Source organism: Streptomyces sp. NPDC019443, assembly GCF_044389785.1.
In the GTDB taxonomy this organism is placed as follows: domain Bacteria; phylum Actinomycetota; class Actinomycetes; order Streptomycetales; family Streptomycetaceae; genus Streptomyces.
In genome coordinates, this window is record NZ_JBIRYJ010000004.1 from 57,672 (window position 1) to 113,775 (window position 56,104).

Annotated in this window: 52 protein-coding genes and 1 pseudogene (2 of these 53 only partly in view); 26 read left to right on the plus strand and 27 right to left on the minus strand. The window is 70.5% G+C overall.

Features of this window, described 5'->3' with window-relative positions; genetic code table 11:
• Window positions 1-476, minus strand: partial view of a DUF4365 domain-containing protein gene (locus ACH492_RS14470; protein ID WP_398986328.1) — the 5' portion only. Its footprint begins 211 nt before the window's first position; the window shows 476 of its 687 coding nt (coding positions 1-476); the start codon lies at window positions 474-476; its stop codon lies off the left edge, out of view.
• A 130-nt stretch (window positions 477-606) separates the two neighbouring features.
• On the opposite strand from ACH492_RS14470, the gene drmA reads away from it, so the two are divergent.
• The 3 genes from drmA to drmC are packed head-to-tail and all read left to right on the plus strand — an operon-like array spanning window position 607 to window position 6,817.
• Window positions 607-4,212: a DISARM system helicase DrmA gene (gene drmA, locus ACH492_RS14475; RefSeq protein ID WP_398986330.1), complete on the plus strand. Its 3,606-nt coding sequence runs from the start codon at window positions 607-609 to the stop codon at window positions 4,210-4,212.
• Complete coding sequence (drmB, locus tag ACH492_RS14480; RefSeq protein ID WP_398986332.1) at window positions 4,209-6,068, plus strand: DrmB family protein; 1,860 nt, start codon at window positions 4,209-4,211, stop codon at window positions 6,066-6,068. The genes drmA and drmB overlap by 4 nt, the downstream gene beginning before the upstream one ends.
• Entirely contained in the window at window positions 6,065-6,817 is a 753-nt protein-coding gene (gene drmC / locus ACH492_RS14485) for a DISARM system phospholipase D-like protein DrmC (RefSeq protein ID WP_398986334.1), read from the plus strand. The genes drmB and drmC overlap by 4 nt, the downstream gene beginning before the upstream one ends.
• 104 nt (window positions 6,818-6,921) lie before the next feature.
• On the opposite strand, the gene ACH492_RS14490 is transcribed toward drmC, so the two are convergent.
• Window positions 6,922-8,088, minus strand: coding sequence for an acyl-CoA dehydrogenase family protein (locus ACH492_RS14490; RefSeq protein ID WP_398986336.1), 1,167 nt, complete (start codon window positions 8,086-8,088; stop codon window positions 6,922-6,924).
• 177 nt (window positions 8,089-8,265) lie between these two features.
• Here ACH492_RS14490 and ACH492_RS14495 point away from each other — a divergent pair, with 177 nt between their 5' ends.
• Window positions 8,266-9,603: a UDP-glucose dehydrogenase family protein gene (locus ACH492_RS14495; RefSeq protein WP_398986338.1), complete on the plus strand. Its 1,338-nt coding sequence runs from the start codon at window positions 8,266-8,268 to the stop codon at window positions 9,601-9,603.
• 102 nt (window positions 9,604-9,705) lie between these two features.
• Here ACH492_RS14495 and ACH492_RS14500 read toward each other — a convergent pair whose 3' ends face one another.
• Window positions 9,706-10,224 carry a CGNR zinc finger domain-containing protein gene (locus ACH492_RS14500; protein WP_398986340.1) on the minus strand — a complete coding sequence of 173 codons (519 nt, stop codon included), beginning with the start codon at window positions 10,222-10,224 and terminating at the stop codon, window positions 9,706-9,708.
• Between the two features lie 88 nt (window positions 10,225-10,312).
• Here ACH492_RS14500 and ACH492_RS14505 point away from each other — a divergent pair, with 88 nt between their 5' ends.
• Window positions 10,313-10,675 carry a VOC family protein gene (locus ACH492_RS14505; protein WP_398986342.1) on the plus strand — a complete coding sequence of 121 codons (363 nt, stop codon included), beginning with the start codon at window positions 10,313-10,315 and terminating at the stop codon, window positions 10,673-10,675.
• 21 nt (window positions 10,676-10,696) lie between these two features.
• Here the strand turns inward: ACH492_RS14505 and ACH492_RS14510 are convergent, their stop codons facing one another.
• The 4 genes from ACH492_RS14510 to ACH492_RS14525 form a co-directional block, all read right to left on the minus strand.
• Window positions 10,697-11,806: a dipeptidase gene (locus ACH492_RS14510; protein ID WP_398986344.1), complete on the minus strand. Its 1,110-nt coding sequence runs from the start codon at window positions 11,804-11,806 to the stop codon at window positions 10,697-10,699.
• A gap of 144 nt (window positions 11,807-11,950) precedes the next feature.
• Window positions 11,951-13,135 (minus strand): dipeptidase, encoded by a 1,185-nt coding sequence (locus ACH492_RS14515; RefSeq protein WP_398986346.1) that lies wholly within the window; start codon window positions 13,133-13,135, stop codon window positions 11,951-11,953.
• Between the two features lie 7 nt (window positions 13,136-13,142).
• Window positions 13,143-13,640: a 5-(carboxyamino)imidazole ribonucleotide mutase gene (gene purE / locus ACH492_RS14520; protein WP_398987307.1), complete on the minus strand. Its 498-nt coding sequence runs from the start codon at window positions 13,638-13,640 to the stop codon at window positions 13,143-13,145.
• 19 nt (window positions 13,641-13,659) lie between these two features.
• Entirely contained in the window at window positions 13,660-14,778 is a 1,119-nt protein-coding gene (locus tag ACH492_RS14525; RefSeq protein WP_398987309.1) for a 5-(carboxyamino)imidazole ribonucleotide synthase, read from the minus strand.
• A gap of 200 nt (window positions 14,779-14,978) precedes the next feature.
• Here ACH492_RS14525 and ACH492_RS14530 point away from each other — a divergent pair, with 200 nt between their 5' ends.
• Window positions 14,979-15,485 carry a GtrA family protein gene (locus ACH492_RS14530; protein WP_398986348.1) on the plus strand — a complete coding sequence of 169 codons (507 nt, stop codon included), beginning with the start codon at window positions 14,979-14,981 and terminating at the stop codon, window positions 15,483-15,485.
• A 32-nt stretch (window positions 15,486-15,517) separates the two neighbouring features.
• Here ACH492_RS14530 and ACH492_RS14535 read toward each other — a convergent pair whose 3' ends face one another.
• Both ACH492_RS14535 and ACH492_RS14540 read right to left on the minus strand, forming a co-directional pair.
• A complete protein-coding gene (locus ACH492_RS14535; RefSeq protein ID WP_398986350.1) occupies window positions 15,518-16,813 on the minus strand; it encodes an ATP-binding protein in 1,296 nt (431 codons plus the stop codon).
• A 59-nt stretch (window positions 16,814-16,872) separates the two neighbouring features.
• Window positions 16,873-17,550 carry a response regulator transcription factor gene (locus tag ACH492_RS14540; RefSeq protein ID WP_307663030.1) on the minus strand — a complete coding sequence of 226 codons (678 nt, stop codon included), beginning with the start codon at window positions 17,548-17,550 and terminating at the stop codon, window positions 16,873-16,875.
• Between the two features lie 463 nt (window positions 17,551-18,013).
• Between ACH492_RS14540 and ACH492_RS14545 the strand changes: the two genes are divergently transcribed.
• Complete coding sequence (locus ACH492_RS14545) at window positions 18,014-19,534, plus strand: peptide MFS transporter (RefSeq protein ID WP_398986352.1); 1,521 nt, start codon at window positions 18,014-18,016, stop codon at window positions 19,532-19,534.
• A 71-nt stretch (window positions 19,535-19,605) separates the two neighbouring features.
• Here ACH492_RS14545 and ACH492_RS14550 read toward each other — a convergent pair whose 3' ends face one another.
• From ACH492_RS14550 to ACH492_RS14575, 6 genes are all read right to left on the minus strand, one after another.
• Window positions 19,606-20,931: a hypothetical protein gene (locus ACH492_RS14550; protein ID WP_398987311.1), complete on the minus strand. Its 1,326-nt coding sequence runs from the start codon at window positions 20,929-20,931 to the stop codon at window positions 19,606-19,608.
• Window positions 20,932-20,945: 14 nt separating this feature from the next.
• Window positions 20,946-21,977 (minus strand): neocarzinostatin apoprotein domain-containing protein, encoded by a 1,032-nt coding sequence (locus ACH492_RS14555; protein WP_398986354.1) that lies wholly within the window; start codon window positions 21,975-21,977, stop codon window positions 20,946-20,948.
• A complete protein-coding gene (locus ACH492_RS14560) occupies window positions 21,974-22,885 on the minus strand; it encodes a hypothetical protein (RefSeq protein WP_398986356.1) in 912 nt (303 codons plus the stop codon). Before ACH492_RS14560 ends, ACH492_RS14555 begins: the two co-directional genes overlap by 4 nt.
• A gap of 9 nt (window positions 22,886-22,894) precedes the next feature.
• Window positions 22,895-23,566 carry a peptidase gene (locus ACH492_RS14565; protein ID WP_398986358.1) on the minus strand — a complete coding sequence of 224 codons (672 nt, stop codon included), beginning with the start codon at window positions 23,564-23,566 and terminating at the stop codon, window positions 22,895-22,897.
• A gap of 184 nt (window positions 23,567-23,750) precedes the next feature.
• Window positions 23,751-24,245, minus strand: a complete 495-nt coding sequence (locus tag ACH492_RS14570) for an ATP-binding protein (RefSeq protein ID WP_398986360.1) — start codon at window positions 24,243-24,245, stop codon at window positions 23,751-23,753.
• A gap of 154 nt (window positions 24,246-24,399) precedes the next feature.
• A complete protein-coding gene (locus ACH492_RS14575) occupies window positions 24,400-24,768 on the minus strand; it encodes an STAS domain-containing protein (protein ID WP_398986362.1) in 369 nt (122 codons plus the stop codon).
• A 329-nt stretch (window positions 24,769-25,097) separates the two neighbouring features.
• Between ACH492_RS14575 and ACH492_RS14580 the strand changes: the two genes are divergently transcribed.
• The 6 genes from ACH492_RS14580 to ACH492_RS14605 all read left to right on the plus strand — a co-directional run bounded on the left by ACH492_RS14580 (window position 25,098) and on the right by ACH492_RS14605 (window position 33,026).
• Entirely contained in the window at window positions 25,098-25,991 is an 894-nt protein-coding gene (locus tag ACH492_RS14580) for an RNA polymerase sigma factor SigF (RefSeq protein ID WP_398987312.1), read from the plus strand.
• A gap of 183 nt (window positions 25,992-26,174) precedes the next feature.
• Window positions 26,175-27,368, plus strand: a complete 1,194-nt coding sequence (locus ACH492_RS14585) for a DegT/DnrJ/EryC1/StrS family aminotransferase (RefSeq protein ID WP_398987314.1) — start codon at window positions 26,175-26,177, stop codon at window positions 27,366-27,368.
• Entirely contained in the window at window positions 27,361-29,613 is a 2,253-nt protein-coding gene (locus ACH492_RS14590) for a lipopolysaccharide biosynthesis protein (protein ID WP_398986364.1), read from the plus strand. Before ACH492_RS14585 ends, ACH492_RS14590 begins: the two co-directional genes overlap by 8 nt.
• A 91-nt stretch (window positions 29,614-29,704) precedes the next feature.
• On the plus strand, window positions 29,705-31,504 hold the full coding sequence (locus ACH492_RS14595; protein ID WP_398986366.1) for a glycosyltransferase: 1,800 nt from the start codon (window positions 29,705-29,707) through the stop codon (window positions 31,502-31,504).
• Window positions 31,501-31,944, plus strand: coding sequence for a hypothetical protein (locus ACH492_RS14600; protein WP_398986368.1), 444 nt, complete (start codon window positions 31,501-31,503; stop codon window positions 31,942-31,944). The genes ACH492_RS14595 and ACH492_RS14600 overlap by 4 nt, the downstream gene beginning before the upstream one ends.
• A gap of 74 nt (window positions 31,945-32,018) precedes the next feature.
• On the plus strand, window positions 32,019-33,026 hold the full coding sequence (locus tag ACH492_RS14605) for a glycoside hydrolase family 26 protein (RefSeq protein ID WP_398986370.1): 1,008 nt from the start codon (window positions 32,019-32,021) through the stop codon (window positions 33,024-33,026).
• 40 nt (window positions 33,027-33,066) lie between these two features.
• Here ACH492_RS14605 and ACH492_RS14610 read toward each other — a convergent pair whose 3' ends face one another.
• The 4 genes from ACH492_RS14610 to ACH492_RS14625 form a co-directional block, all read right to left on the minus strand.
• Entirely contained in the window at window positions 33,067-33,444 is a 378-nt protein-coding gene (locus ACH492_RS14610) for a DUF6479 family protein (RefSeq protein ID WP_356225035.1), read from the minus strand.
• A 55-nt stretch (window positions 33,445-33,499) separates the two neighbouring features.
• Window positions 33,500-34,291 carry a polysaccharide deacetylase family protein gene (locus ACH492_RS14615; RefSeq protein ID WP_398986372.1) on the minus strand — a complete coding sequence of 264 codons (792 nt, stop codon included), beginning with the start codon at window positions 34,289-34,291 and terminating at the stop codon, window positions 33,500-33,502.
• 17 nt (window positions 34,292-34,308) lie between these two features.
• On the minus strand, window positions 34,309-35,625 hold the full coding sequence (locus ACH492_RS14620) for a glycosyltransferase (RefSeq protein WP_398987316.1): 1,317 nt from the start codon (window positions 35,623-35,625) through the stop codon (window positions 34,309-34,311).
• 145 nt (window positions 35,626-35,770) lie between these two features.
• On the minus strand, window positions 35,771-36,856 hold the full coding sequence (locus ACH492_RS14625) for a GNAT family N-acetyltransferase (protein WP_398986374.1): 1,086 nt from the start codon (window positions 36,854-36,856) through the stop codon (window positions 35,771-35,773).
• A 296-nt stretch (window positions 36,857-37,152) separates the two neighbouring features.
• Here ACH492_RS14625 and ACH492_RS14630 point away from each other — a divergent pair, with 296 nt between their 5' ends.
• Window positions 37,153-38,358, plus strand: a complete 1,206-nt coding sequence (locus ACH492_RS14630; RefSeq protein ID WP_398987318.1) for a cytochrome P450 — start codon at window positions 37,153-37,155, stop codon at window positions 38,356-38,358.
• 77 nt (window positions 38,359-38,435) lie between these two features.
• On the opposite strand, the gene ACH492_RS14635 is transcribed toward ACH492_RS14630, so the two are convergent.
• On the minus strand, window positions 38,436-39,125 hold the full coding sequence (locus tag ACH492_RS14635; RefSeq protein ID WP_398986376.1) for an aspartate/glutamate racemase family protein: 690 nt from the start codon (window positions 39,123-39,125) through the stop codon (window positions 38,436-38,438).
• 85 nt (window positions 39,126-39,210) lie between these two features.
• Here ACH492_RS14635 and ACH492_RS14640 point away from each other — a divergent pair, with 85 nt between their 5' ends.
• Entirely contained in the window at window positions 39,211-39,927 is a 717-nt protein-coding gene (locus ACH492_RS14640; RefSeq protein WP_398986378.1) for a hypothetical protein, read from the plus strand.
• Window positions 39,928-39,960: 33 nt separating this feature from the next.
• Here ACH492_RS14640 and ACH492_RS14645 read toward each other — a convergent pair whose 3' ends face one another.
• Window positions 39,961-40,686 carry a tyrosine-protein phosphatase gene (locus ACH492_RS14645; protein ID WP_398986380.1) on the minus strand — a complete coding sequence of 242 codons (726 nt, stop codon included), beginning with the start codon at window positions 40,684-40,686 and terminating at the stop codon, window positions 39,961-39,963.
• Between the two features lie 100 nt (window positions 40,687-40,786).
• On the opposite strand from ACH492_RS14645, the gene ACH492_RS14650 reads away from it, so the two are divergent.
• The 5 genes and pseudogenes from ACH492_RS14650 to ACH492_RS14670 form a co-directional block, all read left to right on the plus strand.
• Complete coding sequence (locus tag ACH492_RS14650; protein ID WP_398986382.1) at window positions 40,787-41,248, plus strand: GNAT family N-acetyltransferase; 462 nt, start codon at window positions 40,787-40,789, stop codon at window positions 41,246-41,248.
• A gap of 80 nt (window positions 41,249-41,328) precedes the next feature.
• The gene (locus ACH492_RS14655; protein WP_398986384.1) at window positions 41,329-41,781 is read left to right on the plus strand and encodes a DUF6196 family protein; all 453 of its coding nucleotides are present in this window, start codon (window positions 41,329-41,331) and stop codon (window positions 41,779-41,781) included.
• A gap of 155 nt (window positions 41,782-41,936) precedes the next feature.
• Window positions 41,937-42,524 carry a DinB family protein gene (locus tag ACH492_RS14660; protein WP_398986386.1) on the plus strand — a complete coding sequence of 196 codons (588 nt, stop codon included), beginning with the start codon at window positions 41,937-41,939 and terminating at the stop codon, window positions 42,522-42,524.
• The gene (locus ACH492_RS14665; protein WP_398986388.1) at window positions 42,521-42,982 is read left to right on the plus strand and encodes a VOC family protein; all 462 of its coding nucleotides are present in this window, start codon (window positions 42,521-42,523) and stop codon (window positions 42,980-42,982) included. The genes ACH492_RS14660 and ACH492_RS14665 overlap by 4 nt, the downstream gene beginning before the upstream one ends.
• A gap of 59 nt (window positions 42,983-43,041) precedes the next feature.
• A pseudogene (locus ACH492_RS14670) lies at window positions 43,042-43,257 on the plus strand (SDR family NAD(P)-dependent oxidoreductase); the annotation flags it as partial.
• Here ACH492_RS14670 and hutI read toward each other — a convergent pair.
• The 4 genes from hutI to hutU all read right to left on the minus strand — a co-directional run bounded on the left by hutI (window position 43,236) and on the right by hutU (window position 48,944).
• On the minus strand, window positions 43,236-44,408 hold the full coding sequence (gene hutI, locus ACH492_RS14675) for an imidazolonepropionase (protein WP_398986390.1): 1,173 nt from the start codon (window positions 44,406-44,408) through the stop codon (window positions 43,236-43,238). The pseudogene ACH492_RS14670 and the gene hutI sit on opposite strands and share 22 nt — an antisense overlap.
• Before the next feature lie 107 nt (window positions 44,409-44,515).
• Complete coding sequence (locus ACH492_RS14680) at window positions 44,516-45,850, minus strand: formimidoylglutamate deiminase (protein WP_398986392.1); 1,335 nt, start codon at window positions 45,848-45,850, stop codon at window positions 44,516-44,518.
• Complete coding sequence (locus ACH492_RS14685) at window positions 45,841-47,046, minus strand: allantoate amidohydrolase (RefSeq protein ID WP_398986394.1); 1,206 nt, start codon at window positions 47,044-47,046, stop codon at window positions 45,841-45,843. Before ACH492_RS14685 ends, ACH492_RS14680 begins: the two co-directional genes overlap by 10 nt.
• 233 nt (window positions 47,047-47,279) lie before the next feature.
• Window positions 47,280-48,944, minus strand: coding sequence for a urocanate hydratase (gene hutU / locus ACH492_RS14690; RefSeq protein ID WP_398986396.1), 1,665 nt, complete (start codon window positions 48,942-48,944; stop codon window positions 47,280-47,282).
• Between the two features lie 118 nt (window positions 48,945-49,062).
• On the opposite strand from hutU, the gene ACH492_RS14695 reads away from it, so the two are divergent.
• The 6 genes from ACH492_RS14695 to ACH492_RS14720 all read left to right on the plus strand — a co-directional run bounded on the left by ACH492_RS14695 (window position 49,063) and on the right by ACH492_RS14720 (window position 54,164).
• Window positions 49,063-50,385 carry a diaminopimelate decarboxylase gene (locus tag ACH492_RS14695; RefSeq protein ID WP_398986398.1) on the plus strand — a complete coding sequence of 441 codons (1,323 nt, stop codon included), beginning with the start codon at window positions 49,063-49,065 and terminating at the stop codon, window positions 50,383-50,385.
• A gap of 60 nt (window positions 50,386-50,445) precedes the next feature.
• Entirely contained in the window at window positions 50,446-51,801 is a 1,356-nt protein-coding gene (locus ACH492_RS14700) for an APC family permease (RefSeq protein WP_398986400.1), read from the plus strand.
• A gap of 299 nt (window positions 51,802-52,100) precedes the next feature.
• A complete protein-coding gene (locus ACH492_RS14705; protein WP_398986402.1) occupies window positions 52,101-52,487 on the plus strand; it encodes a hypothetical protein in 387 nt (128 codons plus the stop codon).
• Window positions 52,488-52,504: 17 nt separating this feature from the next.
• A complete protein-coding gene (locus ACH492_RS14710; RefSeq protein ID WP_398986404.1) occupies window positions 52,505-53,266 on the plus strand; it encodes a transcriptional regulator in 762 nt (253 codons plus the stop codon).
• A gap of 37 nt (window positions 53,267-53,303) precedes the next feature.
• The gene (locus ACH492_RS14715) at window positions 53,304-53,732 is read left to right on the plus strand and encodes a roadblock/LC7 domain-containing protein (protein ID WP_398986406.1); all 429 of its coding nucleotides are present in this window, start codon (window positions 53,304-53,306) and stop codon (window positions 53,730-53,732) included.
• A 57-nt stretch (window positions 53,733-53,789) separates the two neighbouring features.
• The gene (locus ACH492_RS14720) at window positions 53,790-54,164 is read left to right on the plus strand and encodes a hypothetical protein (RefSeq protein WP_398986408.1); all 375 of its coding nucleotides are present in this window, start codon (window positions 53,790-53,792) and stop codon (window positions 54,162-54,164) included.
• A gap of 65 nt (window positions 54,165-54,229) precedes the next feature.
• Here the strand turns inward: ACH492_RS14720 and ACH492_RS14725 are convergent, their stop codons facing one another.
• Window positions 54,230-55,066 carry a MurR/RpiR family transcriptional regulator gene (locus tag ACH492_RS14725; RefSeq protein WP_398986410.1) on the minus strand — a complete coding sequence of 279 codons (837 nt, stop codon included), beginning with the start codon at window positions 55,064-55,066 and terminating at the stop codon, window positions 54,230-54,232.
• Window positions 55,063-56,104: the 3' portion of an aromatic amino acid ammonia-lyase gene (locus ACH492_RS14730; protein ID WP_398986412.1), read on the minus strand. It continues 473 nt past the right edge of the window; only the last 1,042 of its 1,515 coding nucleotides appear in the window; its start codon lies off the right edge, out of view — the gene reads right to left on this strand; it ends in the stop codon at window positions 55,063-55,065. Before ACH492_RS14730 ends, ACH492_RS14725 begins: the two co-directional genes overlap by 4 nt.

The following is a 56,104-nucleotide window of genomic DNA, read 5'->3' on the forward strand; positions in this document are numbered from 1 at the left end:
GGGACGACGACGAGGAAGAGGAAGCGCGGATGGTAATAGTCCCTGCCGGACAGCAGGTTGTAGTTGTGAACACGCAGTGGATAGCGCCACGAGTCGCCGGACCCCTTCGGCTTGCCCCAGCACTTCACCTGTGCCTGAATCTGCGGGAACCTCCTCGTACCGCCGCGCCCCGGGTAGGTCAGCTCCCAGTCGATGCCGAGGCGGTCGCGGGAGTTGGACACATTGAGGTTCGCCGCTGTCGCCAGCGCCCGGACGAACTGCTCGCCGAAATCGCCCTTGTGGTTGTGGTCGCCCATCTCCACGGGCTCCAGCCACGGCGCGGTCACCGGATCCGCCGCGTCGAGCGGCTGGGTGGGGTGCGGAAGCGCGGCGGGAGCGGGGTCGGCCGACTCGGCCCCCTCGTCGGTGTACCCCGGCAGCGGCACGCCGTAGTGCCACGCGCGGTGGGAACCGCCTGTTGCCGGACGCTCGTTCATCCACACCCCCGTCGCCCTGTGCTCCGACCGGTGGCACAGAGTATCGGCGGCCTCCGACAGCCGACAGCCGGTGATCGATTTCCGGCCCAACTCACCTGCGCTGTCAGTGGGCGGGCCTATCGTGAGCAACGTGAGCCAGCGACACACACCTTCGCCCGGGTCCGGCAGTGACAGCACCGGACCCGTCCTCGACGCGCCCACCCCGCAGCAGCTCCGCGACGAGCTCGCGGAGCTTGTCGTCAGGGACTTGCTCGGCCCGATCGGGGGTCCGGAAGAGGAGCTCCGGGGCAACCCCGCCGAGCACTACATCATCGGCCGTCTGGCTCCCGGGGGCACCGCTGACGAGGGCGGGCGGACGAGTCTCGTCGGCCTTCCCGTCGAGCCGGACCAGTTCGACGAGACGACCCTCGCCGCGGTGCCGGACACGGAGGAGGGTGACCCGGACCCCGACTCGCCCAATGTGCCCAGCCTGCAGCCGTCCAGCCTAGGACTGACCTTCCGGGTTGACGGAGGCGTGGACGAGCTGCGCGTCCACTGCTCCTGGGCCCGGTACACACCAGGTCACTCCAAGGACCCGGAGTACCACCGGTCCGTCTGGCACCGGACCACGTACGAGAAGACGGTCACCGTCAAGCTGCTCGCGGACGGTGTGATCGAGGCACAGCAGGTGCTGCCCAAGGAGTTCCCCGGAGTGGTGGTGCGCGGCCGGGCCCGGACGCATGAGGGTGACCGCCTCGTCTCCCTCTTCCTCGTCAACGCGCAGGACGTCGAGGGCGGTTCACGCAACTGGCTCTTCCAAGCGGAGCTGTCGGTCAGCGGGCCACAGGAGACCGCGCCCTTTCTGCCCCGCCGTACCACGACCAGGTCCGTCGGTGACCCCGTGGAGCAGGCGGAGCGGCGGTCGCTCGCCATGGGCTACCGCTTCCTGCCCGAATTCGCGGTCGGTCACGGCACCGGAGTCCAGGCGAAGGCAAGTCCCGCCGACCCCATGCGGGCCGTCCTGATCACCACGGCCTCTGCGCCGACGTACGAGATCCCGCACACCGACGTGCCCGACCCGCTCGGACGTCACGACCAGGACCTGGTCGAACTGCGCGGCCTCGTACTCGACATGCAGGTTCTCGCCGAGCTCCCCCCGGACGCGCTGCGTGCAGCACTGCTGCCCCTCGTGGACGGCTACCGCGCCTGGATCGAGCGCACCCGGCAGGGCATCGGCGACCCGCGGGCCCGGCTCGAAGGGTATGAGCGGGAGGCCCGCGACAACCTCACCCGTGCGGTGGAGGCCGCCGACCGGATCGAAGCAGGCATCCGTCTGCTCGACGAAGGTCCGGCGCTGGACGCGTTTCGATTCGCCAACCGCGCGATGTGGCAGCAGCGCATCCACACGATGGCCGCGGCCGACCGTCGTCGCGACCCGGATCTTCCGCTCGACGCGGCGGTCCTCGCGAACGACGTCCCCAAGAATCGCAGCTGGCGCCCGTTCCAGCTGGCCTTCCTCCTGCTCAACCTGCCGTCGCTGGCCGACCCCTCCCACTCCGAGCGCGCCGACAACGGAGAGGCTCTCGCCGATCTGCTGTGGTTTCCGACCGGCGGCGGCAAGACCGAGGCCTACCTCGGGCTCACGGCTTTCACTCTGGCGATACGGCGCCGACTGCCCGCTCTCGGCGGTCTGGACGCCGAGCACGGCGTGGCCGTTCTGATGCGCTACACACTGCGGCTGCTCACGATCCAGCAGTTCCAGCGTGCCGCGGCCCTCATCTGCGCGTGCGAAACGATCCGCAGGGGCAATCCCGCGCTGTGGGGCACCGCTCCGTTCCGTATCGGCCTGTGGGTGGGCGGCGGTGTCACACCGAACAACACCGACCAGGCGAGCACCTGGCTCAAGGACCGCCGCAAGGAGAAGGGCCGGGGCCGACGCAGCCGCTCCGGATCGCCCCACCAGCTGACCAGCTGCCCCTGGTGCGGCAGCAAGCTCGACGCCGGCCGGGACATCACCGTCGACCCGACCCTGCGTCGGACGATCATTACGTGCCCGGACGTCTTTGCGTGTCCGTTCGGCGAAGGGTCCTTCGGTCTGCCCGCCGACGAGCGGGGACTCCCGGTGCTGGTCGTCGACGAGGAGATCTACCGCCTGCCGCCCAGCCTGGTCATCGCCACCGTCGACAAATTCGCCCAGCTTCCCTGGAAGGGCGAGACCCAGACCCTGTTCGGCCAGGTCTCCAAGCGCTGTACCCGCCACGGGTACGTCACAGCCGACGCTGTCGACAGTGAGTGGGAACGCCACAGCCACCCGGCCCACGGGGGCCATCCGGCGGCGACGACGGTCGAGGTGCCCCGTGTGCGCCCGCCGGACCTCATCGTCCAGGACGAGCTGCACCTGATCTCAGGTCCCCTCGGCTCCTTGACCGGGCTCTACGAGGCCGCCATCGACCGGCTGGCGTGCTGGGACATCGAACCGGGGCGCACGGTACACCCCAAGGTGATCGCCTCCACCGCCACCGTGCGACGAGCCGAACGGCAGATCAAGGACCTGTTCAGCCGCGGGACCGCGGTCTTCCCTCCCCCAGGGCTCACCGCGGACGACAATTTCTTCGCCCGCCGCCGGGACACCAAGGACAAGCCCGGCCGCCGGTACGTCGGCATCTGCGCACAGGGAGTACGGACCAAATCCGTGGCCATCCGGGTGTACGTCGCCCAGCTCGCCGCCGCCGAACTGCTCCACCAGCGCTACGGACGCACCGAGCTCACCGACCCGTACATGACGCTGGTCGGATACTTCAACAGCCTCCGCGACCTGGGTGGCATGCGCCGCCTGGTGGAGGATGACATCTCCACCAGGCTGACCCGCGCCGACCGGCGCGACCTCGCCGTCCGTTATATCGGCGAACCGGCCGAGCTCACCTCCCGCATGTCCTCTGAAGCCATCCCCGGCATCCTGGAGAAACTCGAACTTGCCTTCACCGGGACGAGGAAGAAGGGCACGGCCCGTCCCATCGACGTCCTGCTGGCCACCAACATGATCGCCGTCGGCGTGGACGTCTCCCGGCTCGGCGCGATGGTGGTCAACAACCAGCCCAAGTCGACCGCCGAGTACATCCAGGCCACCAGCCGCGTGGGCCGGCGGGCCCCCGGGCTCGTCTTCACCGTCCTCAACTGGGCGCGCCCACGGGACCTCTCCCACTACGAGACCTTCGAGTCCTTCCACGCCACCGTGTATCAGCACGTGGAAGCCCTGTCCGTGACGCCGTTCGCGGATCGTGCCCTGGACCGGGGACTCACCGGAGTGCTGGCCTCACTCGTCCGCAACCTCAAGCAGCAGTACAACGGCAATCGGGGAGCCCAGTTCTTCGACATCCGGGGCGAACTCGCCGACCACGTCGTGCGCTCCCTCCAGCGTCGCGCTGAGGACGTCACCGACGACAAGCATGCCGGAGCCGAACTCGTCACCCGCCTCAAGCAACGTCTCGACCACTGGGATCTCCGCCGCAAGGCACCCGGCGCGGTGCTCGGCTACAGCACCGCAGCCCGCCAGGGCGATGTCACCCCGCTGCTGAAGAAGCCCGACGGAGCCGGGTGGCGGCTGATGACCTGTCCCACCTCTCTGCGCGAAGTGGAGCCGCCTGTCCAGCTGATGTTCGTGGGTGACGTCGGGCAGGACCCCGTCACCGAGCCGCCGTTCGTGCCCCGCCCCCAGATCGAAGACGACACCTCCGACACCCTCTGGGAGCAGCCGTGAGCACACCGTCCAACGGACCTCTGCGAGTGGGTGAGCTGCGTCCGAGTCAGCTGCTGCACACGTACGGAGTGGGATCGGTAGCGGATCTGCCCAATCTCTCCACCATGGTGCTGGGTCTCGACCACTGGGACCTGGTGAGGGCCACCCCGCTGACCGAGGACCGTCTGCTCGCCGCCGTGCGCAGACGGCTGGGTCCACAGGTCACCACCCTGCGCATGCCGCCTCAGATGCAGGAGACGTCGGATCCGTTCGGGGAGTGGACCAGGGTCGGCGTTCCAGTGGCGCTGTTCCCGCGCTGGCTGCGCTGTTCCCGCGAGCAGTGCAACCAGCTGTCTCCGGCGTCGTCAGGACTGTTCGAGCTCGAAGAGCACTACTTCCGGCCCGAGAACACGCGCTATGTGCACACCTGCTTCGGTGCCGGCGGCCGTCGGCCGACCGCCGTCCCCGCCCGTTTCCTTATCGCCTGCCCCGCCGGTCACATGGACGACTTTCCCTGGCAGTACTTCGTCCACCGAGGTGCCGCCGCCGCAGCCGACTGCACCCTCAGCCTGGTCGAACGCGGCACCACTGGTGAGGCCGCCAACATCTTCGTTCAGTGCTCGTGCCCGAACGTGGCCGACCGTTCGATGGCGGAGGCCATGGGCAAGCGGGGTGAACGAGAACTGCCCGCCTGCCGAGGACACCACCCCCACCTCGGTACCTTCGACACCTGCGGCGAGAAGGTCCGCACCATCGCGCTGGGCGCCACCAACAGCTGGTTCGCTTCCCAACTCAGGGTGTTCAGCCTGCCCAAGGCCGAGGAACCGCTGACCCAGGCCGTGCGTGAGCACTGGAAGTCATTGAGCCCCCTGGCCGCCATCCCCGCGGAAGCGGCCAAGGTACTGCTGCCCACGCAGGCCTGCTGGCCCGAACTCGAAGCCTATGGAGCGGACAAGGTATGGAAGGCAGTCACCGACGAAGCCGCTGCCTTCTCCCAGTCGGCCTCATCCGCCCCTTCGTCAGACGACGAGGGCTTCGACCTGGCAACCCCCGAATGGGAGGCCTTCACCGCGCCCCGTCAGTACAACCTGCCGGACTTCACCACCGAGCCCGTGGCGGTCCCCAGCACCGCCGCCCAATGGCTGGAGCGGGTGATTCTCGTTCACCGTCTGCGTGAAGTGTCCGCCCTCACCGGCTTCACCCGGATCGACGCTCCGGAATGGATGCCGCAGGACGACGAACCGACAGCCCAGGCCGCGCCTCTCACAAAGGAATCGCCGGTCTGGGTGCCGTGCGCCGAACTGCGGGGTGAAGGCGTGTTCCTGGCCTTCCGCGAGGAACGCCTCGCCGACTGGGAGAAGCGTCCCGAGGTCGTCACCCGCGAGAAGGTGCTCAAGGCAGCGCATGTGACGTGGTGCCAGGCGCGCGGGATCGAGCCCCAGTGGCCCGGCATACGCTACGTGCTCCTGCACACGCTCGCACACGTCCTGATCCGCAGTTTCGCCCTCGAATGCGGCTACGGCGCCTCCGGGATCGCGGAGCGCGTCTACGCCCGCTCCGGGGAGAGTCCTATGGCCGGCATCCTCCTGTACACCGCGGCGCCGGACAGCGAAGGCACTCTGGGAGGGTTGGTCTCCCTCGGCCATCGGGACCGGCTCGGGCCCGTCATCGATCAGGCCCTGGAAGAGGCACGGCTCTGCAGCTCCGACCCCATGTGTTCGGAACACGACCCCCGGGTCCACGGCCGCCTGCACGGGGCCGCATGCCACGCCTGTCTCTTCGCAGCCGAGACCTCGTGCGAACGGGGCAACCACTACCTCGACCGGGCGCTCCTCGTCGAGACCCTGGCCGGGGATCTCGGTGCCTTCCTGTCATGACCGGCCGACTGCCCGGGTTGCCTGCCTTGCTTGCCGCGCTGAGCAGGCGCCTGCCTGCTGAGCGCCTGGCCGACCTACAGCACCACCTGGACATGGCCGACGGCCCAGCAGACCCGCTGCTCGACCGATGGGCCGCTGCTCACCCGGCAGCTGGTCTGTCCTCGCAACTGGGCGCGGTGAGGGCAGCGTGGCAGGACGAGGCGCCCGGACTGCCGGGAACGGCCATCGCTCTGTCCCTTGCGACAGCCGAGGCCTGCGAGCAGGGATGGGAACCATCCGCGGAGCTCGTCGTGAGCGGCCCTACGAGCCCAGCGATTCCTGTCCGCCTCACCAGTGGCATCGCCATCGACGTCATACGTTCGGCCAGCGACGCGCTCCTCATAGCCAGCTTCGCCGCCTACGACATCTCGGAGATCATCACGGAACTCCGCGCGGCCGTCGGCCGCGGGGTGCGCGTGGACCTGCTTCTTGAGGAATCGACCTCGGCTGCGCGGGTCTTCGACGCGCTTCAGGGGCAGGTCCGGATATGGCACCGCGCAGACGGCTCTGCACCGGGCAGCCTCCATGCCAAAGTGATCGCCGCCGATCGCCGCATCGCCCTGCTGGGCAGCGCGAACCTCACCAGCCGGGCCCTGAGCGACAACGTCGAGATCGGCGTCATCCTGCGCGATTCCAGAGCGGTGGCGCGGTTGGTGGACCACCTGGGTTGGCTTACGGGTCCAGGAGCCGGTTACCTTCGGCGCAGTTGATCGAATCGCGTCTGAGCCCGAACCACTGACCCTGGCCAGCCCTCAACGACGGGAGGCACCCCCAGCGAGCGGGGGTGCCTCGTCACGTACCGCGAATGGACGCTTTACGGCAGGTTGCGGGCCATGACGATCCGCTGGACCTGGTTCGTGCCCTCGTAGATCTGGGTGATCTTGGCGTCGCGCATCATGCGCTCGACGGGGTAGTCACGGGTGTAGCCGTAGCCGCCGAGCAGCTGGACCGCGTCCGTGGTGATCTCCATGGCGGCGTCCGAGGCGTAGCACTTGGCGGCCGCGCCGAAGAAGGTGAGGTCGCTGTCGACGCGCTCGGACTTGGCAGCCGCTGCGTAGGTGAGCTGGCGGGCGGCCTCCAGCTTCATCGCCATGTCGGCGAGCATGAACTGGATGCCCTGGAAGTCGGCGATCGGCTTGCCGAACTGCTTGCGCTCCTGGACGTAGCCCTTGGCGTAGTCGAGAGCGCCCTGGGCGATGCCGAGGGCCTGGGCCGCGATCGTGATGCGGGTGTGGTCCAGGGTCTTCATGGCGGTCGCGAAGCCGGTGCCCTCCTCGCCGATCATGCGGTCGGCGGGGATGCGGACGTTGTCGAGGTAGACCTCCCGGGTCGGGGAACCCTTGATGCCGAGCTTCTTCTCCGGGGCGCCGAAGGAGACGCCCTCGTCGGACTTCTCGACGACGAAGGCGCTGATGCCCTTGGAACGCTTGGTCGGGTCGGTGACGGCCATCACCGTGTAGTACTCGGAGACGCCGGCGTTGGTGATCCAGCGCTTCACGCCGTTGAGTATGTAGTGATCGCCGTCGCGCACGGCCTTGGTCTTCATACCGGCCGCGTCGGAGCCGGCGTCCGGCTCGGAGAGGCAGTACGAGAACATCCCGTCGCCATTGGCGAGCGGACCCAGGTAATTCTTCTTCAGGTCCTCGGAGCCGGAGAGGATCACCGGGAGCGAGCCGAGCTTGTTCACGGCCGGGATCAGGGAGGAGGAGGCGCAGACGCGCGCGACCTCTTCGATGACGATGACGGTGGCCAACGCGTCGGCGCCCGCGCCGCCATAGGACTCGGGCACGTGGACCGCGTGCAGGTCGGCGGAGACCAGCGCGTCGAGAGCCTCCTGCGGGAAGCGGGCCTGCTCGTCGACCTCGGCGGCGAACGGAGCGATCTTTGCCTCGGCGAGGGAGCGGATGGCGTCGCGGAGCATGTCGTGCTCTTCGGACGGGCGGTACAGGTCAAATGCCGAGTTACCGGTCGATCCTGCCAAGGTCTCTCACTCCCCAAGGAACGCTAACTACCGTTAAGTAACCTAATTTTATAGGGCTGCTACAGCCAGGCATACGTGACCTTGGCGACAGCGCGTGTGACAGGGGGAAACGTGCCCCGTGGGGGCACGGCTATGCTCGGGCTCGCATTCCGAGCCCGCACTTCCCTGGAGCACCGCATGGCCCTCAAGATCACCGTGATCGGCACCGGATATCTCGGCGCCACGCACGCCGCGGCCATGGCGGAGCTGGGCTTCGAGGTGCTCGGACTCGACGTCGTGCCCGAGAAGATCGAGATGCTGTCGGCGGGCAGGGTCCCGATGTACGAGCCGGGACTGGAAGAGCTGCTCGCCAAGCATGTCGCGGGGATCGAGGGATCGAGCGGGCGGCTGCGCTTCACGACCTCCTGGGAGGAGATCGGGGAGTTCGGCGACGTGCACTTCGTCTGCGTGAACACCCCGCAGAAGCACGGGGAGTACGCCTGCGACATGTCGTACGTCGATTCCGCCTTCGAGTCGCTGGCGCCGGTACTGACGCGGACCGCGCTCGTCGTCGGCAAGTCGACCGTCCCGGTCGGCTCGGCGCAGAGGCTGGCCGAACTGCTCGCCGAGAAGGCCCCGGGGGACGTGGAACTGGCCTGGAACCCGGAGTTCCTGCGGGAGGGCTTCGCCGTGCAGGACACGCTGCACCCGGACCGGGTCGTAGTGGGCGTCACCAGCGAGCGGGCCGAGAAGCTGCTGCGCGAGGTGTACGCGACGCCCGTCGGGGAGGGGTCGCCGTTCGTGGTGACGGACTACCCGACGGCGGAGTTGGTGAAGACCGCGGCGAATTCCTTCCTGGCGACCAAGATCTCGTTCATCAACGCCATGGCCGAGATCTGCGAGGCCGCGGACGGCGATGTGGTGAAGCTGGCGGAGGCGATCGGGCACGACGAGCGCATCGGGAAGAAGTTCCTGCGGGCGGGCGTCGGCTTCGGGGGCGGCTGCCTGCCGAAGGACATCCGGGCGTTCATGGCGCGGGCCGGTGAGCTGGGCGTGGACCAGGCGCTGACGTTCCTGCGCGAGGTCGACTCGATCAATATGCGACGGCGCGGGCACATGGTGGAGCTGGCGCGGGACGCGGTGGGCGGCGGCTCCTTCCTGGGGAAGCGGGTGGCCGTGCTGGGCGCGACGTTCAAGCCGGACTCGGACGACGTACGCGATTCGCCGGCGCTGAATGTGGCGGGCCAGATCCATCTGCAGGGCGGCCAGGTCACGGTGTACGACCCCAAGGGCATGGAGAACGCACGGCGGCTGTTCCCGACGCTGGGGTATGCGGATTCGGCGCTGGAGGCGGTGCGGGGCGCGGATGTGGTGCTGCACCTGACGGAGTGGCGCGAGTTCCGCGAGCTGGACCCGGCGGCGCTGGGCGAGGTCGCGACGAGCCGGATAGTGCTTGACGGCAGGAACGCGCTGGACGGCGGGAAGTGGCGCGAGGCGGGCTGGACGTACCGGGCGATGGGGCGGCCGCGGGCCTGAGCTTCGCGGTTCGCGACGCGGCGGCCGGCCTTCGCCGTTCGCGACGCGGCCGCGGGCCTGGGCCTTCGCCGTTTGCGACGCGGCCGCGGGCCTGAGGGTCCGTCAGCCTGTCGCCGTGCGGCGGGCGCGGTACGTGCGCATCTTCGCGCGGGCGCCGCATACCGCCATCGAGCACCAGCGGCTGCGGCCGGCCGGGCTGCGGTCGTAGTACGCCCAGTGGCAGTCCTCGGCCTCGCATGCCTTGAGGCGCGCCCATGTCCCGTCGGCGGCCGCGGCTGCGATGGCCTCTGCGATACGGGAGACGAGCGGACCGTCCGAGGCCGCGGGGCGCAGTGCCGCGGCGCCGTCCTCGGCGACGGTGACATACAGCGGGGCCCCGGCCAGGAGCCGGTCGAGCGCGGCGGGCGAGCGGGCCGGTGATCGGTGCCCGGCGTGCGCGAGGCAGGCTCCGCGCAGGGCCTCGCGGAGCTCCCGGGCGGCGGGGACGTCGCGCTCGGCGAGACCGAAGGCGGCGCGGCCCTCGGCGGTGTCGAGCAAGTCGGCGCCGTTCTCTATGTTCAGCGTGTTCACCAGGGCCTCGACCAGCGCGAGGCCACCGGGCGCGGGTCCCCTGTCATTCATGGTTGCGACGTTACCTCTGATGCGGGAGCATGGGGTAACCGTTACCGGTTGCGGCATTGCACCGGGAACCCGACCGGAGGAGCTGACCATGGCCATCGCCACGCTGGGGACTGTGGTGCTGGACTGTCCCGACCCTGTCGCGCTCGGCCGCTTCTACGCCGGGCTGCTGGGCGGTGACATCGAATCCGACGGCGACGGCTGGGTCTCCCTGACGGGCACCCCGGGCACCCCGCTGGCGTTCCAGGCGGCGCCGGGCTTCGTACCGCCGAAGTGGCCGGCACCCGACGCGTCGCAGCAGTTCCACCTGGACCTGACGGTGGAGGACCTGGACGCGGCGGAGGAGGGAGCGCTGGCACTGGGCGCGAAGCCGCTGGACGCGGACGACAGGGGCCGGTCCTGGCGGGTGTACGCGGACCCGGCGGGGCATCCGTTCTGCCTCTGCGCGTGCTGAGCGGGGCCAGGCCCCAAGCCCTTACATGTCGTCCAGCGTCGTCACCCGTGCCGTCGACGCCGACCTGCGGTCCTGCATCGCCCTGGCCACGAAATCCGTGTCCCTCACGACCCGGTATACGTTCCCCCAGGTCAGCGCGTCGATGTCCGGTTCGGGCCAGGAGCGGTCCAGGAGTTCGGCGATCAGGCGGGGGAAGCAGGACACGTCCGCCAGGTCGGGGGCGTGGTGGGCACCCGTGTCGTAAGCGCCGGTGAGGGCTACCGACTCCGGGCCCACCGCGTCACGGACATGGTCCAGGTGGTCCGCCGTTTCGCGGAGGGAGGCGGCCGTGCAAGGAACCATGCAGACGCCGCGGTTGGCGCGGAGCTGGCGCAGTACGTCGTCCGGGACCCGTTCCGGGTGGTGCGAGATGACGACCGGCGCCTGGGCCACCTTCAGCGCCCGGTGCATCGTCTCGGGCGTGCAGCCGGAGAGGTCGACGACGATGCCCAGGCGGTTCATCTCGCGGACGACCTCATGGCCGAAGGAGGTCAGGCCGGTGCGCTGGGTCCAGCGGGTGCCCGCGAGGGTCAGGCTGCGGACGCCCAGTGCGTGGTACGCGCGCAGCGTGCCGAGCGAGTCGCCCAGGGCCGGGCCCGCCACCGGGCCGAGCAGCACGGCTATGCGGCCGCAGTTGCGCGCGTCGGCGAGGTCGTCGACGCTCAGCGCCAGGCGCATGCTTTCGGGATAGCCGGCCACCAGCGAGCGGACCAGGTCGAGCTGTTCCATCGTCGCGGTCAGCGTGCCGTCACCGGTGATCCCGGACGGGGTATGCAGGGACCAGAACTGCGCGCCGACGCCGCCGTCCCGCAGCCGGGGTATGTCCGTCTCCAGCGTCCGCTCGCCGTGTTCGATGTCGTGCGACGGGGTGTCCCTGAGCGCCTGGGCCAGACCGCTGAGACCGTCGGCTATGGGGTGCGCGGCAAGCAGTTCCCGTGCCCGCTCCAGGCTCCCGGCGACCGGCTCGACCGACGCCCCGGTGCGGGGCAGCGCCAGGGAGTCGAGGTCGCCGAGGGCGTCGAGGTCGCCGAAGTCGCCGAATTTGCCGACCGCGGCGGTGGCGGTTTGGGGTTCGTCCTGCAGATCTGCCATGGCGGGTGCTCCGAGCTTCGAACGACCGTGCCGTAGAGCCACCGTGGCACGGGAGTGCCGAGGGTTCACGGTGGGTGGTGCGTTCGGGGTACGAGACCTGACCCCGGGCCCCCGGACCGCACTCACCCGTCGAGCGGACCGCACTCAGCCGTCGAGCTGCTCGATCGTCGCGTTCGACGGGCCGCGCCGCGTCTGCAGATCGCGGGCGACGTCCTCCGCCGCGCGTAGTGTGCGCACCGCGTTCTGCCAGGTGAGCTTCGCCAGGTCGGACGCCGACCAGCCACGCCGCAGCAGCTCCGCGATCAGGTTGGGATAGCCCGCGACGTCGTCCAGGCCGGCCGGGGTGAAGGCGGTGCCGTCGAAGTCGCCGCCGATGCCGATGTGGTCGACGCCGGCGACCTCGCGCATATGGTCGAGGTGGTCCGCGACCGTCGCGGCGGTGGCCACCGGGCGGGGGTGCGCCTCCTCGAAGGCCGCGTGGATCCGCATCGCGGCGGGCGTCGTGTCCAGGGGGTGGAAGCCGTGCGTCTGCATGTTCTCGTCGGCCGCCTGGGTCCAGGCGACGGCCTGCGGGAGGATGAACTTCGGCACGAACGTGACCATCGCGACGCCGCCGTTCGCGGGCAGCAGCGCCAGCACATCGTCGGGGATGTTGCGTACGTGGTCGCAGATCGCCCGGGACGAGGAGTGCGAGAAGACGACCGGGGCGGCCGACGTGGCGAGCGCGTCGCGCATCGTGGACGCGGCCACGTGGGAGAGGTCGACCAGCATGCCGGTGCGGTTCATCTCCCGTACGACCTCGTGACCGAAGTCCGAGAGGCCGCCGACCCCGGGAGCATCGGTCGCCGAGTCCGCCCACGGGACGTTGTCGTTGTGGGTGAGCGTCATATAGCGCACGCCCAGCGCGTACAGCGCCCGCAGCGTGGCGAGCGAGTTGTTGATGGAGTGCCCGCCCTCGGCGCCCATGAGCGAGGCGATCCGGCTCTCGCCGCGCGCCTTCTCCATGTCGTCCGCCGTCAGTGCGGTGGCCAGGTCGGCCGGATAGCGCTCCAGCAGCTGGCGCACCCCGTCGACCTGCTCCAGGGTCGCGCTGACCGCGTCGTCCCCGGCCATGTCGCTGCGTACGTACACGGACCAGAACTGCGCGCCGACGCCGCCGGCGCGCAGCCGCGGGATGTCCGTATGCAGCCGGCCTCTCTGGTCGGCGGCGATGTCCATACGGTTCAGGTCGTAGCGGACGTGTTCGCGCAGCGCCCACGGCAGGTCGTTGTGCCCGTCGACGACGGGGTGTTCGGCGAGGAGTTCCCGTGCCCGGCTGAGAAAGTCCATGGTTGTGTTACTTCCCGAAGCCGAAGGCCCCCGCACCTTCGACCTTCGTACGCAGCCGCTTGCCCTTCTCCGTCGCCTGGTCGTTCAGCTCCTGCTGGAACTCCCGCATACGGGCGAGGAGTTCACTGTCCTGCGTGGCCAGGATGCGGGCCGCGAGCAGGCCCGCGTTACGGGCTCCGGCGACCGAGACCGTGGCGACCGGCACGCCCGCCGGCATCTGCACGATGGACAGCAGCGAGTCCATCCCGTCGAGGTACTTCAGCGGTACCGGGACGCCGATGACCGGGAGCGGGGTGACGGAGGCGAGCATGCCCGGCAGATGGGCCGCTCCCCCGGCGCCCGCGATGATCGCCTTGAGACCGCGGTCCGCGGCCTCCTCTCCGTAGGCGATCATTTCGCGCGGCATCCGGTGCGCGGAGACGACATCGACCTCGTACCGGATCTCGAACTCGTCAAGAGCCTGCGCCGCGGCCTCCATGACGGGCCAGTCGGAGTCCGAGCCCATGACGATGCCGACCAGTGGGTTACTCAACGATCGTCCCTCGCAGGTAGCCGGCGGCGTGACGGGCGCGCTCCAGCACGTCCTCCAGGTCGTCGCCGTAAGTGTTGACATGGCCGACCTTGCGGCCGGGCTTCACGTCCTTGCCGTACATGTGGATCTTGAGCTGGGGGTCGCGGGCCATGCAGTGCAGATACGCCTGATACATGTCGGGGTAGTCGCCGCCGAGGACGTTCGCCATGACCGTCCAGGTGCCGCGCGGGCGCGGGTCGCCGAGCGGGAGGTCGAGGACGGCGCGGACATGGTTGGCGAACTGCGAGGTGATCGCGCCGTCCTGGGTCCAGTGGCCGGAGTTGTGCGGGCGCATGGCGAGCTCGTTGACCAGGATGCGGCCGTCGGTCGTCTCGAAAAGCTCGACCGCGAGGTGGCCGACGACGCCGAGCTCCTTCGCGATGCGCAGGGCAAGCTCCTGGGCCTGGCCGGCCAGCTCCTCGTCCAGACCGGGCGCGGGCGCGATCACCGTGTCGCAGACGCCGTCGACCTGCCGGGACTCGACGACGGGATAGGCGACGGCCTGGCCGTGCGGGGAGCGGACGATGTTCGCCGCCAGCTCGCGGGTGAAGTCGACCTTCTCCTCGGCGAGGACGGGGACGCCGGCCTTGAAGGGGGCCTCGGCGTCCTCTTGCGTGCGGACGAACCAGACGCCCTTGCCGTCGTAGCCGCCGCGCACCGTCTTGAGGATGACGGGGAAGCCTCCGACCTCATCGGCGAACGCCGACACATCGGCGGGGTCCGCCACGATGCGGTGGCGCGGGCAGGGTGCGCCGAGCTCGTCGAGCTTCGCGCGCATCACGCCCTTGTCCTGCGCGTGCACCAGGGCGTCGGGCCCGGGACGGACGGGGATGCCGTCCGCCTCCAGCGCCCGCAGGTGCGCGATCGGGACGTGCTCATGATCGAAAGTGAGCACATCGCAGCCCCGCGCGAACTCACGCAGCGTGTCCAGGTCGCGATAGTCGCCTATGACGACATCGCTGACCACCTGGGCCGCGGAGTCCTGCGGGGTGTCACTGAGGAGCTTGAATCTGATGCCGAGGGGGATACCCGCCTCGTGGGTCATACGGGCGAGCTGACCGCCGCCGACCATGCCGACTACCGGGAACGTCACCCTCCTAGGGTATCCGCCGCCCCGGGAAGCCCCTGCCGCCCGCGGTCCCGGACCCGGGTACCGTCTGCCTTGTCACAGCCTCGCCACACCATCGCGGCCGTCCGAAGGGCGGGAGCCGGGGGGTGCTGGATAGCATGGCTGGGTCGACGACACCGACCCGAACGGGGCTAGCGATCACCATGAGTGAACGAAGCGCACTGCGCGTGCGGCTCGAGCAGCTGGCTCGCGAGTTCGTGAAGTTCGGGGCAGTGGGTGGCGTGGGACTCCTGGTGGACCTGGGGGTCTTCAACCTCGTACGGCATCTCACGGACATCCCTGTCGTGCGGGCGAGCATCATCGCCACGGTTGTCGCGATCGGCTTCAACTATCTGGGCTTCCGGTACTTCACCTACCGGGACCGCGACAAGAGCCGCAGGACCAAGGAGCTGACGCTCTTCCTCCTGTTCAGCCTGGTCGGTCTGGTGATCCAGAGCGGGGTGCTGTACGCCGCGACGTACGGCTTCGGCTGGGACAGTCCGCTGCAGAGCAACTTCTTCAAGTTCCTCGGCATCGGCATCGCGACGCTGTTCCGCTTCTGGTCGTACCGCACCTGGGTGTTCCGGGCGCTGCCGGCGCGCGAGGCCGTACAGACGGCGGAGTCGTTCCTGGGGCAGCGGCGGCCGCAGCCCGACAAGGTCCGCGGCTGACCAAGCCCGCGGCCGGCCAAGTCCGCGGCTGACTACCTGACTGTGGGCGGGTCGTTCTTGCGCGGGTCGTCCTTGCGCAGGTGGTCCTTGCGGCTGCGCGCCACCCGGCTCAGGAACAGCGCGAAGACCGGCGGATGCTGCTGGAGCAGCTCAAGACGGCCGCCGTCCGCCTCCGCCAGATCGCGGGCCACGGCCAGTCCGATGCCGGTGGAGTTGCGGCCGCTGATGGTCCGCTCGAAGATCCGCGCGCCGAGGTCGGCCGGTACGCCGGGGCCCTCGTCGGTCACCTCGACCACGGCCTGATTGCCGGTGGCGCGGGTGCGCACGGCCACCGTGCCGCCGCCGTGCATCAGGGAGTTCTCGATCAGCGCGGCGAGCACCTGGGCGACCGCGCCCGGGGTGCCGACGGCCCGCATGCCCTGCCGTCCCGAGCAGACGATGGCCCGGCCCGCGCTGCGGTAGGCCGGCCGCCACTCCTCCAGCTGCTGCTTGACGACCTCGTCCAGATCGAAGGTGACGGCCGAACCCGTGCGCGGATCACGGGAGTTGGTGAGCAGCCGCTCCACCACGTCGGTGAGCCGCTCCACCTGGGCCAGCGCGATGCTCGCCTCCTCCTTCACCGTCTCCAGGTCGTCGGTGACGGTGATCTCCTCCAGCCGCATGGAGAGTGCGGTCAGCGGCGTACGGAGCTGGTGCGAGGCGTCCGCAGCGAGCCGGCGCTCGGCGGTGAGCATTCGTGCGATGCGCTCGGCGCTGGCGTCGAGGACGTCGGCGACCCGGTCGAGCTCGGGAACGCCGTAGCGCTTGTGGCGGGGGCGCTGGTCGCCCGAGCCGAGGCGTTCGGCGGTCTCGGCGAGGTCGGTGAGCGGGGAGCCGAGGCGGTTCGCCTGGCGTACGGCGAGCAGCACGGCGGCGATGACCGCGAGCAGGGCGACCCCGCCGATGATCAGCAGGCTCCGGCCGACCTCGCGGGTCACGGAGGAGCGGGATTCCTCGACGGTGACGGTCTCGCCGCGCTCGCCCTCCGCGGTGCCGCGGATGACGCTGCCGGTGGGGCGCTCGCCGATCTCGATGGGGCCGCGGCCGGGGATCTCGATCAGGGCGTACCGCTTGGCGCCGCTCTGCTCGGCGAGGATGTCGGGGTTGACGGGCTCGCCGCCGATGAGCCGGCTGTCGACGATGCTGACGAGGCGCAGGGCCTCGGAGTCCACGCTCTCCTGGGCGCTGCTGCTGATGGTGCGAGTCTCGACGAGGACGAGGGAGACGCCGAAGACGGCGATGACGACCAGCACGACGGCGAGGGTGGAGTTGATCAGACGGCGGCGCAATGTGCCCTCCGGGCGGGACGCGATGTTACGAGGGCGTGCGGGCCCGGCCCGTAACCCTGCTAGCTCTTCTCGAAGCGGAAGCCGACGCCCCGTACCGTCGCGATATACCTCGGGTTCGCCGCGTCGTCGCCCAGTTTCTTGCGCAGCCACGAGATGTGCATGTCCAGCGTCTTGGTCGACGACCACCAGGTCGTGTCCCAGACCTCGCGCATCAACTGGTCGCGCGTGACCACCCGGCCCGCGTCCCGGACCAGCACCCGCAGCAGGTCGAACTCCTTCGCCGTGAGCTGCAGCTCCTCGTCGCCCATCCAGGCCCGGTGCGACTCGACGTCGATCCGTACGCCATGGGTGGAGGGCGCCGGGACGGGCTCGGTGGCACCGCGCCGGAGCAGGGCCCGTACCCGGGCGAGGAGTTCGGCGAGGCGGAACGGCTTGGTGACGTAGTCGTCCGCGCCTGCGTCCAGGCCGACCACGGTGTCGACCTCGTCCGCGCGGGCGGTCAGCACCAGGATCGGGATCGTGTGGCCTTCGGCACGCAGCCGCCGGGCGACCTCCAGGCCGTCCATGCCGGGCAGCCCGAGGTCGAGCACCACCAGGTCGACGCCACCGGCAAGTCCGGCGTCGAGCGCGGTCGGACCGTCCTCCCGGACCTCGACTTCGTAACCCTCCCGGCGCAAGGCGCGGGCCAGCGGCTCCGAGATGGAAGCGTCGTCCTCGGCGAGCAGTACACGGGTCATGGGGTGATGGTAGACCGCAAGACGTACGCGTCGGTGCGTGATCGTCAAGCCCTGTGGGTGTGGGATGCGATCATGACTACGACCTTCGATTCAGGGCAGGCAGTTCCAGGAACGCCTGTGATCCATATCTCAAGTCCTTCCATATGCCGCAGTGTCATGTCGTATGGTGATGCGACGCCTGTAGCACTACACGGGACCTTTGGCACGAGACACGCGCCAAGGGTCTCTTTGCTGCGCGAGGTTGGCTTGCCGGTCTCGAAGACAGTGAATGACCTGTGGGCCGGGCCCCGAGCGCGATGGCGCCCGGGGCGTGGATCCGGTGCGGACAGTCCCCCGTCTCCGACGTACCGGAGCGAACCCCTCAGGCGTGGGGCGGGACGCGTCCCTTGCCGGTGCCGGCCAACCCCCCACCGGGCGCGTACCGCTCACAAAGCGCCGCGTCCCGATCAAGCAAGGATCGACCATGGCGTCCAGCCTGACGAAGGACTCGGCCAGCACCCCTGGCTCCGAGAAGACCTTCATCGGCCACCCCCGCGGCCTGGCCACTCTCTTCATGACGGAGATGTGGGAGCGCTTCAGCTACTACGGCATGCGCGCCCTTCTCGTGCTCTACCTGGTCTCCGGTGGTGCCGACGCGGCAACCGGCAGCCAGGGCGGCGGCCTCGCGATGACCGCGGCGACGGCATCGGCGATCTACGCCGTCTACGTCTCGATGGTCTACCTCATGGCCATGCCCGGCGGCTGGTTCGGTGACCGTGTCTGGGGCGCTCGCAAGACCGTCACCATCGCCGGATTTGTGATCATGGCCGGTCACCTCTCGCTCGCCGTCCCGGGTCAGGCGATGTTCTTCGTCGGCCTGATCCTCGTCGCGGTCGGCTCCGGTCTGCTCAAGGCCAACATCTCCACGATGGTGGGTCACCTCTACGACGGTCCGGACGACCCGCGCCGTGACGGTGGCTTCACGATCTTCTACATGGGCATCAACCTCGGCGCGTTCCTGGCGCCGCTGGTGATCGGCACCGTCGGCGAGAAGCACAACTGGCACCTCGGCTTCGCGCTCGCCGCGGTCGGCATGGCCCTGGGTCTGGCCCAGTTCCTGATCGGCACCCGAAGCCTGAGCGAGAAGAGCAGCGTCGTCCCGAACCCGCTCGACGCCGCCGAGCGCAAGAGCATCCTGCTCAAGGTCGCCGTCGCCGTCGTCGTGGTCGCCGGCTTCTACGGCGCCGTGGTCATGGCGGGCAAGTACACCCTGAACTGGGCGCTGGTCCCGCTCACCCTGGCCGGTCTGATCATCCCGATCGCCGTGCTGGTCCGCATCAAGCTCGACAAGAGCCTGAGCACCGCCGAGCAGTCGAAGATGAGCGGCTACATCTGGTTCTTCGTGGCCGCCGCCCTCTTCTGGATGATCTACGACCAGGGTGGCTCCACGCTGTCTCTGTTCGCGGACGGCAAGACCGGCGACAGCCTGTTCGGCTTCGCCTTCCCGGCCACCTGGTTCCAGTCGCTGAACCCTCTGTTCGTCATGGCGCTCGCCCCGGTCTTCGCCTGGATGTGGCTGTGGCTGGCCCGCAAGAACCACGAGCCCAGCACCATCGTGAAGTTCGCGATGGCTCTGGTCCTCGTCGGCGGTTCGTTCTTCGTCTTCATCGTGCCGATGGGCCTGGCCGGTGACGGCACGAAGGTCAGCCCGATGTGGCTGGTCTCGATCTACATGATCCAGACGATCGCCGAGCTGTGTCTCTCCCCGGTCGGCCTCTCGGTCACCACCAAGATGGCGCCGCAGAAGTACGCCAGCCAGATGATGGGTGTCTGGTTCCTCGCCGTCACCGCAGGTGACTGCACCACGGGTCTGCTCTCGCTCGCGGGTGTCGACCTGAACGGAACCTCGATCATCGCCATGCAGGCGTTGCTCGCCTCCGCGGCCGGCTTCGCGATCTACATGTACCGCAAGAAGGTCGAGACGCTGATGGGCGACGTCCACTGACGTAGCTCCTGCGCATACGAAGGGCCGTCGCACCGGATTCGGTGCGACGGCCCTTCGCCGTGCCGGACCCGCTAGCGCGTGCCGCGCAGCCGGCGCCACGGAGTGAACGTGAACACCGCGCCGCCCAGCAGGATCACCGTGCCGGCGACCAGGGCGAGGGCGCGCAGGGCGCCGTTGTCCTCGGCTCCCGTCTGGGCCAGGCCGCCGCTGGTGCTCGAACTGCCGCTCGCCGCGCCGCCGCTGGAGCTGCCGCCCGCGCTGCCGCCGCCGCTCGCGCCGCCCGGCTGCGCCGCGGTGTCGAGTTGGAGGGAGGCCTCCGCCTTGCCCTTGACCGTGCACGGGATGCTGATCTTCTGGCCGCCCAGGGTGACGTCGATCGTCAGGGTCCCGGGGCTGAGCGTCGACTTGCCGCTGGCGCCCGGCTTGTACGTCCCGGCCATGTCGGGCAGGTCCACCGGCTTCCCCTGCTCCAGCGGATCCTTGTTGGCGGGGCCTGTGACGGGGACGGTGCCCTTGTCGGCGCCGCCGAGAAGGACCGCCATGGACGGCTTGAGGGCGCCCGCGGGGAGCGCGGCCGGGCTGTTCATGACGCCCTTGGCGGTCTTGACGACGAGGTCGTAACTCCCGCCGTTCTTCTTGGCGTTGATGGTCACCTTGGAGTTGATGCTCGCCGGTCCCGGCGACTTGCACTCGAAGGTGACGCCGACCTCCTTGCCGGGGAAGTCGCTCTGGCCGCCGTCGCCGCCGCCGGATGTGGTGCCGCCGCTGGTCGTGCCCCCCGCGGTGGTGCCGCCGGAGGACGTGGTCCCGCCGGCCGTCGTACCGCCCGAGGTCGTCCCGCCCGAAGTCGTGCCACCTGAAGTGCCGCCGCCGTCCGACACCTTGATCGTCGCCGCGGCCTTGACCGTCTCCTTCGGCGTGCACTTGGTGTCGGTGGACATCGGCTTGGAGACGTTGATGTTGTACGCGTCGGGCGTGAGCGTGATCTCGCCCGCCTTGGTCAGCTTGATCTTGCCCTTCATGTCGGACAGCTTCATCGGGCTGTTCTTCGGGATCGGCGGGTTCGTCCGCGGCCCCTCCATGGCGATGTCCGCGGTCTGCGCGCCGGCCGCCTTGAGCGTGCCGGTCGGCTTCACCGTGTCCTTCTCCAGGTCGAGGATGTCGGGGTTCTTGGAAGCCGCTTCGACGAACTTCCACACCACCTCGACCTCGTCGCCGACCTTGGCCTCGGCGGGCGCGGTGATCTGCACCTTCGTAGTGCCCTGCACGGGTGGCAGCCCCGAGATGGGCGGTGGGATGCACTCCGTCTTGTATGCGACCTCGGCTGCCTGGGCGGGGCCGGCGGCCAGCAAAATCCCCGCGCCGCCGAGCATCAGCGCGACTCCGGCCGCGCTCATCCTCCGTTGCGTGCTCACGAATGTCCCTTCGTCGTGGACCGGTTCTCTGACGGTGCGGAGTCAGGTGTGAACCACGGCAGAGCCGCCGTGGTGGTCGGGGGGCCGGCCGGCGGGCTTTCCAGCTGTACGGTGCGGTGGCGGCCGGTGCCGCGGGGGCGGACCCGCGGGCGGACGCGGTCGACGATCGCCATGCCGATGCGGAACACGGCCGCGGGCACGACGACGGCGAGCAGGATCCAGAAGATCGTGACGCCCCACGGGCGGCCGACGCCCCACGGCTGTTCGGCCAGCACCTTGGTGCCGTACTTCACGGAGATCTGGTAGTCGCCGTGAGCGCCCGCGGAGAGCTGGACCGGCAGCTTGACCAGCGCCTTCCGGCCGGGCGCGATGGTGCCGCGCCACTGCTGCTCCTCCCACTGCGGGGCGAAGACACCGTGCGCGGTGCCGACCTGGAAGACGGGGTCCCGCACCGGCGCTGAGCCGAGGTTGCCGACGGTGAATTCGAGCGTGCGTGATGCCGGGGCGCCGAAGAAGACGAGGATGCCGGAGTCGCCTTCGAGCCGGGTGGCGGCGAGCACGGCGAGTTTGCCGCCGGTGGGCTGCGGCAGCGGCGCGGTGGGGTGGCCCGCGACGGTGAACGGGGCGTCCACGGTGGCCTGTTCACCGGTGACGGTCGCCACGTGCACGACGCATGGGCAGGGCTTGGGCGGCTCGGCGACCGGCATCTTCTTGCTGAAGCCGCCCTTGGCGTCGGTGGTGACGGCGCGGCCGTCGGAGTTGGCGCAGGCGTTGGTGCCGCCGATCACGCCTCTGTCAGGGACAGCCTGCCCGCACATGAGCATCATCAGGAGCGTGTTGGGCCGCCATCCGGTGCCGCTGACCGTGATGTCCCCGCCCTTGCCGGCCTGCGTCTGCGAGAGCGTGACCTTGGGCTTCGGGTCGGCCGCGGCGGCGCTGTGCGCGGGCAGCACCGGCATCACAGGCAGCAGTACGAGCGCCAGCGCCACGAGCACAGCCGCCGTCGCCCTCAGACCCTTGGTGCTCACCTGGCTGCTCCCGTCAACTCGCGCTGCCCGTCCGCCTGTTCCGCACCCGTACCGTCCGGCGTCCGGCCGGTTGATCTCCTGAGCCGTACGCACCACAGCGCCGTGCCGCCGGAAACCGCCAGGAGTGCCGCGGCCGCGCCTGCCACCGTCCCCCACGGCACGAACGTCGCCGACGCCGAAGCCTCGGCCAGCGCGTCGCCCTCGGCCGTCACCTCGACACGGACCTTCACCGAGTCCAGGGACGGGTGATCCGGCCACTTCTCGGTGAGGGTGACGCGCTGGGCGGGGAGCAGTTCCGGGAGGGTGCGGGGCGCCCGGCGCAGCACCTGGCCGAAGAGGCCGTCCGCCCGGACCGTGAGCCGTGGGGTCAGGGCGGTATTGCCGCGGTTCACCAGAGTGCAGCGAATGATGCCGCCCGAGACTCGTACGTCCTCCACCGTGAGCGCCGCCAGCGTCGGGCCGCTGACGCGCAGATGGATCCGTACGCCCGCCTCCCGCTCGCCCACCGCCGCCATGACCGCGCCCGGATGGTCACCCGGGAGCGCGCCCGGCGGGACAGTGACCGAGAAGGGGATCTCCGCGCGGGTGCGCGGCGGGACCGTCACCCGGTCGGAGGCGAGGGTGATCCAGGTGCCCGCGCCCTTGGACTGGCGGGCGCCGCGCACGGCGAAAGAGCCGGAGGAGGTGTTGTACGCGTCGGCCGGGCGCAGGCGCACGGTGAGCGGCTTCGCACCCGGGTTCGTCACGGACAGCTTGTCCTCCAGCACTGCGCCCGGCACGCCCTCCAGATAGAAGTACGGCCTGCCGTCGCCGCCCGGCCCCACCGTCCAGGCCGCGTCCGCCGCCCGCGCCGCTGGTGCGCTCAGCGCGCACGCCAGCGCGGCGACGACGGCCAGGAGGGAGCGCATCCGCACGGGTCAGCTCGCGGTCCGCTGACCGCGCCTGGTCAGCCACAGCACCCCGGCCGCCCCGGCCAGCAGCACGGTGCCGCCGAGCGTGCCGAGCGCCATGGCCGAGTCCAGCGGGCCGGTCCTGGGCAGTTCGTCACCGCCGGAGGGCGTGCTCTGGGGGCCGGTGCCGGACGCCGCGGTGACATCCAGTTCCAGCGACGGCTTCGGGTTGTTCCTGGGCGTGCAGGTCGTGGTCGTACCGAGCGCCTTGATGGTCAGCACCCCGGCGGTGAAGGTGGCCTTGCCGGTCTTCTTGGGGGTGTACGTACCCGACAAGTCATTGATTTTGATGGGGGTGTTGGCCGGGATCGCCGCGGCGTTCGCCGGGCCGGACACCGAAACCGTGCCGTCTCCCACCCCGCCGAGCTTGATCAGCGCGCTCGGCTTCATCGCGCCCTTGCCGAGCTCCACCGGACTGGAGGAGACACCCTTCTGGAAGGACATGGTCAGGCGGTAGCCGCTGCCGCTCTTGACGGCCTTGATGTCGATCGGCGAGACCGCGCCCTTGGGCCCGATCGGCGTCTGACACTGGTAGTCGACGTCTACAACACTGGCATGGGCGGCGGGGGCGGCCATCAGCACCACCGAGCCCGCCACCGCTGCTGCCAGCGCGAGAGCTGTCCGCTTCTGGTACGACACCTCGAGTTCCCCTCACGCCGGACGTTACTGCCGCGAGTCGCCGAAGTTACTGACGACACATCAGATCGGGCGCTCAAGGTACGCCTGGGACCTTGGGGAGGGAAGACAAAGAGCACGCCGTATTGACGTGCTCCACAAGAGATTCAAAACCTGCGTACACCAGCACGAAGGCAGTGCGACGGCGCTAGACCGGGGCGGCGAGCTCCGCCCACACCGTCTTGCCCGGCGCGCCGGGAATGCGTACAACTCCCCAGTCCATGCAGAGGCGTTGGACGATGAACATGCCGTGTCCGCCGGGGCGCCCGGCCCGGTGCGGCGTGCGCGGCGCGGGCTGCCCGGTGCCGCGGTCCGAGACCTCCAGGCGCAGCACCTTGCCGTCGCAGCCGACCTTCAGCGCCTCCGGTCCCTCGGCGTGCAGGCAGGCGTTGGTGACCAGTTCGGAGACGACCAGCAGCACATCCTCGGCCGCCGCGCGGCGGTCGGCCGTGGCGGCGGGCAGCCAGCCCCAGTCGTACAGCGCCTGGCGGGTGAAGTCGCGGGCGAGCGGGACGATGCCGCTGGCGCTGCCCAGGGCAAGGCTGCGCACCGCGCCGCCGGGCAACCCGGAGGAGCCGGCGGCGCCGGCGCCGCTCGGCTCGGGGCCGAGGTCGCCCGGCTGCTGCTGCCGGGTGGTGCTCATCAGCGCTTCACCTCACCGATTCACCAATTCGCCATTACTTCAATACTCAGAGTGCTGGGTGGTCAACGTTCCGCGGGGGTTCTCCTGCCCTGCCGAATCGTGACAACACCCACTACGCCGACGCGGTGAGCGTGACGCGGACTACAGGGGCCGGTCAGTCGGAGAGGGCCTCTTCGAGCGAGTCATGCACGGTGAAGACCGCCTCCGCCCCGGTGATCTCGAAGACTCTTGCCACTACAGGCAGCATCCCGGCCAAATGGACCCCTCCCCCGGCGGCCTCCGCCTTCAGCCTGGCGCCGAGCAGCACATTGAGCCCGGTCGAGTCACAGAACTCGAGCTGTGAGCAGTCGATGACCAGGCGTGCACGGCCTTGCGCGAGTGCGTCGTCCAAGGGCGCGCGGAGAAGCTCGGCAGTGTGGTGATCCAACTCACCCGCCGGTTTCACAACCTCGCTGTGGCCCTCGGTCCGAACCTCGACCTGAAGCCGGCCCCGATTCGCGCTGCCGACCGTCCCGCGGTCCATGGCCGTCCCTCTTCGCCGTGTCGTTCGCTGCGTATTCACTGCGTACTCGCCGATTTCGCCGCTTCGTCCACCGTGTCGCTCTTCGCGCCGGACGCCGTCGACAGACGGGCGCTGACGTCCGTCGAACATTACGCCTTCAGTACGCCGACCGGCCAGCCGAACTCCCCATCAAACCCGACATTCGGGACATTTGACACTTGCAACTGTCCACATGGAGCGGGTAGGCCTAGTAAGGACACAACCAACCACGGCCGGCTTTGGAGGCGCCGCTCACCGCAGCAACATGTATTGGCATCGGCGGCCATATGCCGAGAACGATGGAGGAGACCATGTCACCCCGGCTCGACGAATCGCGTACCCCCACCGCGCCGTCGGCACTGCCCACCCCCGCCAGCGACCGGTCCGAGCAGCTGGAAGGCCTTGAAGGCCTCCCCGCGATCCCGCCCTTCGACGAGGTGGGGCCGCTGGACGCCCGATCCCTGTCGAAGACGCTCTTCGGACGGCTCGAGAACCTCGAAGAGGGCACGCACGAGTACGCCTACGTGCGCAACACACTCGTCGAACTCAACCTGGCGCTGGTCAAGTTCGCCGCCTCCCGCTTCCGCTCCCGCAGCGAGCCGATGGAGGACATCATCCAGGTCGGCACCATCGGCCTGATCAAGGCGATCGACCGCTTCGAGCTCAGCAGGGGCGTCGAGTTCCCGACCTTCGCGATGCCGACCATCGTCGGCGAGATCAAGCGCTTCTTCCGCGACACCTCGTGGTCGGTACGGGTGCCGCGCCGGCTCCAGGAGCTGCGGCTCGACCTCGCAAAGGCGGGCGACGAACTCGCCCAGCAGCTCGACCGCGCACCCACCATCGACGAGCTGGCCCAGAAGCTCGGCATCAGCAACGACGAGGTCGTCGAGGGCATGGCGGCGAGCAACGCGTACACCGCGAGCTCGCTGGACGCCCAGCCCGAGGAGGACGAGACCGAGGGCGCCCTGGCGGACCGCATCGGCTACGAGGACCACGGGCTCGAGGGCATCGAGTACGTCGAGTCGCTCAAGCCGCTGATCGCAGACCTTCCGCCAAGGGACCGTCAAATTCTCTCCCTTCGCTTCGTCGCCAACATGACGCAGTCGGAGATCGGCGAGGAGCTCGGGATCTCGCAGATGCATGTGTCCCGGCTGCTGTCCCGCACCCTGGTCAGGCTCAGGAAGGGCCTGACACTCGAGGAGTAGGCGCGACGCCGCGGGGACGCGCCCCACCGGCCGCCGAAGGGCCCATTCCGTCAAGGAATGGGCCCTTCCCCGTTATTGACGGGGCAGTCCGGATTGGTCCACATTGAGCACGGGGTTAGTGGGGGGACGAACATGGCTCTTGGGGAGGGCTGCCCGGCGGCGTACGCACCACTGGAAGAGCTGATGCGCCACCGCCTGGGCAGAGAATGTCTGTATGTGCCGTCATGCCGTCTGGGGCTCTATGTGGCGCTGCGCCACTGGTGCCGGCCCGGCGGGCGGGTGCTGATGTCGCCGGTCAACGACGACGTCATCTTCTTCGTGGTGCTCGCCGCAGGACTGCGCCCCGTACAGGCGCCGCTCAGGGCCGAGGACGGCTCCATCGACCTGGCGGCCGTCCCCGAATCCCTATGGCGCGGTCTTTCCGCCGTGCTCACCACCAATCTGTACGGCAATCCCGACCCGGCTCCCGAACTGCGCGCCCGCTGCGACCAGTTGGGGATCCCCCTGCTCGAGGACGCGGCGCACGCCATCGGCAGCACGGTGGCCGGGCAGCCGGTGGGGACCTTCGGCGACGCGTCCGTCTTCAGCCTCTCCAAGCACACCGGGGCCAAGACCGGCGGATTCCTCACCGTCGCCGATCCGGCGCTGCGGGCAGGTCTTGAGCGGGCCCGGGACGAACTCCTGGAACCGGCGCGGCTGTCGGCGGAGCTCGCCTACGGCCTGCGGCCGTACGCCGAAGCCGGTGTGCGGGGACTGCGGCTCGTCGGCGCGGCCCGCGCGACCCTGCGGCTACTCGGTCTCCAGGAGCGCGAGGACATCCGGATGGAGCTGCGGCCCGGCGAGCTGAAAAGGGCGCAGTCCGCGGCGCCCGCGCTCGCCGACTTCCACTCCTGGATACGGGTGGACATGCACGACTACCGCCTCAGACCGGGCGGGCTGCGGCTGCGGCGCACCGAGCGGCTGCTGGCCAGCCTCGAAAGCCGGCTGGCCGGCCACCGGGCCGGCGTCCAGGCGCTGTCCGCCACCCGGTGGGCGCTGCCGCGGCCGGGACCCGCGCAGCCGCTGTTCCGGGTGCCGCTGCTGGTCGAGGACCGTGACGCCGCCATCGTGGCGCTCGCCCGGCGCCGGATCACGGTCGGCTATCTCTACGACCCGCCGCTCGACGCGTACGCGGGCGACCTCTTCACCGACCCGTCGCCCGCGCCGGGGCCGGCCGCCTGGTTCGCCCGGCACGCGCTGCCCGTCGACCCGCTCAGGGCCGAGGTGGCGATATCCGTCCTCACAGGGCTGGGCGCCAGGCCCGCGGAGGTCCCTGCGGCGTTCGCCCACCGCGACACGGACCGGGCCACCGGCCCGCAGGGCGGGGACAGTGGCTGACACGACCAGGCTTCGCCCCCGGGACGCGTCCGGCGACTCACCGTCCGGCTCCGAGCCGGACGGCAACGAGCCGGACAGCGGCGCCGTGAGTGCCGAGCGCCCCAGCGGCGACTCGATGTTCCGCAATGCCTACGCGCTGATGCTCTCCACCGGCGTCTCCGCCGCACTGGGCCTCGGCTTCTGGCTGGTCGCCGCCCGCTACTACACCGAGGAGGCGGTCGGCGAGGGCTCCGCCGCCATCGCCGCCATGCGGCTGCTGGCCTCCATAACCGCCACCACCATGATCGGCGCGGTGGTGCGGTACGTGCCGCGGGCCGGACGCGCCACCGGGCCGCTGGTGTGGCGCGCGTACGCCGTCAGCTCGCTGGTGGTGTGCCTCGCCTCCGTCGCCTTCCTGCTCACGCTCGACCTGTGGGGCCCTTCGTACGCACCGCTCGGCGGCGTGAGCGCGGGCCTGCTCTTCACCGCGTCCTGCGTCGGCTGGGCGCTGCTGACCCTGCAGGACGGCGTGCTGACCGGGCTGCGCAAGGCCGTGTGGGTGCCGGTCGGCAATGCGGTCTTCTCCATCGGCAAGCTGCTGCTGCTCGCCGTCTTCGCCACCGCCCTGCCCGTGCTGGGCATCTTCGTCTCCTGGGCGGCGGCCATCGCCCTGTCCGTGCTGCCGCTCGGATGGCTGATCTTCCGCCGGCTCATCCCCCGCCAGGCCGCGGCCGACCGCCACCGCGAGCTGCTGCGGATGCGCGACATAGGGCGCTTCCTCGCCGGCGACTCGGTCGGGTCGCTGTTCTCGCTGGCGATGATCAATCTGCTGCCGGTGATGGTCGCGGTCCGCTTCGACGCCGCGCACAACGGCTTCTTCTACATCGCGTACACCGTCGGCGGGACGATGGAGTTCATGGCCATCAACATGGCCTCCTCGCTGACCGCGCACGCCTCGCACAGCCCGGAGAGCCTGGCCGGCGGGGTCCGTGGCGCGCTGCGCCGGATGGCCGTGCTGCTGGTGCCCGTCGTGGTGTTCCTGGTCGTCTTCGCCCCGCAGATCCTCGCCCCGTTCGGCGAGGACTACGCCGCGCACGGCACCACGGTGCTGCGGCTGCTGGCCGCGGCCGCCCTGCCCCGGGTCGTCGTCGAGCTGTATATCGGGGTGCTGCGCGTCCAGGGACGTACGGGCGTGCTCGCCGCCCTCCAGGGCACGATGTGCGCGCTGGTGCTGGGCAGCGCGGCGCTGCTGCTCGGACCCGTCGGGATCTCCGGCGCCGGCCTGGGGCTGCTGCTGTCGATGACGGCGATGGCGGCGGTTTCCGCGCCGGGGCTGCGCGCGGTGCTCTCCGCCCGCGAGCCCCGGCCGAGCGTGTTCACCCGGCTGGTGCGGCGCGGCACCTCCGAGGAGGAGGCGTACGGCACGACCTGGGCGCGCCGGGCCGCCGAGCGGCGCGAGGAGGCGGCGGCGGAGTACGCGCAGGAGTACGGGAAGGACTGGGCACGGCAGACGGCATATCTACGGGGTGCGCACGACGACATGGCGACGCCGGCCTTCGGCATCCCCGTCTACGTACGGGATCCGGCTCGGCAGACGGGCAGTGGAGACGCCGGCGGACACATGCAGTCCGCGCCCGCACGGCAGCCGGTGCCCGACCCGGGTGAGGGGCGGCTGGCCCTCGCGCTCTGGCTGCTGCTCGGGCTCGCGGCCGTGCTGTTCTGGGCGCCCCTGCTCCAGGCTCCGGACATCACCATGGGCCACCTCTCCGGCACGCAGTTGCTGAAGTCGCTGCCGCCGATCACCCTCACCGCGGGCGTCCTGCTGATCGTCGTCCACAGCGCCGCCTGCTCGCTGCTGCGCCCGCGTCCGGCGCTGCTCGGAGCCGGACTGCTGGTCACCTTCGGCGCGCTGCACACCTCGCCGGCGCTGCTCGGCCGGGAACCGGAGCCCGTCCAGGGCGCTTGGTACGACACTCTGGCCGGCTTCCTCGCTGCGGCCGCGGGACTCGACAGTCCCGAGCCGCTGCTCCGCTGGCTGCCGGCAGTCTGCCAACTCCTCTGCCTGGTCGCCGTGTTGGCGATTCTCCGGACGATCAAGCTGCCCGTCGCGGCACAGTGGGGGGCACTGTGGCTGCTCGCGGTGTGCGGCTGGGCGCTGCAGAGACCTCTCGCGCCCGTCGCGCTCCCGCTCCAAGTGGGCCTCACCTGCGCGGCGTTGGCACTGATCTGGATACGCGCGGCGCGTTCGACGCCGGCTCGGAACTGAACCACCAGGGGGAACAAGCGTGCAACAGCCAGCCACCGAAACCGGGAGACCCGTGGCCACCCCCAACCAGCGGGCCAGGAAGGATCCCGCGATGGATCTTGCCGACCTGCCCGCCGCCGACCACTCGCGCTGGTCGGTGCCGCTGCGGCTGGCCGCCCCGCTGGCCGGCGCGCTCGCCCTGTGGGCGTACGCCATGGTGCGCACCGACACCTCCCGGCTCGGCGACTTCGGGCTCGTCGGGGCGCTGCCGGTCGTCTTCTGGGTCGCGCTGGCTCTGCTGACCGTGGGCTTCTGGGTCTGCGTACGGGATCCGCTGCGCGGCAACAGCTGGTCGCTGGCGTACACCGTGGGCCTGATCGTGCTGGAGCGCGCCACCCAGGCGCTCGTCTACCCCACCCCGCTGTACTCCTGGGCGTGGAAGCACGACGCGGTCATCGAGCATCTGCTCACCGCGGGCGGTCTCCAGCGCGGCGACCAGCTGGGCGACATGGCCGTCTACGACCAGTGGCCCGGATTCTTCGCCGCGCAGGCCGCGCTGGTGCGACTGACCGGCGTGGAGAACGCGGCGATGTACATGGCCTGGTGGCCGCTGGTCTCCAGCCTCCTGCTGCTCGCGCCACTGCTGCTGATCTACCGCACCTTCACCCAGGACCGCCGCCTGATCTGGACCGCTCTGTGGCTCTTCTCCGTCGCCAACTGGGTGGGGCAGGACTACTTCTCGCCGCAGTCGGTGGCCCTCGCCCTGTATCTCGGCGTGATCGCGATCGTGCTGCGCCGCGGCGAGCGCCCCGCGCGGGGCCGCAGATCGCGGCAGGTGCTGTGGACCGCCCTGCTCATCCCGCTGATCACCGCCATCGTCATCTCCCACCAGCTCACCCCGGTGATGCTGGTGGCGAGTCTCGGCGCGCTGTGCCTGACCCGGCGCTACCGCGACTGGACACTGCTGATCACTCTGCTGCTGGTGTTCCTGGCGTGGAATCTCACCGCTTCGCTGCCGTTCCTGCGGGAGGCGGTGCCCGAGATGATCAGCTCCTTCGGCGATGTGAGCGGCAATCTGGAGACGGGCTACGGGTCGACGCCGACCGGCACCGGACCGGTGATCGTCTCCTGGGTGTCCCGGATCCTCTCGGCCTCCGTACTGCTGCTCGCCTCAATCGGCGTGCTGCGCCGTCGGGTGCTGCGGCACCGCGCCCGGCCGCTGCTGCTGCTCGCCGCGGTCCCGCTGCTGATGCTGGTGGCCAATGACTACGGCAGCGAAATGATCTTCCGGGTGCTGCTGTTCATGCTCCCGGGCGCGTGCTTCTTCGCGGCGGCCGCGCTGCTGCCCGCGGTGCGGCCGCTGGCCGCGGAGCCCGGCGGGCACGGGGTCCCGCAGCCCGCGGTGGGCCTGCGGTTCGCGGTGCTGCCCGGCGTTGTGCTGCTGGCGCTGACGGCGGCGTTCGTGCCCAGCTACTCGGGCAAGGACCGGCTCAGCTACTTCCCGCCGCAGGAGGTGGCGCTGGTCGGGCAGGTCTTCGACCGGGCGCCTCAGGGTTCTCTTGTCGTTGCCGCCCATCGCAACTACCCGCTCGCGTACGCTTCGTACTGGAATGTGCAGCATTACTGGTTCCTCGACGACGAGAAGAGCCATGTCGAAAAGATCCTGAAGGACCCGGCCGGGACGCTCGCCCGGGACATGGCCGCGGTGGAACCGCCCGCCAAGGCGTACTTCCTGCTCACCCAGGGCCAGATCGCCAACTCCGAGATGAACGGCATGCTCACCGGCGACCAGCTGCGGAGCATCGAGAAGTCCGTCGCGGCATCACCGCTGTTCGAGCGGGTCGGCCGCAACAGCGCAGGCGTCATCTACGAACTGAAGCGCACCGACAGCTCGCCGGGGAGGACCCCATGAGACCTCAGTCGCTCGCGATCCGGCTGCTGCCGCCCTTCGCCGGCTGGTGCGCCGTCGGCGCCACCACGCTGGCCGCCGGATCACCGCTGCGGGTCGCCCCCGTCGCCGTATTCCTGCTCGCCGGTCCCGGCGCCGCCGTCCTGCGTATCTGCGGGCCCGCCCTGACGCGTCATCAGGCGGTCGGCCCGGTGGAGAGCTGGGACCGCGGCTTCGAACGGGACTCCGACCGTCTGGAGCAGCTCGTCCTCGCGGCCTTCCTGAGTGTGAGCGCGACGCTCATCTGCGCCACGGCGCTGATGGCCGCGCACGCGTTCAGCGGTCTGCGGGTCCTGGTGCTGCTCACTGTGCTGACAATGCTCGCCACCTGCTGTCCGCAGCTGCCCGGCCGGACACGGACGGCGCGCGCGTCCTCGCCGCCACAGAAAGGCTCACCCCTGTGACGTTACCCCGACGCCCCGTTCGCGGGGCGCCAGGCATCCATCGCAGGCCGCACGACCGACGACGAAGGTGGGCCGTGTCCACAGCCCTCGTCGGCGTGCTGCTCGTGGGCGTACTCGCCCTCACGTCCTCCGGTTCCGACGACTCCAACCCCTCGGCGCACAGCGCCGAATGCAGGCCGACCGAACTGCTGGTGCCGCGCTGCGGCGCCTGGTTCGGCGCGTATGTACGGCACGCCAAGCCCGACCTCGAAGAGAACGTCCTCGCCTACGAGAAGCGCATCGGCCGCACGCTGGACATCGTCTACACGTACCACGACATGTCCCTGGACGGCCTGGAGGGACAGCTGCTGACCGAGCAGGAGCAGCGCGTCGGCAAGGACCGGATGCTGCTGCTGTCCTGGGAGAGCAAGTGGTGGAGCGGCACCCCGGCGCAGCAGCCCAGCTGGAAGCAGATCGCCTCCGGGGCGCTCGACAAGAGCGTGATCGACGTCCAGGCGAAGCGGATCAAGGCGTACGGCAAGCCGCTGTTCCTCTCCTTCGACCTGGAGATGGACACCCGCACGCCCGCCAATGGCACACCCGCCGAGTACGTCGCCGCCTACCGGCACATCCATGACCGGTTCCGTGAGCTGGGTGTGACGAATGTGGTGTGGACGTGGGTCATCACCGGCTACACCGGCCACAGTGAGCTGTTCCGCACGCTCTATCCGGGCGACGCGTACGTCGACTGGATCGGCTACAACCAGTACAACTACTTCCGCTGCCACAAGGCCAAATGGCAGAGCTTCGAGGAGACGCAGACGGCGTCCCACGAATGGATCCGCGAGAACCTCTCCGCGGACAAGCCGCTGATGCTCTCGGAGTTCGGCACGGCGGACGATCCCGCGAAGCCGTCCGCCCAGGCCGAGTGGTACGAGCAAGTACCGCGTGTGGTCAAGGAGTTGGACGGGGTACGGGCCGCGCTCCAGTGGAACTACCGGGACCCGGGTCCCGGCTGCGACCTCTCACTGGCCAGGGACGAGTCCTGGAAGAGCCTGCGCAAGGCGGTCTCCGACCCGTACTTCAACCAGCCGCGGCCATGACCAATCCCGGTCGCCCGGTCGCGCCCGGTCGCGCTGTTGGTCAGCCGCCGACCCGGCCACTGCCGGACGCTCCTCCGCTGTTCTCGTCGTCGGGGGGCCGTTCGCCGTGAGACGTGTGGGATCCGAAGTTCCCGTACCCCTTCATCTCGTGCGGCAGAACGCGGCGCGTCCCGCCCTCGGCACCGAAGTCGTCGTCGGGCTCCCGGGTCTCCCCAAGGTGGGTGGGGTGCTCCGGGGGCCGCGGCTGCTCCTCGGGGCTCGGCGGCTCGTAGGGGCGTCTGCGGTTCGCCCACATCGCCGCGACGAAGATCACCACGCCGATGACCACGACGGCGGCGACCGGCGCGATGGAGGCCCCCAGCCCCCGGGCGAGAGGATCCGCGAGCTGGTCGGCCTGTGCGTACATGAATGCATTCATACTGTGCAGTTACCCGGAATGCCACAACTCTCACATTCCGCATCGTGGAAATGGCCTAGCCCGCGAAGACCGGGCCTCTGACAGCCGCACGGGCCCGTCGGTAGAGCCGCCAGCCGATCGTCGGCAGCGAATCGGGGAACGGCGCGACCGGAGCGCCCCGCCCGTCCATCCATGCCTCGATGTCCGCGACCGAGTGGGTGTGGCGCAGGATGAGGCGGGCGATGCGGTACGCCTCGTCGGTCTCGGAGCTCAGCGCGTGCCGGACGGCGACCGCGGAGGCATAGCCGGCGCCGAGAGCCGCCCTGCGCACGGCCGGGCTGTTGTAGCCGTGCGGATAGGCGAGATGCGCCACCTCATGGCCGAGTACGTCCTCCAGCACCGCCTTGGGCTCGTGCAGCTCCCGGCTGAGCGCGCTGGGCGGAAGGGTGTCCAGCTGGGGGTGCGTGACGGTGTGGGCGCCGACCTCCATGCCGTACTGCTCGAGGAGCGGCGCCTGGGAGAGCGTCATCATCGGTGCGGGCGGCAGCAGGCTGCGCCGACCGGGGGTGATGGCCCCGGTGGTGAGATACGCGGTGGCGGGCAGCGCGCGCGAGGCGAGCGCCTCGGCGGTGGGGCCGGGCAGGTCGGCGAAGCCGTCGTCGAAGGTGAGGACGACGGGCCGGTCCGGCAGCGGCGAGCGGCCGGCGAGGTGGCTCACGAGAGCGCTGATCGGGACCGGGGTGCGGCCGCTGGCCACGATCGCGTCCAGCTGTGCGCCGAAGTCCCTTGGCGTGACGGTGAATTCGGCGATCCAGTCGGGCGGATCGTCCATCACGGCGTGGTAGAGCAGTACGGGAATCCGGGGCATCGTCGCACCACCGCCTCTCACTTCTCCCTCCGCTGGTCCCAGGGGAGCGGTACGCCCCGGACCCGTCGGCGTGCCTTCGCATACCCGACCGGCCCGGCCAGCATGCCGCGGCGCTCGAGCCGGGACAGCTGGCGCGGCCAGGGATAGTCCTGCGTCCCGTGCGCCCCCGGCACCGCCGCCCCGGCGGCCTCGCGGTGGGCGGTGATGGTGCGGGCGTGCGCGAGGCCGCGCGGCAGCTTCCGCAGCAGCGCGGGCAGCAGGGCGGGGCGGCGCACCAGGAGGGCGGTGAGATACGCGGTGAGGCCGGCGCCGTATCCGTACGCCTGGTTCCTCAGGTCCTGCCAGGTCTCCCTGTGGTGGTGCCAGACGAGCGCGTCGGGTGTGTAGCGCAGCCGGTGCCCGGCGGCGAGGACGCTCACAAACGCGTACAGGTCGTCACCTCCCCTGGCGGGGGTGCCGGTACCGGTGGCGGGGTCGAAGCCGCCGATGTCCCGCAGCGCCGTGGCACGGAAGGCCATGTTGGCGCCGGAGCCGAAGCTGCCCGCGGTGAACGGGAAGAGCGGTTCGTCCGCGGGCGGGCGCGCCGGGTCGTAGAGCCGCGCCTCGAAGCCCTTGGCGAAGCCGCCGTGGCTCTCCAGGAGAATCTGCGCGGGCGTGCGCAGCCGGGCGGGCAGGATCAGCCCGGTCACGCAGCCCAGGCCCGGGTCGGCGGCGAAGGGTGCGGTGAGCGCGGTGAGCCAGTGTCGGTCGGCCACGACGTCGTCGTCCGTGAAGGCGATGACCGCGCCGTCGGCGACGGAGATCCCACGATTGTGGGCGACCGCGAGGCCGGGCACGGACTCACGGACGTACCGGACGCGCTCGCCGTACTTGTTCTCGACGAGATCCTGGGTGGCGCTGGTGGCGGGCGCGTTGTCGACGACGACGATCTCGAAGTCCGGGTGGTCCTGCTCCAGCAGTGAGTCGAGCGCGCGGGCGAGCTGGTCGGCGCGCTCACGGGTGGCGACGACGACGCTTGCACGCACCGTGCGGGGTTCCGTGGTCGCCGTGGGCCGGGGGCGTTGACGGTTGCTGCCCGGTGGGTGGTTACCCGGGGCGGGAGGGGAAACGGGCAGCTCACGGCCTGCGAGGGCCGCGCGGGCGGCCGCGGCGACGGCGTCGGCGGGCGCCTTGCCGGGCGGGACGCGGCAGACGACGGTGGCGACGGGGCGGCCGCGGAGGCGTACGAGTGCATAGACGTCGCCGCCCCGGACGGCCGGGCCGCCGGTCTGCGCGGGGCCGAAGCGGAGCACGGCTCCGTCGGGACCGTCCAGGTCCAGCTCGGCGACGTGGATCTCGGCGAGCCGAGGCGCGCTCGAAGTGCCGCGCGCCGCGTCGGGCCCGGGTGCCGTGCCCTGCCCGGGCGCCGTGCCCGGCATGTTCCGTCTGTGCGGTGTGCTGTTCACAAGACTCCCCCTGCTTGCGCGGATGCTCCGGCGGTCAGTTGCCCCGCAGCCTGCCGATCTGGTTGAGCGTCTTCTGCGCGTATTCGGCCAGCCGCGGTCTGCCGCGTACGAAGCTGTGCGCGCGGCGCGCGGGCTCGCGGCTCAGCCAGTACAGAGCGGCCCGCGCCCCCGGCCGTACGGACGAGCCCTCGTACACCCGCAGCTCGCCGGTCTTCAGCGCGTCCTTGTACTCGGCCGCCCCGCGCCCCAGATCGAGCATCCCGATGCCTTCCGCGGCGGCCGACTCGGCCATCCGCAGATGCAGGATCAGACCCGGTGAGTACTTGGCGAACTCGGGTTCGTACGCCGGAAACCAGCAGGACAGCACGGTGGAGGAGCGCAGCCCGAAGTGCGCGGCGACGGGCCGGTCCGCGGCGTACAGCACGGAGAGCACCCCCGAGCAGCCGGGCGTGCGCGTCTCGTGCAGCAGCCGCACGAGGGTGCTGATCCACTCCCTGGCGAAGCGGTCCCGGCGGCCGGTCCTGCGGTACTGAGCGGACTTCCACTCCATGAGGGTGCGCAGCGCGGCCGGGTCGCGCTCGTCGAAGACGAAGCGCACCTCGCCCACCTGCCGCCCCAGCTTGCGCTCCTTGGCCAGCGTCGTCTTGAGGAACTTGGGCGACTGGGCGCGCAGCACCTCTTCGTACGCCGCGTAGCCCGCGCCGACGTCGATGACGGGAGAGGCGAACTCTTCGGCGGCGTCCGGCTGGAACACGCCTTGACCCGCTTCGAGATTGTCGAACTCCCAGGCCGACAGCGCGCAGGCCCGCAGCAGTTCACGGGGCGCGATCGTCAGCCCCGGGCGCAGGACCGCGCCCTGGGAGTCACTGACCCCCAGGCCGATCGCGCGGCCGTGACCGAGGGGCCCATGTTCGTACGGGAAGAAACCGGCCGGCTCCCCGTCCTCCCACAGCACCGCCACCCTGGCCGCGGGCCGCACCCGGCCGACGGCCAGGGTGAACTCGGGCTCCATGAACGGATTGGCGGGCGCCCCGCTCTTGGCGCGCAGTTCCCGCCAGGCCTCGGCCTCCGCCTCGCCCAGCTCGTCCGGTTTCAGCACACGAATGCGTACACCGCTCAACTCGACCCCCCGGTCCTCCCCCTTGAGCTTCCCCGGGACAGGACGGTACCGGGCTATATCCCGACAGGGTAGGGAGCGACGCCCTTCTTGTGACGGATCCGTGAAGGAACCGGAATGGCTGAATACAGCTGATGCCCGAGTGACGGGAGGGGAGAGGGGGGCCGACGCGTCGGGAATGTGAGCAGGAGTTGTCCAACTGGCGTTCGCAGGGGCTCCTGTTGCTCGTAGGATCGCTCCTGCCGCTGCGTCGCCGGAGAAGAGCCCAGTTGACCACCTCACGTGACACCCCGCACCAGATGAACCCGGCCGGCGGCTGCCCGCACGCGGACAACGCCCGGCTGCTCGCCGAAGGCGCCGTCGCTCCGGTCGTGCTCCCCGGTGATGTGGCGGGCATGGCGGTGCTCGGCCATGACGCGCTCAAGGAGTTCCTCGCCCACCCCGATGTCGCCAAAGGCGCCGAGCACTTCACCGCGCTGGGCGACGGGGAGATACCCGACGGCTGGCCGCTGAAGACCTTCGCGACCGTACAGGGCATGATCACCGCCGACGACGCGGCCCACCGGCGGCTGCGCTCGCTGGTGAGCAAGGCGTTCACGGCACGGCGGGTGGAGGAGCTGAGGCCTCGGATCGAGACGGTGACGGCACAGCTGCTGGACGGCCTGGGCGAGGCGGCGACGGCGGGCGGCGGCGTGGCCGATCTGCGTACCCACTTCGCGCTGCCGCTGCCGATGGGCGTGATCTGCGAACTCCTCGGCGTGGACGCCGAGCACCAGGACCGGCTGCACCATCTGTCGAACCAGGTGGTCAGCACCTCCATCGGCCCCGAGGAGGCGATGGAGGCGAACCGGGAGATGGTGGCGGTGCTCGCGTCGGTCGCCGCGACCCGTATGGAGAACCCGGGCGACGACCTGACCAGCGCCCTGATCGCCGCCCGCGAGGAGGACGGCGACCGGCTCAGCGAGCACGAGCTGATCGGCACGCTGCTGCTGATGATCATCGCCGGGCACGAGACGACGCTGAACCTGATCACCAACGCCGTGCGCGCGCTGTGCGCGCACCGGGACCAGCTGGAGCTCGTACAGTCCGGCAAGGCGTCCTGGTCGGACGTGGTCGAGGAGACGCTGCGCTGGGACAGCCCGGTCAGCTTCTTCCCGTTCCGCTATCCGACCCGTGATCTCACGCTCGACGGGACGCTGATCCCCAAGGGCACGCCGGTGCTTGCCGGTTACTCGGCCGCGGGCCGCGACAAGGCCGCGCACGGCCCTGATGCGGACCGCTTCGACATCACCAGGAGCGGCGGCGCCCGGCATCTCTCGCTGGGGCACGGCCCGCACTACTGCCTGGGCTCGCCGCTGGCGCGGATGGAGGCGACCATCGCGCTGGAGCAGCTCTTCGCGCGCTTCCCGGAGCTGGACCTGGCGATCCCGGAGGCGGAACTGCCGTGGCACGCAAGCTTCGTGGGCAACAGCGTGCAGAAGCTGCCGGTACGCCCGCGGCCCTGAGGCCTTTGGGCTCGCCCCCTGGCCCGTGGGGCGAGCCTGCCCGTGGGCTGAGCCCTCTAGGCCCGTAGCGCGAGCCTCTACCGCAGCGCCGCGTCCACGGCGGCCTCGGCGTGCAGCCGGGTCGTCGGAAAGAGGGGCACGGGACTGTCCTCGTCCCGGATCAACAACTCGATCTCGGTGCACCCGAGTACGACGCCTTCCGCCCCGGCGGCGACGAGCTTGCCGATGACGTCCTGGTAGGCGGCGCGGGACTCCTCGCGTACGACACCGAGGCACAGCTCCTCGTAGATCACCCGGTGCACCAGCGCACGCCCTTCGCCGTCCGGCGTGAGCACGTCGAGCCCGTGCCCGGCCAGCCGGTCCCGGTAGAAGGCCTGCTCCATGGTGAAGGCGGTCCCGAGCAGCCCGACGCGGCCGATGCCCGCGGCCCGTACGGCATCGGCGGTGGTATCCGCGAGATGCAGCAGCGGGACCGATACGGCGGCCTCCACCTGGCCCGCGACCTTGTGCATGGTGTTCGTGCAGATCAGCAGCAAGTCCGCGCCCGCGGCCTGCAGTCCTCTGGCGGCCTCGGCGAGAATCTCGCCGGCACGCTGCCACTCGCCCGCGGCCTGGAGCTCCTCGATCTCGGCGAAGTCGAGGGAGTGGAGAAGGCACTTGGCGGAGTGCAGCCCGCCGAGACGCTGACGTACAAGCTCGTTGAGGAGCCGGTAGTACTCCGCACTGGATTCCCAGCTCATGCCGCCGATCAGCCCGATGGTCTTCATCGGCCCACTGTGCCACGCCCGCCGTACGACCTCTGCGGACAAGTGGCAAAATGTAACAAAGAGCTATATAGAGCCCTTCTCGGGGATGCTCGCATGGGAGGCCACGATGATGGCGTCGCAGAGCACGGAACCCGCCCCGCACGCGGAACCCGCCCCGCACAGAGACCTGTGGCCCGGGATCGCCGGTCTGGCGGCCGCGGCATTGCTGATCACCGGGCATGTGCTGTGGATGCGCACACCCGACATCGAGGGAAGGGGCGCGATCAGGAGGGTCGTGCTCTTCTACGCCAAGGACAGCAACCGGGACCTCTCGGAAGCGGCGACACTGATCCTGCTGGCGGCGGGGCTGCTGTTCCTGTTCTTCGTTGTCGCACTCTCCCGGCTGGCCGGCAACCGCTCGCACCTGGTGCTGGTGGGCGGCACGGTGTTCACCGTGTTCCTCATGGTCGCGGCGCTCGCGGGGAACATCTTCGCGATCACGGTGAACCACTCCGACGTCTTCCCGGTCGTCCCGGCGACCTCGCTCGCCGCGATCCTGCTGCTGCACGTGGCGTACGGCGCGATGGTCGCGGCGATGGCGGGGGCCGCGGTGATGCTCTTCGCGATCTGGCGCGCGGCACAGGAGACCCGCGCGGTACCTGCCTGGCTCGGCTGGGCGGGCTTCGTGGTGGCCGTGCTGTCGCTGGCGGGTCCGGTCAGCGCTTGGCTCACGCCGCTGCTGCTGGCGCTGTGGATGCTGTGGGCAGGGGTGCTGCTGATCCTGAACGCGCGCGTGCGGGAAGGTGAGGGGCGGGAGACCTGATATCCGCCGAGCGTTGGTCGCCCGCCGCGAGACTCAGTCCAGGAGCTGCGTGCGTAGCCGGGAGATCAAGGGTTCGTCGACGCCGAGGTGCTTGACCGCGTAGTCGTGCACCGAGCCATAAGCGGCGGCCAGGTCGGACAGGAACAGCCGCATGACCTCTTCCGGTGCTCGCCCGTAGCCGGGCCACTTCAGTGTCCGGGCCGGGTTGGCTGCTTTCCAGTCTGCGATCAGCCGGTCCGTGGCCTGTTCGGTGAGTGCGAAGTCCGCGGCGATGTCGTCCACGCCCACGCCCAGGAGCGAGAGAACCAGGCCGGCCAGCAGCCCGGTGCGGTCCTTGCCCGAGGCGCAGTGGAAGACCTGCGGGGCGCTCTCGGCCGCGATGACCTCGAGTGCCTGCCTCAGTTGCCCGGCGCCGTCGAGGGCGACCTCCGCGTACCGGTCGGCGAGGAAGCGCCAGGGGTCGAGGCCGGGGTCGATCTCCGCCTGGTCGTAAGGACGATGCTCCACGCTGAGGTTGACGTAGGTTTGCTGCTCCGCTCCGGGCACCCGGCCCTTGGCTTCGATCTCCCACGGGTAGCGCAGATCGATCACCGTGCGCACGCCCAGCGAAAGGAAACGGTCCCAGTCGGCTCCCTGGAGCTTGGAGAGCGAGTCGGACCGGTACAGGCGGCCCCAGCGCACGGTACGTCCGTCCTGGGTGCGATAGCCGCCCAGGTCCCGGAAGTTGTGCAGGCGCTCGAAATCTATGTGCCGATTCACGCGCAACACCCTACGGTCCGCATGACGTCAGTGATCGTTGATGGGCAGCGACCTTAAATTCGGATGCGTCGGGATCACCCATCTGCGACAGTCGCACGCTGTGAACAGTGCTGAGCTGGTCTTTCGGCGTGCGGATGACTCCGACGCGGCCGACATCGCCGACCTGTGGCTGCGCTCCTTCACCGCTGCGCTGCCGACGGTGCGCCGCGCGCACGGCGACGACGAGGTGCGGGACTGGTTCACCTACGTGGTCGTGCCGCAGTACGAGACCTGGGTGGCCGTCGCCGAGGGCTCCGTGGTCGGGCTCCTGGTACTCGACGGCGGGGAGCTGGAACAGCTCTACCTCGATCCGTCGTGGCGCGGCCGGGGTGTGGGCGACCGGTTCGTGGACTTGGCCAAGGAGCAGCGGCCCGACGGACTGGGACTGTGGACGTTCCAGGTCAACGGATCGGCACAACGGTTCTACGAGCGGCACGGCTTCATCGCGGTTGAGCGCACCGACGGACTGCGCAATGAGGAACATGAACCGGACGTCCGCTACGTCTGGAAGCCTCAGGTGTAGGACTGGCTGGAAAACTGGTCACGCGGCCGCCGACAGGGGACGTCCGCCCAAGGAGATCTCAGGCATCGAGGAGCGCGCTCATGGTCAGTGTCAGTGTCGAGACCGCCCAGCAGACCGAAGAGCGCCTCCAACGCGTGATCGCCGGAGCGGACTTCGTGATCCATGAGGGCCTGTGGCTCTTTGAGGAGTTCCCGGCCGACCGGCCGCCGGCTCTCACGCCGGACACGCTGGCCGTGGTCCGGGACGAGGACAGCTGGAGCCGCCTGGTTCCCGCCGCGGGAGACAGTGGCGATGCCGGCGGCGCTGACGATGCCGAACGGTTCGGGATCTTTTCCTTCCACTTCCCGGACGGGGCGGACAACAGCGGTTTCGTCGGCTGGCTGGCCACGCACCTCAAGGCGCGGCTGGGCACGGGAGTCTTCGTCGTCTGCGGCAGCAACCGCGGCCGTGGCGGCATCTACGACTACTGGGGGTGCCCCGCCGATCTGACCGCCGAGGCGATCAAGGTGGTCGCCGAACTGCGGGCGGCCTGAGGCTCCTTGGACCGGGCATTGGCTTCCAGGCCCCGGCGGACCATCGCATAGGGCAGGCACACCTTCGGCTCGCCGGGAAGTGCTTCCGCAAGCCCGCGATCCATGCTTCCCGCTAGCGGACCGATCCTGTCCGCTAGAGGTGTCAGGGTGACTCCATGGACGCAAACGAACTCGACTGGAACCGGACGCTGCGCGAGCAGTGGGAGTTCCACTGGAACCACCAGCTCCGAGCCCGGCTCGACGGCCTCACCGACGAAGAGTACTTCTGGTCGCCGGTGCCGGACGCCTGGAGCGTGCGGCCGCTCGGCAGCTCGACGGCGCCCGTGCAGGTCGGTGCTGGGGACTTCACGATCGACTTCGCCTTCCCGCAGCCGGTCCCGGCGGCCTTCACCACGATCGCCTGGCGACTCGGTCACGTCATCGTCGGCGTGCTCGCCGCGCGCAACGCGGCGCACTTCGGCGCGTCGGCGGCGTCATACGAGAGCTGGGAGTACGCCGGCAACGCGGCCACCGCGCTCGACCAGCTCGAGACCCAGCTCGACGTCTGGCTGGCCGGGGTGCGCAGCCTCGGCGACGCCGGGCTCCGGGTCCCGATCGGTGAGAAGGAGCCCTTCCCCGAGGCGCCCATGGTCGATCTGGTGCTGCACATCCACCGCGAGCTGATCCACCACCTGTCCGAGGTCTGTCTGCTGCGCGACCTCTACCTGCACACGAATCCCGCTACGAACGGAGCAACCCGATGAGCCGCCACATCCAGGTCACCTTCGACGCCCATGACCCGCGGGCGCTGTCGTCCTTCTGGTGCGACGTACTGGGCTACGTGCACCCCGGCCCACCCGGGGTCGACCTGCCCGAGGGCGCCGACGCGCTGGCAGCGTGGGATGACTTCCTCGCGCGGGTCGGCGTACCGGAGGAGCAGCGCAACTCGAAATCGGCCATCGAGGACCCGGACGGGCACGGCCCACGAGTGTTCTTCCAGCAGGTGCCGGAGGACAAGGTCGCCAAGAACCGCGTCCACCTCGACGTCCGTGCGGCTCCCGGACTGCAGGGAGAGAAGCGGATGGCGGCACTGGAGGCCGAGTGCGACCGGCTCGTCGCGCTGGGAGCAACGCGGGTACGTCGCGACGAGCCCGCTCCCCCGATGAGCGCTGGCTTCATTGTGATGACCGACCCCGAGGGCAACGAGTTCTGCCTGGACTGACGCAGCTCAGCTGTAGTCGCGGAAGCCGCGGCCGGTCTTGCGGCCGAGGTAGCATCCATGTGGCCGAGACGCGCGAGGAGGCCTACGCCTCACGGGCCCACTACGGCGTCGAGGACTGGGAGGTCACCGGCTGGGTGTCCTCGTACGAGGCGATCGCCGCCGGGGAGATGGCCACCCTCTCCGATGCCGTACCGCGGTTGACCGGGCACGCGGCGAAGACCTTCGCCGGGTATTTGAGGGAGAACCCGGACAGCTACGGGCACCTCTTGCCCTGACGCCATACGTCCGAGACGAGCGGGACGCCCGGCCGGTAGGCGAGGTGGACATGGCTCGGGGCGTCGAGCAGCACCAGGTCGGCGCGGGCGCCGGGGGTGATGCGGCCGACGTCGTCACGGCGCAGCGCCCGCGCCCCGCCGGCCGTCGCGGACCAGATCGCCTCGTCGGGGGTCATCTTCATGTCCCGTACGGCGAGGGCGATGCAGAACGGCACGGAGGACGTGAACGACGAGCCCGGGTTGCAGTCCGTGGACAGCGCGACGGTCACGCCCGCGTCGAGCAGGCGGCGGGCGTCCGGCCACTCGGCGCGGGTGGAGAACTCCGCGCCGGGCAGCAGTGTGGCGACCGTGTTCCCACTCGCGAGGGCGTCGACGTCCGCGTCGGTGAGGTGCGTGCAGTGGTCGGCGGACGCGGCGTCGAGCTCGACGGCGAGCTGCACGCCGGGGCCGTAGCTCAGCTGGTTGGCGTGCACGCGGGGGTGCAGGCCCTTCGCCTTGCCGGCGGTGAGGATCGCGCGGGCCTGGTCGCCGTCGAAGGCGCCTTTCTCGCAGAAGACGTCGACCCAACGGGCGTACGGAGCACAGGCGTCGAGCATCTCGCCGGTGACGAGGGCGACGTATGCGGCGGGGTCGTCGGCGTAGTCGGGCGAGACGATGTGCGCGCCGAGGTAGGTGACCTCGTCGGTGTGGAGCGCGGCGATTCGCAGGGCGCGGGCCTCGTCCTCGAGGGTGAGCCCGTAGCCGGACTTTGTCTCGAAGGTGGTGGTGCCCTGGCGGAGGGCCTCGGCCATGTACTTCGCGACGTTGGCGCTCAGTTCTTCGTCGGTGGCGGCGCGGGTGGCGGCGACGGTGGTGCGGATGCCGCCGGCGGAGTAGGCGCGGCCGGACATCCGGGCGTTGAACTCCTGGGTGCGGTCGCCCGCGAAGACGAGGTGCGAGTGGGAGTCGACGAACCCGGGGATGGCGGCGCGGCCGCCGGCGTCGTACGCCTCGTCGGCGTCGGGCGCGCTTGCGGCGGGGCCGGTCCAGGCGATGCGGTCGCCGTCGATGACGACGGCGGCGTTTTGGAGGAGCCCGATGGGGGTTCCGTCGCCGAGGGCGGGGTCGTTGGTGACGAGGCTGCCGATGTTGGTGATGACGGTGGTGGTCATGGGTTCCTCTTCACTGGCGAACGGTCACGTGGTGCGGCTCCGAGGGAGCCCCTCCGGCGATTGACGAGCGGGGTCTGGGGCGGAGCCCCAGCAGTGGCCCGGGCTGGTCATTCGCGCAGCGCCGCGATCGACTCGGCCAGCGCCCGCGCGACGTCCGGGATCAGTGCGTGCACCCCGTCCCGCACAATCTGCCGGCCTCCCACGATCGTGTGGCGTACGTCCGCCGACGTCGCCGCGAAGACCGCCGTCTCGGCCGCGAGGCGCGGCACGGGGCCCGCCGTGCGGACCGAGTCCAGCGCCACCGTCGTGAAGTCCGCGAGCGCGCCCGGCTCGAGGCGGCCCGCGTCCGGGCGGCCGAGGGCCGCGTGGCCGTCCGCCGTCGCCGCGCGCAGCAGCGCCGCGGCGGTCCAGTGGCCGCGGGTGCGCGTGCGCAGGCGTTCGTTCAGTTCCATCGCGCGCGCCTCCTCCAGCAGGTCGATCACCGCATGGCTGTCGCTGCCGAGCGACAGCGGGGAGCCCGCACGCTGCAGCGCCGCCGCCGGGCCGATGCCGTCCGCCAGGTCGCGTTCCGTCGTCGGGCACATGCACGTGCCCGTCGTGGTGCCGCCCAGCAGCGCGATGTCCTCGTCCGTCGGATGCGTGTTGTGGACGCCCGTCGTACGTGGGCCGAGTACGCCGTGGTCTGCGAGCAGCCGCGTAGGGGTGCACCCGTGCGCGGCGAGGCACGCGTCGTTCTCCGCCGTCTGCTCGGAGAGGTGGACGTGGAGCGGGGCCTGCCGGGCCGCGGCCCATTCCGCGACCGTGCTCAGCTGCCCGGCCGGGACGGCTCGTACCGAATGGATCGCCGCGCCGATCAGCGCGTGATCGCTGTCCTTCAGCGCGGACGCCCGCTCCGCCCACGCCTGTGCCGTGCCGTCGGAGAATCGCAGCTGGTGCTTGTTCGGGGCCTGGCCGAAGCCTGAGGACAGATACGCAGTGTCCAGCAGCGTGATCCGGATCCCCGCATCCGCCGCCGCGGCGATCAGCGCCTCGCCCATCGCGTTCGGGTCGGAGTACGCCGCACCCCCGGGCGCGTGATGCAGATAGTGGAACTCGCCCACCGCCGTGATTCCCGCCAGCGCCATCTCGGCATAGACCGCCCGCGCGAGGGAGAAGTACGAGTCGGGCGTCAGCCGGGACGCCACCTGGTACATCACCTCGCGCCAGGTCCAGAACGTCCCGGAGCCCACCTGGACCGTCCCGCGCAAGGCCCGGTGGAAGGCGTGCGAGTGCGCGTTCGCCAGGCCCGGGACCGTCAGCCCGCGCAGCGCCACCGCGCCAGGCAGCGGGGCCTCGACCCCCTTGCGTACGGCGGTGATCCGGCCGTCGGTCACCTCCAGCGCCACGCCCGGCTCGACGTTCGTCTCCAGCCAGGCGTTCTGTGCCCAGTACGTCACCTGCACGCGAGGCCCTCCAGTACGTCGGCGAGTGCGAGCACCCCGGCCACGCAGTCGTCCTCGGCGGCGAACTCCGCCGGGGAGTGCGAGACGCCCGTGGGGTTCCGTACGAACAGCATGGCCGTCGGGATGGATCCGGACAAAATACCTGCGTCGTGGCCCGCGCCCGTGCCGAGCACCGGGACCGCCCCGCCCAGGATCTTGTTCAGCTCGTCGCGCAGCGCGTGCTCGAACTCGATCACGGGGGTGAAGGATTCCCGTACGACCGACAGGTCCACCCCGTGCCGGTCTGCGTACTCGCGCGCGGCTCTCTCGATCCCGGCCGTCACGGTGTCCAGCGTGGCCTGGTCGGGGGCGCGGGAGTCCAGCCAGCCGCGCACCAGCGAGGGGATCGCGTTGACGGCGTTCGGCTCGACCGCGATCTTGCCGAACGTGGCGACCGCGCCCGCGAGTTCCGCCTCGCGGCGCGCGGCGAGGACCGTCTCCGCGTACGTCAGCATCGGGTCGCGGCGGTCGACGAGCCGGGTCGTGCCGGCGTGGTTGGCCTCGCCGTGGAAGTCGAACCGCCAGCGGCCGTGCGGCCAGATCGCGGACGCGATGCCGACCCGGTCGCCGGACAGGTCCAGGGCGCGGCCCTGCTCGACGTGGAGCTCGACGAACGCGCCGATACGGGCGAGCCGTTCGGGGTCCGGGCCGATGGCGTCCGGGTCGTACCCGGCGGCCTCCATGGCCTGCGGGAGGGTGATCCCGTCGGCGTCGCGCAGCCGGTGGGCCGCCTCGACGGTCAGCTGTCCGGCCGCGAGGCGCGAGCCGGCGCAGGCGAGGCCGAAGCGGGCGCCCTCCTCGTCACCGAAGTTGGTGATGGCGAGGGGCCGGGTGAACTCCGCTCCTCTGCGGCGGAGTTCATCGAGCGCGGCGAAGGAGGAGACGACGCCGAGGGGGCCGTCGAACGCGCCGCCGTCGGGGACGGAGTCGAGGTGCGAGCCGGTGACGACGGCGTCCCCGGCGGCGACGTCCTTATATGTCGCAGCGCCGAGCCAGGCCCACTGGTTGCCGTTGCGGTCGATCTCGTAGGCGAGGCCGCGGGACTCGGCCTGCGCCTGGAACCAGGCACGGCAGTCGCGATCGGTCTCGGTCCACGCATACCTCCTGTACCCGCGGGTGTCGGCGTCGCGCCCGATGGGCGCGAGGTCCCGCCACATTTCGTGGAAGGAGGGGGAGCTTTCCCCAGCCCCGCCCCCGTCCGACCCACCACTGGTCCCGTCCGACCCACCGCAGGTCCCGTCCGGCCCCCCCGGCCCGTCCGGCGTTTGAGGACCGGGGTCCGGGGCTGAGCCCCGGCTACGGGATGGGGGTACTCCCCCTGGCTCCGCCGGGGGCACCCCCACCCAGGCGAAGCTCTGGGGGAGAGCGGGGTGGGGGAAATTCTCCTCGGTCACGCCGTCCCGCCCTCCCGCATCGGAACCCGCACGCCCCGCTCGTCCGCGACCGACTCCGCGATGTCGTAGCCCGCATCCACATGCCGGATGACACCCATGCCCGGGTCGTTCGTCAGCACCCGGCGGATCTTCTCGCCCGCCAGCTTCGTGCCGTCCGCCACCGAGACCTGACCCGCGTGGATGGAGCGGCCCATGCCGACGCCGCCGCCGTGGTGGATGGAGACCCAGCTCGCGCCGGACGCGACGTTGACCATCGCGTTCAGCAGCGGCCAGTCGGCGATCGCGTCCGAGCCGTCGAGCATGGCCTCCGTCTCGCGGTACGGGGACGCCACCGAGCCGCAGTCCAGGTGGTCGCGGCCGATCGCCAGCGGGGCGGCCAGCTCGCCGGACGCCACCATGTCGTTGAAGCGCTCGCCCGCGCGGTCCCGCTCGCCGTAGCCGAGCCAGCAGATACGGGCCGGCAGGCCCTGGAAGTGGACGCGCTCGCCGGCCATCTTGATCCAGCGGTGCAGGGATTCGTTCTCGGGGAAGAGCTCGAGCATCGCCTTGTCGGTCTTGTGGATGTCCGACTCCTCACCCGACAGGGCGGCCCAGCGGAACGGGCCCTTGCCCTCGCAGAACAGCGGCCGGATGTACGCCGGGACGAAGCCGGGGAAGGCGAACGCCCGGTCGTAACCGGCCAGTTGGGCCTCGCCACGGATCGAGTTGCCGTAGTCGAAGACCTCGGCGCCCGCGTCCATGAAGCCGACCATGGCTTCCACATGCTTGGCCATGGACTCACGCGCGCGCTGGGTGAAGTCCGCCGGCTTCTCCGCCGCGTACGACTGCATGTCGTCGAAGTCGACACCGGTCGGCAGGTACGACAGCGGGTCGTGGGCGCTCGTCTGGTCGGTCACGATGTCGATCGGCGCGCCTTCGGCGAGCATCCGCGGCAGCAGCTCCGCAGCGTTGCCGAGCAGGCCGATGGAGAGCGGCTTGCGGGCGTCGCGGGCCTCGACGGCGAGCTGGAGGGCGTGCTCCAGCGAGTTCGCGCGCACGTCCAGGTAGCGGTGCTCGATACGGCGCTCGATCGCGCGCGGGTCGACGTCGATACAGATCGCGACGCCGTCGTTCATGGTCACGGCGAGCGGCTGCGCGCCGCCCATCCCGCCCAGACCGGCGGTGAGAGTGATCGTCCCGGCCAGCGTGCCGCCGAACTTCTTGGCGGCGACCGCGGCGAAGGTCTCGTACGTGCCCTGCAGGATGCCCTGCGTGCCGATGTAGATCCACGAACCGGCCGTCATCTGGCCGTACATGGTGAGGCCGAGGGCCTCGAGCCGCCGGAACTCCTCCCAGTTCGCCCAGTCGCCGACCAGGTTGGAGTTGGCGATGAGCACGCGCGGCGCCCACTCGTGCGTCTGCATCACGCCGACCGGGCGGCCGGACTGGACGAGCATCGTCTCGTCCTGCTTCAGCGTCCGCAGCGTACGCACCATCGCGTCGAAGGAGCGCCAGTCGCGGGCGGCCTTGCCGGTGCCGCCGTAGACGACGAGCTTGTCCGGGTGCTCGGCGACCTCGGGGTCGAGGTTGTTCTGGAGCATGCGGAGGGCGGCCTCCTGCTGCCATCCCAGGGCGCTCAGTTCCGTACCGCGCGGTGCCCGTACGGGGCGGGGTCCTGACATGGCAATGCCTCCTCGCGACTGCGACCATGACTGTTGACTCATCTATTCACATCCTGTCTGGCTGAATAGTCTTAGTCAACAGCTGCGCCGCAGCCTCCCGGATGATTGGCTGGCGGACATGGCTTCAGACCGTCGGGATCAGGCCGTACGAGCAGCAGTGGAGCAGGGACTTCTCAGCGAGGCGCAGCCGGTCGCCGCCCTCCTCGACGTGGCCGGCATTCGCGCCTCCGCCGCCGCGCTGCGGGCGGCATTCGCCGCCGTCACCGACGCACCCGTCCTGCACGCCTTCGCCGTGAAGGCCTCACCCCTCGTTCCCGTACTGGCGCTGTTGCGCGCCGAGGGCATCGGCGCGGAGGTCGCGAGCCCGGGCGAGCTTGCGCTGGCCCGGGCCGCCGGCGTGGGCGCCGACCGCACGGTCCTCGACTCCCCCGCCAAGACCCCCTCCGAGCTGCGCGAAGCCCTCGCCCTCGGGATCGCGGTCAACGCCGACAATCCGCAGGAGCTCGCGCGCATCGACGCCCTCGTCTCCTCCGCCCGCAGCCGCTCCCCGCTGGGCCTGCGCGTCAATCCGCAGATCGGCCGCGGTGCCATCGGGGCGCTGTCCACGGCCACCCCCACCTCGAAGTTCGGGGTCGCGCTGCGCGACGACGGGGCTCGCGACTGGGTCGTACGCGCGTATCTCGACCGCCCGTGGCTGACCCGGCTGCACACTCACTCCGGCTCGCAGGGCATGCCGCTGACCCTGATGGCACAGGGCGTCCGGGCGGTGTACGAGCTCGCCGAGGAGATCAACGCCGCGGCCGGGCGGCAGCAGATCGACACCATCGACATCGGCGGCGGCCTCCCGGTCAACTTCGCCTCCGACGAGGAGACCCCGACGTTCGCCGAGTACGCCGGGCTGCTCGGGGAGCAGGTCCCCGGGCTGCTCGACGGGCGCTACGGCCTGGTCACCGAGTTCGGCCGGTCGCTGCTCGCCAAGCACGGCACGGTCCTCGCCCGCGTCGAGTACGCGAAGACGGCAGGCTCCCGCCCCATCGCGGTCACCCACGCCGGTGTGCAGGTCGCCACCCGTACCGTCTACGACCCGATCTCCTGGCCGCTGCGCATCGCCGCGTACGACTCCAAGGGCGTCCCGAAGGCCGGTGCGGACGTCCGGCAGGACGTCGCGGGACCGGCCTGCTTCGCGGGCGACCTGCTCGCCGAGGCGCGGCCGCTGCCGCTGCTGGAGCAGGGCGATGTGATCGCGGCGCTGGACACCGGCGCGTACTACTTCTCGAACCACTACGGCTACAACAGTCTTCCGCGGCCCGGGGTCTATGGCTTCGGGGCCGGTACGGACGGGGCGGTGCGGTTCGCGACCGTACGGGCTCCGCAGAGCCCGGCGGAGATCGTCAACGAGTCCGGCGGCGATCACCCGGATGCACTGACCGGCGGCGGCTGAGGTATTCCGTACCGCGCATGGGGCAGATCTTCTCTGTCATCCCACCGACCGGAGGGCCCCATGTCCACGACCGGCACACCGGCCACGACGCCGCTCGACCAGCCGCCGCTCAAGCGGGCCATCGGCCCGAAGCTGCTGATCCTGTTCGTGATCGGCGACATCCTGGGCACCGGCATCTACGCCACGACCGGCAAGGTCGCGGGGAAGGTCGGCGGGGCGCTGTGGCTGCCGTTCGCCATCGGCTTCGTGGTCGCCATCCTCACCGCGGCGTCGTACGTCGAACTGGTCGGCAAGTACCCGAAGGCCGCGGGCGCCGCGCTCTACACACAGAAGGCATTCAAGGTCCACTTCCTGACCTTCATCGTCGCCTTCATGGTGATGTGCTCGGGGCTCTCGTCCGCGAGCGCCGCCGCGCGCGCCTTCAGCGGCGACTACTTCCAGGAGTTCACCGACGCCATCCCGTCGACGCTGATCGCGATCATCTTCATCCTGGCCCTCGCGAGCCTGGCGCTGCGCGGCGTGTCCGAGTCGGTGAAGACCAACGTGGTGCTGACGCTGGTCGAGCTGACAGGCCTGCTGGTGATCCTCGTGATCGGCCTGTACGCCGTGCTGGCGGGCGACGGCGAACCGTCCCGGCTGGGCGAGTTCCAGGCCGAAGGAACCGGGTTCGCGCTGCTCACCAGCGTGCTGGGGGCGACCGCGCTCGGCTTCTTCGCCTTCGTAGGCTTCGAGGACTCGGTCAACATGGCCGAGGAGACGCAGGACCCGGCCCGCACCTTCCCCAAGGCGATCTTCATCGGCGTCGCCGTCACCGGCACGATCTATGTGCTGGTCGCGCTGGTGTCCTCGCTGCTGGTCGAGTACACCGTGCTGGAGAAGTCCAGCGGCCCGCTGCTGGAGGTCGTCAAGGCCGGCGGGGTCGTTTTCCCGCCCAGACTCTTCGCCCTGATCGCGCTCTTCGCCGTCACCAACTCCGCGCTGATCAACATCATGATGGCCTCGCGGCTCTGCTACGGCCTCGCCAACGAGAAGGTGCTGCCGCGCGGCATGGGCCGGGTGCTGCGCAACCGCCGCACCCCCGTCACCGGGATCATCTTCGTCACGGTGATCGCCATCGGGCTGGTGTGCACCGGCGAGATCGAGGGGCTCGGCGACACCACGGCGTTCCTGCTGCTGTGCGTCTTCGCGGTGGTCAACGTCGCCGTGCTGGTCCTGCGCAGGGACCCCGTGGACCACCCGCACTTCCGCACCTGGACGCCGCTGCCCGTGGTCGGCGCGATCACCGCGATCATCCTGGCCAGCCCGCTCTCGGAGAGGGCCGCGGACGTCTACATCCGGGCGGGGGTGCTGCTCGCGATCGGGCTCGTGCTGTGGGCGATCAACAAGGTGGTGATGAAGGTGCGCGGCGAGGAGTAAGGCCGCCGGCAGCACCGATCGCCCCCGGCGAGGCCCTGCCATCGCTCACCCGAACGGGCTACTACTCCACGAAAGGCCCCCGCGCCGCCGCCCCCGCGCCAGCCGCCTGAATGCGGGCATGCCGGACCGCCTGGTCATGACGCGTCAGGAGCAGGCGGTGGTCTGCGGACCCTACCCAGACAGGGGCATGTTCCGATGGAAAATGCCCCAACTCCCCCCAACCGCAGCAACGTTGCGTAACCTCCCCGTCACTGCCGCACTTCAGTGCGCGGCACGCCGAGGTGGGGAGGGGAGTCCGCGTGCCCGGAATCGACGAGTGTCTGCTTCAAGTCATGCTGGTGCCTGGCGCGCGTGGAGCAGCCATCGTGGACTGGATCAGCGGGCTCGCTCTCGGCACAGTCGGTGAGTCGGCGCGCGGCGGCCATGAGGCCACCGCCGCGGAAACGGCCGAACTGGCCAGGGTGGCCACGGAGTACGCGGCCTTCGCGACGTACGCGCCCGAGGAGCCCACACCCGTCGAGGACCTCATCGTCACCACCCCTACCGGCTATCACGTGGTGCGTTTCGTGGACACCGCCTTCGACGGCAGCCTGTTCCTGCATTTGTGGCTCGACCGGGACCTGGGCAATCTCGCACTGGCCCGGCTGCGTCTTCGCGATCTCGCCGAAGGGCTGGTGCTCGGATGAGAGCAGCGGTGTCCCCGATGCTCGTCAGACTCGCGGAAGAGCGTGCCACGGGCGTGCTGGTACGCGACCAGGGCGCCCTGTATCTGGCCGACGGCCAGGTCGTGCACGCCGAGAGCCCCGCGGCTCCCGGACTCGACGTCCTGCTGACCGCGAGCGGCCGGCTGCGGCCCGACAGCTGGGCCGAAGCGGTCGCACAAGCGGGCTCGCGCGGCGAGGTCGCCCGCTTCCTCGTCGACAGCGGCCAGGTGGGCGGCGGCGAGCTGGAGATCTGCCATCTCGGCGCGCTGTTCGACGCCGCTTTCTTCGCACTCGCGCCCGCCAGCGGTCCCACCCGCTTCCGCTACGGGGTCGCCCACTGGCTCGGAAAGGTGCGGCCGGTGCCCACCGAGGTCGTCGAACGCGAGGCCCGGCGGCGCAGCTTGCTGCTCGACTCGGCATGGCCCGATCCGACGGTCGACACGGCTCCGGTGAAGCCCTGCCCGCAGCCCGCGGGACGGGCGGTCGGGCCCAAACGGCAGGCGCTGCTGGATCTCGCCGACGGCGTACGCACCCCGGCCGCCATCGCCCGGAAGCTGGGGCGTCCGGCCTTCAACACCCTGATCGAGGTGCGGAGGCTGGCCGCGGAGGGGCTCATCGAGACACACGCCGAGTGCGCAGAGTCCGCCGCGCCCTCAGGGCCCGACACCGCTTCCGGGAACGGCCGGACCGGCGAACCCCCCTCCGTCCTGGACTCCGCCCTGCTCCGCCGGCTCCGCGACGCACTGGAGGCAACCCTGTGACCCACCACCCCATCCACCAGGTCCTGTGCCCGCCTTCATGAGGCGCGCACTGCGGCAGCGCGCCGAGAGGAGACAGCTCATGACGGCCGAGGCCGATGTGCTCGCCGAACTGAAACGACTGCGCGTACGAGTGCCACAGCTGACCGGAGCACTCGCCGCCAGCACGGACGGTCTCGTGCTGGCCGCGGACACCGGGGAGGCGGAGGGCGTCGCGGCGCTGACCGCCTCCGCCCTCGGAGTCGCGGTGCGGCTTACCGAGGCCACCGGGCAGGGGGGCCTTTGCGAGCTGCTGGTCCGGGGCGACCGGGGCTATGTCGCGGCCTACGCGGCGGGCGCCTCGGCCGTCCTCACCCTCCTGGCCGAGCCACACATCAACGTGGGACGGCTCCATCTCGAGGCACGCCGCTCCGGCACCCGCATCGGCGAGCTGGTCGACGGCGCCCTTGAACGACCGGAGAACACCTGACCCATGACCGACACACCATCACGCACACCCAGCAGACGGAAAGGAAGTGCGCATCTCATGGCCAACACCGAACGCGCCCTCAAGGAAGCCACCACTGTCATCGAGGGCGCCATCGGCGCCGCCCTCGTCGACTACACCAGCGGAATGGCCCTCGGCACCGTCGGAGGCGGAAAGGACCTGGACCTGACGGTCGCCGCGGCGGGCAACACCGATGTGGTGCGCGCCAAAGTGCGCACCATGGAGCAGCTCGGGCTCAAGGACGGCATCGAGGACATCCTGATCACCCTCGGCTCGCAGTACCACCTGATCCGGCTGCTCAAGGGCCGGGGAGCCAACGGCCTGTTCCTCTACCTGGCGCTCGACAAGGACCGGGCGAACCTCGCCATGGCCCGGCATCAGCTGAGGAAGATCGAGGCCGAGCTGGAGATCTGACCGCCCGCGGCAGGATCGCCGGAGGGGCTCCAGTGAGCCCCTCCGGCTACTCCACAAACAGGCCCCTACTCCACGAACAGGCCCCGCGCCGCCGCCCTCGCGTCGAATTCCTCCAGGCGCGCCTGTGCGTCCGGCAGGTCGTCGCACATCGCCTCCAGCAGCACCCGGCCCAGCAGCATCGGCGCGCACGCCGTGTCGAAGGCCAGGCCCGTGCCCACCGCCGCCGGGATCAGCAGGTCGCTGTGGCCGGCCACCGGGGCGAAGGCCGAGTCCGCGACCGTCACCACCGTCAGGCCCGCCGAGCGTGCGTACGCCAGCGCCTCCACGACCTCCTTGGGGTGCCGCGGCAGCGCGAAGCACATCAGCGTGCTCGCGCCCGCGCGGCGGGCCGCGTCGATGCGGTCGGCGAGCATCGTGCCGCCCTCGTCGAGCAGGCGTACGTCCGGGTGGACCTTGGCCGCGAAGTACGCGAAGCCCCTGGCCTGCGAGGACGCGGCGCGCAGGCCGAGCACCGGCAGCGGGCGGGACGCGGCGAGGAGCCGGCCCGCGCGTTCGACCGGGGACGGGTCGGCGAGCAGCTCGGCCAGGTGGCGCAGGTTCTCGATCTCGGCGTGCACCGCCTGCTGGTACTCGTTGTACGCGTCCGGGCCCGCCTCGCTCTCCGCGGGCGCGACCTCCCGCAGATGCCGGCGCAGCGCCGGGTAGCCGTCGAAGCCGAGCGCGACGGCGAAGCGGGTGACGGACGGCTGGCTGACACCGGCCAGTTCGGCGAGCTCCACGCTGGACAGGAACGGCACATCGGCCGCCCGCCGCACCATGCTGTGCGCGATCCGCCGCTGCGTCGGGGTGAGCCGGTGGCCCTCGAAAAGCTGCTGCAGTCGCGCGGCAGCGCTGTCGTTCATGCCATCCCCCTCGTCGTGTCCCTCATCAGGTCCGTGAACCGGTCGAGCAGTCCGGCCGCCCGCGTGACATCGTCGGTGAGCGGCCGGTCGGCGACGTCCTCGTCGAGGACCGACTCGGCCAGCTCGAAGGCGCGGCCCACCGGGAGTTCCGGGTCGGGCCGCAGCCCGCGCTGGCGCAACGCCCGTACCGCCGCGACGAGTTCACAGCCGACCACGAGACGGTACGCGCCCCCCGCCCGAAGCGTCTGGCGCGCGGCCAGCGAGGCGAAGCTGGCTTGCTCCTCGACGCCCCGGGACAGTACCGCGTGGCCGAGCGACGCGGGTGCGGAGAAGGCCCGCAGATCGCCGAGGGCCGCGCCCGCCGCGTACTCGAGGATCATCACGCCGGAGCTCGCGGCCTCCGCGTCCGCGAGGAAGGGCCGCAGCCGGGTGAAGGCGGGCTCGTTCAGGGCGGAGAGCCGGGAGGTGGACAGCCTCGCGGTCTGGGTGATGGCGAGCCTGAAGTGGTCGAGATCCAGGGCGAGTTGGGCCATGTAGAAGCCTCCGTGGTGGTAGGCGGCCATGTCTGTGGCCCGGATCAGCGGGTTCTCGGCGGCCGCGTTGATCTCAACCGCGAGAGTTCGCTCCAGCGCGTCCGCCGCATCCTGTGCGGGCCCGTGGATCTGCGGCAGACAGCGGAATCCGTACGGGTCCTGGATCCGGCCCAGCGGCGGGGTCGGCCGCTCGGGCGCGCCGAGAAGCCGGCGCATCCTGGCGGCGACGGCGTACGTGCCAGGGTGCGGGCGGGCCGCGTGCACGGGTTCGGCGTACGCCTCGTAGGAGCCGTCGACCGCGAGCAGCGAGAGGGCGGCGACCAGCTCGGTGGCCGAGACGAGCGCGCGCAGCTCGTCGAGGGCGAGCGCGGCCTGGCCGAGGGTGAGGGCGTTGGAGCTGATCAGGGCGAGGGCGTCGTTGTTGTCGAGGGCCTGCGCCTCGGGGGGCGGGCCGCCCGCGTCGGCATTCCAGGGCTGTTCGCCGGCGAGGGCGAGCCCCATCTGG

Bases quoted from the DNA above. Each gene is read 5' to 3' on its own strand.
- drmC (WP_398986334.1), top strand. From the start codon at position 6,065: ATGACCGGCCGACTGCCCGGGTTGCCTGCCTTGCTTGCCGCGCTGAGC.
- ACH492_RS14495 (WP_398986338.1), top strand. From the start codon at position 8,266: ATGGCCCTCAAGATCACCGTGATCGGCACCGGATATCTCGGCGCCACG.
- ACH492_RS14500 (WP_398986340.1), bottom strand. From the start codon at position 10,224: ATGAATGACAGGGGACCCGCGCCCGGTGGCCTCGCGCTGGTCGAGGCC.
- ACH492_RS14505 (WP_398986342.1), top strand. From the start codon at position 10,313: ATGGCCATCGCCACGCTGGGGACTGTGGTGCTGGACTGTCCCGACCCT.
- ACH492_RS14510 (WP_398986344.1), bottom strand. From the start codon at position 11,806: ATGGCAGATCTGCAGGACGAACCCCAAACCGCCACCGCCGCGGTCGGC.
- ACH492_RS14515 (WP_398986346.1), bottom strand. From the start codon at position 13,135: ATGGACTTTCTCAGCCGGGCACGGGAACTCCTCGCCGAACACCCCGTC.
- purE (WP_398987307.1), bottom strand. From the start codon at position 13,640: ATGGGCTCGGACTCCGACTGGCCCGTCATGGAGGCCGCGGCGCAGGCT.
- ACH492_RS14525 (WP_398987309.1), bottom strand. From the start codon at position 14,778: ATGGTCGGCGGCGGTCAGCTCGCCCGTATGACCCACGAGGCGGGTATC.
- ACH492_RS14530 (WP_398986348.1), top strand. From the start codon at position 14,979: ATGAGTGAACGAAGCGCACTGCGCGTGCGGCTCGAGCAGCTGGCTCGC.
- ACH492_RS14540 (WP_307663030.1), bottom strand. From the start codon at position 17,550: ATGACCCGTGTACTGCTCGCCGAGGACGACGCTTCCATCTCGGAGCCG.
- ACH492_RS14545 (WP_398986352.1), top strand. From the start codon at position 18,014: ATGGCGTCCAGCCTGACGAAGGACTCGGCCAGCACCCCTGGCTCCGAG.
- ACH492_RS14550 (WP_398987311.1), bottom strand. From the start codon at position 20,931: ATGAGCGCGGCCGGAGTCGCGCTGATGCTCGGCGGCGCGGGGATTTTG.
- ACH492_RS14560 (WP_398986356.1), bottom strand. From the start codon at position 22,885: ATGCGCTCCCTCCTGGCCGTCGTCGCCGCGCTGGCGTGCGCGCTGAGC.
- ACH492_RS14570 (WP_398986360.1), bottom strand. From the start codon at position 24,245: ATGAGCACCACCCGGCAGCAGCAGCCGGGCGACCTCGGCCCCGAGCCG.
- ACH492_RS14575 (WP_398986362.1), bottom strand. From the start codon at position 24,768: ATGGACCGCGGGACGGTCGGCAGCGCGAATCGGGGCCGGCTTCAGGTC.
- ACH492_RS14580 (WP_398987312.1), top strand. From the start codon at position 25,098: ATGTCACCCCGGCTCGACGAATCGCGTACCCCCACCGCGCCGTCGGCA.
- ACH492_RS14585 (WP_398987314.1), top strand. From the start codon at position 26,175: ATGCGCCACCGCCTGGGCAGAGAATGTCTGTATGTGCCGTCATGCCGT.
- ACH492_RS14595 (WP_398986366.1), top strand. From the start codon at position 29,705: ATGGATCTTGCCGACCTGCCCGCCGCCGACCACTCGCGCTGGTCGGTG.
- ACH492_RS14600 (WP_398986368.1), top strand. From the start codon at position 31,501: ATGAGACCTCAGTCGCTCGCGATCCGGCTGCTGCCGCCCTTCGCCGGC.
- ACH492_RS14610 (WP_356225035.1), bottom strand. From the start codon at position 33,444: ATGAATGCATTCATGTACGCACAGGCCGACCAGCTCGCGGATCCTCTC.
- ACH492_RS14615 (WP_398986372.1), bottom strand. From the start codon at position 34,291: ATGCCCCGGATTCCCGTACTGCTCTACCACGCCGTGATGGACGATCCG.
- ACH492_RS14630 (WP_398987318.1), top strand. From the start codon at position 37,153: ATGAACCCGGCCGGCGGCTGCCCGCACGCGGACAACGCCCGGCTGCTC.
- ACH492_RS14635 (WP_398986376.1), bottom strand. From the start codon at position 39,125: ATGAAGACCATCGGGCTGATCGGCGGCATGAGCTGGGAATCCAGTGCG.
- ACH492_RS14640 (WP_398986378.1), top strand. From the start codon at position 39,211: ATGCTCGCATGGGAGGCCACGATGATGGCGTCGCAGAGCACGGAACCC.
- ACH492_RS14655 (WP_398986384.1), top strand. From the start codon at position 41,329: ATGGTCAGTGTCAGTGTCGAGACCGCCCAGCAGACCGAAGAGCGCCTC.
- ACH492_RS14660 (WP_398986386.1), top strand. From the start codon at position 41,937: ATGGACGCAAACGAACTCGACTGGAACCGGACGCTGCGCGAGCAGTGG.
- ACH492_RS14665 (WP_398986388.1), top strand. From the start codon at position 42,521: ATGAGCCGCCACATCCAGGTCACCTTCGACGCCCATGACCCGCGGGCG.
- hutI (WP_398986390.1), bottom strand. From the start codon at position 44,408: ATGACCACCACCGTCATCACCAACATCGGCAGCCTCGTCACCAACGAC.
- ACH492_RS14685 (WP_398986394.1), bottom strand. From the start codon at position 47,046: ATGTGGCGGGACCTCGCGCCCATCGGGCGCGACGCCGACACCCGCGGG.
- hutU (WP_398986396.1), bottom strand. From the start codon at position 48,944: ATGTCAGGACCCCGCCCCGTACGGGCACCGCGCGGTACGGAACTGAGC.
- ACH492_RS14695 (WP_398986398.1), top strand. From the start codon at position 49,063: ATGGCTTCAGACCGTCGGGATCAGGCCGTACGAGCAGCAGTGGAGCAG.
- ACH492_RS14700 (WP_398986400.1), top strand. From the start codon at position 50,446: ATGTCCACGACCGGCACACCGGCCACGACGCCGCTCGACCAGCCGCCG.
- ACH492_RS14710 (WP_398986404.1), top strand. From the start codon at position 52,505: ATGCTCGTCAGACTCGCGGAAGAGCGTGCCACGGGCGTGCTGGTACGC.
- ACH492_RS14715 (WP_398986406.1), top strand. From the start codon at position 53,304: ATGAGGCGCGCACTGCGGCAGCGCGCCGAGAGGAGACAGCTCATGACG.
- ACH492_RS14720 (WP_398986408.1), top strand. From the start codon at position 53,790: ATGGCCAACACCGAACGCGCCCTCAAGGAAGCCACCACTGTCATCGAG.
- ACH492_RS14725 (WP_398986410.1), bottom strand. From the start codon at position 55,066: ATGAACGACAGCGCTGCCGCGCGACTGCAGCAGCTTTTCGAGGGCCAC.